The organism is Bradyrhizobium sp. AUGA SZCCT0158, from assembly GCF_018130065.1.
GTDB lineage: Bacteria > Pseudomonadota > Alphaproteobacteria > Rhizobiales > Xanthobacteraceae > Bradyrhizobium.
The window spans coordinates 1-56819 of record NZ_JAFCME010000027.1; the positions used below are offsets into that span (position 1 = coordinate 1).

General features: G+C 57.9%; 55 protein-coding genes and 5 pseudogenes (1 of these 60 running past the window's edge). 30 read left to right on the top strand and 30 right to left on the bottom strand.

What is annotated here, in order from left to right; all coding sequences use genetic code 11:
- Positions 1 to 365: 365 nt before the first annotated feature.
- Positions 366 to 1271: an NAD(P)/FAD-dependent oxidoreductase gene (locus JQ574_RS28545; RefSeq protein ID WP_212212647.1), complete on the bottom strand. Its 906-nt coding sequence runs from the start codon at positions 1269 to 1271 to the stop codon at positions 366 to 368.
- Between the two features lie 94 nt (positions 1272 to 1365).
- On the opposite strand from JQ574_RS28545, the gene JQ574_RS28550 reads away from it, so the two are divergent.
- Positions 1366 to 2271, top strand: coding sequence for a DUF72 domain-containing protein (locus JQ574_RS28550; protein WP_249119662.1), 906 nt, complete (start codon positions 1366 to 1368; stop codon positions 2269 to 2271).
- Here JQ574_RS28550 and JQ574_RS28555 read toward each other — a convergent pair.
- Positions 2264 to 3595 (bottom strand): hypothetical protein, encoded by a 1332-nt coding sequence (locus tag JQ574_RS28555; RefSeq protein WP_212212644.1) that lies wholly within the window; start codon positions 3593 to 3595, stop codon positions 2264 to 2266. The genes JQ574_RS28550 and JQ574_RS28555 overlap by 8 nt on opposite strands.
- Positions 3596 to 4046: 451 nt before the next feature.
- On the opposite strand from JQ574_RS28555, the gene JQ574_RS35290 reads away from it, so the two are divergent.
- Complete coding sequence (locus JQ574_RS35290) at positions 4047 to 4304, top strand: hypothetical protein (protein ID WP_249119671.1); 258 nt, start codon at positions 4047 to 4049, stop codon at positions 4302 to 4304.
- Between the two features lie 50 nt (positions 4305 to 4354).
- Here JQ574_RS35290 and JQ574_RS28560 read toward each other — a convergent pair whose 3' ends face one another.
- From JQ574_RS28560 to JQ574_RS28570, 3 genes are all read right to left on the bottom strand, one after another.
- Positions 4355 to 4753, bottom strand: coding sequence for a hypothetical protein (locus JQ574_RS28560; protein ID WP_212212641.1), 399 nt, complete (start codon positions 4751 to 4753; stop codon positions 4355 to 4357).
- On the bottom strand, positions 4750 to 5427 hold the full coding sequence (locus JQ574_RS28565) for an HAD family phosphatase (protein ID WP_212212666.1): 678 nt from the start codon (positions 5425 to 5427) through the stop codon (positions 4750 to 4752). The genes JQ574_RS28560 and JQ574_RS28565 overlap by 4 nt, the downstream gene beginning before the upstream one ends.
- 205 nt (positions 5428 to 5632) lie before the next feature.
- On the bottom strand, positions 5633 to 6556 hold the full coding sequence (locus tag JQ574_RS28570; protein WP_212212638.1) for a Ku protein: 924 nt from the start codon (positions 6554 to 6556) through the stop codon (positions 5633 to 5635).
- Positions 6557 to 6703: 147 nt separating this feature from the next.
- Between JQ574_RS28570 and JQ574_RS28575 the strand changes: the two genes are divergently transcribed.
- The 3 genes from JQ574_RS28575 (at position 6704) to JQ574_RS28585 (ending at position 8770) form a co-directional block, all read left to right on the top strand.
- Positions 6704 to 7084 (top strand): hypothetical protein, encoded by a 381-nt coding sequence (locus tag JQ574_RS28575; RefSeq protein WP_212212663.1) that lies wholly within the window; start codon positions 6704 to 6706, stop codon positions 7082 to 7084.
- 36 nt (positions 7085 to 7120) lie between these two features.
- Positions 7121 to 7570: a hypothetical protein gene (locus tag JQ574_RS28580; protein ID WP_212212626.1), complete on the top strand. Its 450-nt coding sequence runs from the start codon at positions 7121 to 7123 to the stop codon at positions 7568 to 7570.
- 180 nt (positions 7571 to 7750) lie between these two features.
- Complete coding sequence (locus JQ574_RS28585) at positions 7751 to 8770, top strand: alpha/beta fold hydrolase (protein ID WP_212384099.1); 1020 nt, start codon at positions 7751 to 7753, stop codon at positions 8768 to 8770.
- Positions 8771 to 8808: 38 nt separating this feature from the next.
- Here the strand turns inward: JQ574_RS28585 and JQ574_RS28590 are convergent, their stop codons facing one another.
- The gene (locus JQ574_RS28590; protein ID WP_212212620.1) at positions 8809 to 8973 is read right to left on the bottom strand and encodes a hypothetical protein; all 165 of its coding nucleotides are present in this window, start codon (positions 8971 to 8973) and stop codon (positions 8809 to 8811) included.
- 131 nt (positions 8974 to 9104) lie between these two features.
- On the opposite strand from JQ574_RS28590, the gene JQ574_RS28595 reads away from it, so the two are divergent.
- The 3 genes from JQ574_RS28595 to JQ574_RS28605 all read left to right on the top strand — a co-directional run bounded on the left by JQ574_RS28595 (position 9105) and on the right by JQ574_RS28605 (position 10449).
- Positions 9105 to 9407, top strand: a complete 303-nt coding sequence (locus JQ574_RS28595; protein ID WP_249119665.1) for a hypothetical protein — start codon at positions 9105 to 9107, stop codon at positions 9405 to 9407.
- A gap of 265 nt (positions 9408 to 9672) precedes the next feature.
- Positions 9673 to 9960, top strand: a complete 288-nt coding sequence (locus tag JQ574_RS28600; RefSeq protein WP_212384100.1) for a hypothetical protein — start codon at positions 9673 to 9675, stop codon at positions 9958 to 9960.
- Between the two features lie 195 nt (positions 9961 to 10155).
- Positions 10156 to 10449 carry an antibiotic biosynthesis monooxygenase gene (locus tag JQ574_RS28605; RefSeq protein WP_212212615.1) on the top strand — a complete coding sequence of 98 codons (294 nt, stop codon included), beginning with the start codon at positions 10156 to 10158 and terminating at the stop codon, positions 10447 to 10449.
- Positions 10450 to 10544: 95 nt separating this feature from the next.
- Here the strand turns inward: JQ574_RS28605 and JQ574_RS28610 are convergent, their stop codons facing one another.
- The 11 genes and pseudogenes from JQ574_RS28610 to JQ574_RS28655 form a co-directional block, all read right to left on the bottom strand.
- Entirely contained in the window at positions 10545 to 11573 is a 1029-nt protein-coding gene (locus JQ574_RS28610) for a TRAP transporter substrate-binding protein (RefSeq protein WP_212212612.1), read from the bottom strand.
- Between the two features lie 939 nt (positions 11574 to 12512).
- Positions 12513 to 13637 (bottom strand): YihY/virulence factor BrkB family protein, encoded by a 1125-nt coding sequence (locus JQ574_RS28615; protein WP_249119666.1) that lies wholly within the window; start codon positions 13635 to 13637, stop codon positions 12513 to 12515.
- Between the two features lie 345 nt (positions 13638 to 13982).
- Positions 13983 to 14567, bottom strand: a complete 585-nt coding sequence (locus JQ574_RS28620) for a hypothetical protein (protein ID WP_212212609.1) — start codon at positions 14565 to 14567, stop codon at positions 13983 to 13985.
- Positions 14568 to 14653: 86 nt separating this feature from the next.
- Complete coding sequence (locus JQ574_RS28625) at positions 14654 to 15046, bottom strand: phage holin family protein (protein ID WP_212212606.1); 393 nt, start codon at positions 15044 to 15046, stop codon at positions 14654 to 14656.
- Positions 15030 to 15656: a YtxH domain-containing protein gene (locus JQ574_RS28630; RefSeq protein ID WP_212212603.1), complete on the bottom strand. Its 627-nt coding sequence runs from the start codon at positions 15654 to 15656 to the stop codon at positions 15030 to 15032. The genes JQ574_RS28625 and JQ574_RS28630 overlap by 17 nt, the downstream gene beginning before the upstream one ends.
- Before the next feature lies 1 nt (position 15657).
- Positions 15658 to 16821, bottom strand: coding sequence for a hypothetical protein (locus JQ574_RS28635; protein ID WP_212212600.1), 1164 nt, complete (start codon positions 16819 to 16821; stop codon positions 15658 to 15660).
- Between the two features lie 45 nt (positions 16822 to 16866).
- The gene (locus JQ574_RS28640; RefSeq protein WP_212212597.1) at positions 16867 to 17811 is read right to left on the bottom strand and encodes an AI-2E family transporter; all 945 of its coding nucleotides are present in this window, start codon (positions 17809 to 17811) and stop codon (positions 16867 to 16869) included.
- Positions 17811 to 17969 (bottom strand): annotated as a pseudogene (locus JQ574_RS35915) (hypothetical protein); the annotation flags it as partial. The pseudogene JQ574_RS35915 and the gene JQ574_RS28640, both read right to left, overlap by 1 nt.
- On the bottom strand, positions 17923 to 18246 hold the full coding sequence (locus JQ574_RS28645) for a hypothetical protein (protein ID WP_212384103.1): 324 nt from the start codon (positions 18244 to 18246) through the stop codon (positions 17923 to 17925). The pseudogene JQ574_RS35915 and the gene JQ574_RS28645, both read right to left, overlap by 47 nt.
- Positions 18219 to 18602 carry an AI-2E family transporter gene (locus JQ574_RS28650; protein WP_212212594.1) on the bottom strand — a complete coding sequence of 128 codons (384 nt, stop codon included), beginning with the start codon at positions 18600 to 18602 and terminating at the stop codon, positions 18219 to 18221. The genes JQ574_RS28645 and JQ574_RS28650 overlap by 28 nt, the downstream gene beginning before the upstream one ends.
- A gap of 267 nt (positions 18603 to 18869) precedes the next feature.
- Positions 18870 to 21390 (bottom strand): annotated as a pseudogene (locus tag JQ574_RS28655) (excinuclease ABC subunit A).
- 362 nt (positions 21391 to 21752) lie between these two features.
- Between JQ574_RS28655 and JQ574_RS28660 the strand changes: the two are divergent.
- The gene (locus tag JQ574_RS28660) at positions 21753 to 21971 is read left to right on the top strand and encodes a hypothetical protein (RefSeq protein ID WP_211996198.1); all 219 of its coding nucleotides are present in this window, start codon (positions 21753 to 21755) and stop codon (positions 21969 to 21971) included.
- Positions 21972 to 22452: 481 nt separating this feature from the next.
- Here JQ574_RS28660 and JQ574_RS28665 read toward each other — a convergent pair whose 3' ends face one another.
- Positions 22453 to 23628, bottom strand: a complete 1176-nt coding sequence (locus JQ574_RS28665; protein ID WP_212212591.1) for a zinc-dependent alcohol dehydrogenase — start codon at positions 23626 to 23628, stop codon at positions 22453 to 22455.
- 453 nt (positions 23629 to 24081) lie between these two features.
- Positions 24082 to 26054: pseudogene (locus JQ574_RS28670) on the bottom strand (AI-2E family transporter).
- Between the two features lie 501 nt (positions 26055 to 26555).
- Here JQ574_RS28670 and JQ574_RS28675 point away from each other — a divergent pair.
- The gene (locus tag JQ574_RS28675; protein WP_212212588.1) at positions 26556 to 26909 is read left to right on the top strand and encodes a hypothetical protein; all 354 of its coding nucleotides are present in this window, start codon (positions 26556 to 26558) and stop codon (positions 26907 to 26909) included.
- A 1357-nt stretch (positions 26910 to 28266) separates the two neighbouring features.
- Positions 28267 to 28587 (top strand): hypothetical protein, encoded by a 321-nt coding sequence (locus JQ574_RS28680; RefSeq protein ID WP_212212585.1) that lies wholly within the window; start codon positions 28267 to 28269, stop codon positions 28585 to 28587.
- 194 nt (positions 28588 to 28781) lie between these two features.
- Here the strand turns inward: JQ574_RS28680 and JQ574_RS35585 are convergent, their stop codons facing one another.
- Both JQ574_RS35585 and JQ574_RS28690 read right to left on the bottom strand, forming a co-directional pair.
- Entirely contained in the window at positions 28782 to 29108 is a 327-nt protein-coding gene (locus JQ574_RS35585; RefSeq protein ID WP_312018278.1) for an amidase, read from the bottom strand.
- Complete coding sequence (locus JQ574_RS28690; protein ID WP_212212579.1) at positions 29012 to 29533, bottom strand: amidase family protein; 522 nt, start codon at positions 29531 to 29533, stop codon at positions 29012 to 29014. Before JQ574_RS28690 ends, JQ574_RS35585 begins: the two co-directional genes overlap by 97 nt.
- A 540-nt stretch (positions 29534 to 30073) precedes the next feature.
- Between JQ574_RS28690 and JQ574_RS35300 the strand changes: the two are divergent.
- A pseudogene (locus tag JQ574_RS35300) lies at positions 30074 to 30948 on the top strand (Bug family tripartite tricarboxylate transporter substrate binding protein).
- Positions 30949 to 31373: 425 nt separating this feature from the next.
- On the top strand, positions 31374 to 31475 hold the full coding sequence (locus JQ574_RS28705; protein WP_409363564.1) for a transposase domain-containing protein: 102 nt from the start codon (positions 31374 to 31376) through the stop codon (positions 31473 to 31475).
- A gap of 226 nt (positions 31476 to 31701) precedes the next feature.
- Here the strand turns inward: JQ574_RS28705 and JQ574_RS35305 are convergent, their stop codons facing one another.
- Complete coding sequence (locus tag JQ574_RS35305) at positions 31702 to 31950, bottom strand: hypothetical protein (protein ID WP_249119667.1); 249 nt, start codon at positions 31948 to 31950, stop codon at positions 31702 to 31704.
- Positions 31951 to 32146: 196 nt separating this feature from the next.
- Here JQ574_RS35305 and JQ574_RS35310 point away from each other — a divergent pair, with 196 nt between their 5' ends.
- Complete coding sequence (locus JQ574_RS35310) at positions 32147 to 32587, top strand: DUF4573 domain-containing protein (protein ID WP_312015062.1); 441 nt, start codon at positions 32147 to 32149, stop codon at positions 32585 to 32587.
- Positions 32588 to 33193: 606 nt separating this feature from the next.
- Here JQ574_RS35310 and JQ574_RS28715 read toward each other — a convergent pair.
- Complete coding sequence (locus JQ574_RS28715) at positions 33194 to 33670, bottom strand: hypothetical protein (RefSeq protein ID WP_212212571.1); 477 nt, start codon at positions 33668 to 33670, stop codon at positions 33194 to 33196.
- Between the two features lie 718 nt (positions 33671 to 34388).
- Between JQ574_RS28715 and JQ574_RS28720 the strand changes: the two genes are divergently transcribed.
- The 9 genes and pseudogenes from JQ574_RS28720 to JQ574_RS28760 all read left to right on the top strand — a co-directional run bounded on the left by JQ574_RS28720 (position 34389) and on the right by JQ574_RS28760 (position 47082).
- The gene (locus JQ574_RS28720; RefSeq protein WP_312014755.1) at positions 34389 to 36551 is read left to right on the top strand and encodes a peptidase domain-containing ABC transporter; all 2163 of its coding nucleotides are present in this window, start codon (positions 34389 to 34391) and stop codon (positions 36549 to 36551) included.
- A 165-nt stretch (positions 36552 to 36716) separates the two neighbouring features.
- On the top strand, positions 36717 to 38492 hold the full coding sequence (locus JQ574_RS28725; protein WP_212212565.1) for a tetratricopeptide repeat protein: 1776 nt from the start codon (positions 36717 to 36719) through the stop codon (positions 38490 to 38492).
- 147 nt (positions 38493 to 38639) lie between these two features.
- Positions 38640 to 40646, top strand: a complete 2007-nt coding sequence (locus tag JQ574_RS35315; RefSeq protein WP_249119669.1) for an HlyD family type I secretion periplasmic adaptor subunit — start codon at positions 38640 to 38642, stop codon at positions 40644 to 40646.
- Positions 40647 to 40959: 313 nt separating this feature from the next.
- Positions 40960 to 44133: a glycosyltransferase gene (locus JQ574_RS28735; protein WP_212212562.1), complete on the top strand. Its 3174-nt coding sequence runs from the start codon at positions 40960 to 40962 to the stop codon at positions 44131 to 44133.
- Positions 44134 to 44562: 429 nt separating this feature from the next.
- A complete protein-coding gene (locus JQ574_RS28740; protein ID WP_212212559.1) occupies positions 44563 to 45336 on the top strand; it encodes a hypothetical protein in 774 nt (257 codons plus the stop codon).
- Between the two features lie 56 nt (positions 45337 to 45392).
- Positions 45393 to 45713, top strand: a complete 321-nt coding sequence (locus JQ574_RS35920) for a DUF1330 domain-containing protein (protein WP_212212556.1) — start codon at positions 45393 to 45395, stop codon at positions 45711 to 45713.
- Positions 45653 to 45869 (top strand): annotated as a pseudogene (locus JQ574_RS28750) (DNA ligase); the annotation flags it as partial. The gene JQ574_RS35920 and the pseudogene JQ574_RS28750, both read left to right, overlap by 61 nt.
- A gap of 699 nt (positions 45870 to 46568) precedes the next feature.
- A complete protein-coding gene (locus tag JQ574_RS28755) occupies positions 46569 to 46766 on the top strand; it encodes a hypothetical protein (protein WP_212212553.1) in 198 nt (65 codons plus the stop codon).
- Between the two features lie 163 nt (positions 46767 to 46929).
- Positions 46930 to 47082 (top strand): hypothetical protein, encoded by a 153-nt coding sequence (locus JQ574_RS28760; RefSeq protein WP_212212550.1) that lies wholly within the window; start codon positions 46930 to 46932, stop codon positions 47080 to 47082.
- 73 nt (positions 47083 to 47155) lie between these two features.
- Here the strand turns inward: JQ574_RS28760 and JQ574_RS28765 are convergent, their stop codons facing one another.
- The 4 genes from JQ574_RS28765 to JQ574_RS28780 all read right to left on the bottom strand — a co-directional run bounded on the left by JQ574_RS28765 (position 47156) and on the right by JQ574_RS28780 (position 49870).
- Positions 47156 to 47308, bottom strand: coding sequence for a hypothetical protein (locus JQ574_RS28765; protein ID WP_212212547.1), 153 nt, complete (start codon positions 47306 to 47308; stop codon positions 47156 to 47158).
- A 267-nt stretch (positions 47309 to 47575) separates the two neighbouring features.
- Positions 47576 to 47797, bottom strand: a complete 222-nt coding sequence (locus JQ574_RS28770) for a hypothetical protein (protein ID WP_212212544.1) — start codon at positions 47795 to 47797, stop codon at positions 47576 to 47578.
- A 1330-nt stretch (positions 47798 to 49127) separates the two neighbouring features.
- Positions 49128 to 49301 carry a hypothetical protein gene (locus tag JQ574_RS28775; protein ID WP_212212541.1) on the bottom strand — a complete coding sequence of 58 codons (174 nt, stop codon included), beginning with the start codon at positions 49299 to 49301 and terminating at the stop codon, positions 49128 to 49130.
- A 23-nt stretch (positions 49302 to 49324) separates the two neighbouring features.
- A complete protein-coding gene (locus tag JQ574_RS28780) occupies positions 49325 to 49870 on the bottom strand; it encodes an NYN domain-containing protein (protein WP_212212538.1) in 546 nt (181 codons plus the stop codon).
- Between the two features lie 1211 nt (positions 49871 to 51081).
- Here JQ574_RS28780 and JQ574_RS28785 point away from each other — a divergent pair.
- The 3 genes from JQ574_RS28785 (at position 51082) to JQ574_RS28795 (ending at position 53103) form a co-directional block, all read left to right on the top strand.
- Complete coding sequence (locus JQ574_RS28785) at positions 51082 to 51888, top strand: hypothetical protein (protein ID WP_212212523.1); 807 nt, start codon at positions 51082 to 51084, stop codon at positions 51886 to 51888.
- Positions 51889 to 52034: 146 nt separating this feature from the next.
- A complete protein-coding gene (locus JQ574_RS28790) occupies positions 52035 to 52670 on the top strand; it encodes an outer membrane protein (RefSeq protein ID WP_212212520.1) in 636 nt (211 codons plus the stop codon).
- A 280-nt stretch (positions 52671 to 52950) separates the two neighbouring features.
- Positions 52951 to 53103 carry a hypothetical protein gene (locus JQ574_RS28795; RefSeq protein ID WP_212212517.1) on the top strand — a complete coding sequence of 51 codons (153 nt, stop codon included), beginning with the start codon at positions 52951 to 52953 and terminating at the stop codon, positions 53101 to 53103.
- 36 nt (positions 53104 to 53139) lie between these two features.
- Here JQ574_RS28795 and JQ574_RS28800 read toward each other — a convergent pair whose 3' ends face one another.
- On the bottom strand, positions 53140 to 53457 hold the full coding sequence (locus JQ574_RS28800; RefSeq protein WP_212212514.1) for a PilZ domain-containing protein: 318 nt from the start codon (positions 53455 to 53457) through the stop codon (positions 53140 to 53142).
- A 204-nt stretch (positions 53458 to 53661) separates the two neighbouring features.
- On the opposite strand from JQ574_RS28800, the gene JQ574_RS28805 reads away from it, so the two are divergent.
- From JQ574_RS28805 to JQ574_RS28820, 4 genes are all read left to right on the top strand, one after another.
- The gene (locus JQ574_RS28805) at positions 53662 to 54021 is read left to right on the top strand and encodes a hypothetical protein (protein ID WP_212212511.1); all 360 of its coding nucleotides are present in this window, start codon (positions 53662 to 53664) and stop codon (positions 54019 to 54021) included.
- Positions 54022 to 54024: 3 nt separating this feature from the next.
- Positions 54025 to 54945: a non-homologous end-joining DNA ligase gene (ligD, locus tag JQ574_RS28810; RefSeq protein ID WP_212212508.1), complete on the top strand. Its 921-nt coding sequence runs from the start codon at positions 54025 to 54027 to the stop codon at positions 54943 to 54945.
- Positions 54946 to 55130: 185 nt separating this feature from the next.
- Positions 55131 to 55664 carry a DUF4142 domain-containing protein gene (locus JQ574_RS28815; protein ID WP_212212505.1) on the top strand — a complete coding sequence of 178 codons (534 nt, stop codon included), beginning with the start codon at positions 55131 to 55133 and terminating at the stop codon, positions 55662 to 55664.
- Positions 55665 to 55701: 37 nt separating this feature from the next.
- Complete coding sequence (locus JQ574_RS28820; RefSeq protein ID WP_212212502.1) at positions 55702 to 55884, top strand: hypothetical protein; 183 nt, start codon at positions 55702 to 55704, stop codon at positions 55882 to 55884.
- A 67-nt stretch (positions 55885 to 55951) separates the two neighbouring features.
- Here JQ574_RS28820 and JQ574_RS28825 read toward each other — a convergent pair whose 3' ends face one another.
- Together JQ574_RS28825 and JQ574_RS28830 are read right to left on the bottom strand one after the other, a co-directional pair.
- On the bottom strand, positions 55952 to 56533 hold the full coding sequence (locus tag JQ574_RS28825) for a hypothetical protein (RefSeq protein ID WP_212212499.1): 582 nt from the start codon (positions 56531 to 56533) through the stop codon (positions 55952 to 55954).
- 126 nt (positions 56534 to 56659) lie between these two features.
- Positions 56660 to 56819, bottom strand: partial view of a DUF4142 domain-containing protein gene (locus JQ574_RS28830; RefSeq protein WP_212212496.1) — the end only. It continues 338 nt past the right edge of the window; only the last 160 of its 498 coding nucleotides appear in the window; its start codon lies beyond the right edge, outside the window; its stop codon occupies positions 56660 to 56662.

A 56819-nucleotide genomic window follows, 5' to 3' on the forward strand; every position in this document is an offset into this window, starting at 1 on the left:
CTCGCCGCCTTGCGCCGCCTTGACGGCCAGGACGACGATCCCCCGCCGCGCGGTGGAGCGGCGATCCGGTTGCGGCGCCCCAGTTGGACCGCCGCGCTCTCCCGGAGATCGCAGCCATGCTGACGCGCCTGTGCTGGCCAGCCAAGCCTCCGCTGGCTGTGCCGTGGTTCGCATGGCAACGTGAACTGCGGTCCTCCGCCCGAGCGTGACGCGAAGCCTTCGACTTCAAGAAGCTCTAAGTTATAGAAGCGGCTTCATCGTGAGCGGCTAGCCCTCCTCGCTCGTCATCCAGAACGTAATCCCTCTTCCTGATGGAGTCTGGCGCTGGTTCCCAAGCCGGAAATGGAAAGGCTAGAGATACAGATTTAATCGCATAGGCCGTCGCGGCGCAGGAAAGCCTTATTGATCGCTACGGCTGCTTGCGCGCCCTCCGCGATAGCGACCGCGACGAGAAGAACGTCGCGGGATACATCGCCTGCAACATAGACACCGGGAACGCTGCTTTCTTCGGTGTCCGGGTCGATGACGACGCCTCCTTTCTCGTTACGCGCACACCCGAGACGTTCGGACAGGTCAGACGCCTGATGGCAGCCGGTCGAAAAAAACAAACCGGCGCGGGTCAGATCTGGCCCGGTCTCGAATTCAATCCTTGTGAGCTCTCCGTCCGCGCCTTCAAGGGATCGGACGGGCTCGGTGCGCAGCGGAATGCTGTGTTCTTCGAGTTTGCGAATTGCTTGCGCGCTAACTTCCGTTCCGTCGCTGCAAGCCACTACGTCGGACATCCAGTGCTTCATCATGACAGCAAGCTCTGCCCCCTTATCCTCCTTACCATAGGCCGCTACCGGCTTCCCCGCATATTCGAAACCGTCGCAGTAAAGACAATGATGCACGGAAACCCCATAGAGAGGTTTGATACCCGCGAGTTCGGGAAGTTCGTCAACCAGGCCCGTAGCAAGAAGGACTTTCGAAGCACTGCCAGCCGTGCCGTCCGCACAGACGAACTCGAACCCTTCTCCGGCGCGGCTGATGGCCGTGATCCGAGTGCGGCGCACTGCGACAGTCTTGTAGCGCGAGAGGTCTTCCCGGGCTTCGTCCAAAAATGAGCAAGGAGAACGCCCTTCCCTGCCGAGAAGCCCGTGAATGGCGTGGGAGCTCAGATTGCGCTGATGCCCTTCGTCGCAGACCAACACTGTGCGGTGGCACCGTCCCAAAATGAGCGCTGCACTCAGTCCGGCAGGTCCGCCGCCGACAACGAGAACGTCGAATTTCATTGAAAGCCCTTTTCGTTGCCTAGGTATATAGGCCCGTTCGCGATGCTTTGAACCCCTTCCCCCCATTCGGGCGTTACCAGTCGGGAGAAGGATCATGCCGCGCGCCAGAACAGCAGCCCCATGGACGGAATTGACGCTCGAAGAGCGTCGCGAACGGAGGCGTCTGCGGCGTGAAAAGCAGCGCGAGGATAACATCAAGCGTGCGACGAAAATGCATGCAGCCCGGGTAAGGACGGAAACGAAAAGCTCGGAGAAGCCTCCTGGACCCAAGCCGTCGATTTTCGTCGGTTGCTCCGGCTGGCGTTACTGGAAATGGCGGGATTCGTTCTATGCCAGCGTTCCGCAAAATGACTGGTTCGAACATTACCTTAGGCGATTCGATACCGTCGAAATCAACGCTTCCTTTTACTCGTGGCCAACGGTCGCCGGCGTACAAGCCTGGAAGCGCCAGCCCGGCAAGAAAAAATTCGTGTACACGGTCAAGGTTTGCGAGCTCATAACTCATATCAAGAAGTTCAAGGGCACAAAGACACTGGTGAAGGACTTTGGGATGATCGCCGATATTCTGGGCGATCGAATGGGATGTTTTCTGTTTCAGCTGCCGCCGAGCTATCGCTACACCAAGACCCGGCTCAATGACATTGTCAGCCAGCTCGATCCCGCGCGCCGCAATGTCGTCGAATTCCGGCACGCCAGCTGGTGGAATGACGAAGTGTACGGGGCCTTCCGAAAGGCCGGGATTATCTTCTGCTCCTGCAGCGGACCGCGCTTGCCCGATGAGCTTATCCGCACAGCGGATGAAGTATATGTCCGCCTGCACGGCCCAAAGCGATGGTATCGGCACGACTACTCCAAGAGCGAGTTGGCGATTTGGGCGGGCAGGATTAAATCGAGCGGGGCGAAGAACGCCTGGATTTACTTCAATAACGATAACGATGCTCATGCCCCAAAGAACGCCATAGCTTTGCGGCGCATGCTCGGGCGAGATGGTTCTAAGTAACGGTACCGAGGGTGACCTCCGTAGCCGTTCCGACATTTTGCGGGCGCATCCTCGCCCGCGGCTCGCGCGCTTGCCACCAAGCGCCAACGGCTCCGACGATCTCGTACCACAGCGAGGTTGGCAAATCGGCGGCTGCGATCCTGACCACGTAGCGATCGCGAATCCTATCCTTTGACCACTCCGCCGCCCCGAAATCGAATCCGAAGCTTCCCGCATGGCGTAGAGGCAAGCCTCTGCGTCGCAAGTCGGCACATAGTTCCGCGACGACGTCCCGCGCTTGGATCTCATCGAGCGTCCTGGCAGGAGCCAAAGTGACATAAAGACCGTGTGTAAAATGGCATTCGGCAGCTAATCCGGCGAGCTTCGCGGAAAGATAACGGGTCATCCAACGGCTATTTACCAGCATGGCGGCGACCCGCTTATTCGTCAGCGAACGATAGGCCGGAGATCCCACGTAAGGCGGGAAGTGCGCCGGCAATGCCGCGCCACCGAATAGTCGGACGGCGTTTCCCATCTCTGTCAGGAGGACTTCCAGCAACTGCTGCTTTGCACCCCCCGCGGGCGAGCAAGGAAAGACGGCCGATCCAAGCCGCCCATATTCGACGCCGAGGGAATCAAGCTTCGTATGGCTGCGAAGCAGTATAATCGGAGTTGCTGCACTGCGGGCCCAGCTCAAAGCTCGCAGGATCCGGCCGGACCCGCTGGAAAAACAGGTCGTATCGAAGAGAATCAAATCGAGCCGCGGTTGAGTACATTTAAGTGTCTCCTCAAACGCGCTTGCCGTGGTACAGGAGTCCAATACCAAAATCCGTGGCCGTGATCCCCGAAGTTTTGCGATTTCGGCAAATGATCCGCCGAGTTCGATCCTTCTTAGATGCTTCGTATGACCGTCTATGAGCTCGGTCGTCTCACCGTAGGAGTTCGGCATAGTGATGATGTCAGCTTCAGAGAAGACCGGAGCGGTCGCCATCAGCAGTCCCGAAATGGCGGCCATCCCCGACGCCGTATAGACCGTTTCGCTACCCGACTTGTTCTCGAGCGCGTAGAATGACGGACCTTTCACTTGCAGATCCGCGCGTTGATAGTCGTACTTAAATTCGAACGGGCCCCACCTCGGCCGACCCGCATGCGTCCATGCCGTTTCCGTCTGCCCCCAATCTTGAAGAGCGTGCTCGGCCTTAAGGGCTGCGGCAAGACGAAACTTCTGCTCGATCACCTCGGCTACCGAGTTTGGGAATCGAATCGTCAAAGGATCGCTGAGAGAATCGTTCAGCAGATCGAGCTCTTGCTTCTTTCTAGCGAGGTAGGCTTCTACGGTTTCCATGACGGCCTCTAATCGTCACATCAACGCGACATAGAAGAATTGGATCCTAATAGTGAGTGATCCCTTTTCGCACCGCGCGAAATGGAGTGCCGCCGGCGTCCTCAGTCCGCTAGGAACATTGTGCGAACACTGGCGTTAGTTGGTCCCGGAAGGAGCTTTTGACGGATGCTGGGATCAACCCGGAGAAATCCGGCTAGGCATCAATTCGACGATCATCTCGCCCGGCGCGGCTAAGTCGGAATTGGCTTTGCGACCCAATCAACATGGCGCGGCGCGTGATGGATCAGATCGCCGAGAAAGGCCGCGTTGAAGCCGGTCGGCGCGGGGTTGGACAACACTCCTAATCGATCGCGGAAGGCCTACCCGGCCTCCTGCATCCGCGGCACCGTCATGAACCGGAACAACCGGATCGTTTGGGGATTCACCCCTGACGAGGAGATTTCCGGTGCTGATGATTGACACGCCGAGGCCAAGGACCCGCACACTTCAGGGATGGGCGATCGAAGTGCTACAGGAAGTCGGCGCTATTCGAGAGTGCGAAGAGCACGGATGGATGCAGGACGGCGCCGATCCGCATGCCCGCGAGGGCGCGCTCGAAATCGCCCGCAAAAGCCCGCCGCCTGGAGTATCACCGCAGGTGGCTGCTGGAGCCGTCGCACAAGTTCTGGATTCGATAGGAGATACCTGCCCCGAGTGCCCGCCCGAATGACCCCGGTTCGCTCGCCGCCACGCCGATTGTTTGAAGCAATCCGGGGTGACTTAGCCTCGCGCGCGCTGCAATGCTGCTTCCAATCGCTCCCTCTCCTTATCCCAGCGGACGTTTTCGGTTCGCGATCTCTTCTCAAGAGCGGCCACCTCGGCCTTGATAGCAGCAACTTTCTTCTCATGCTCCCGCTCGGCCGCGTCCAACGCCGCTTGCGCCTTATCGACGGCCTTTCGCCGGCGTTCACGCTCCTTCCGTTTGGTAGCCTCTTCCCTCGCCCGTTCACGCTCGCGCCGTTTCTGCTCCTTTTCGAAGTCAACTGAGGCCTTGCGCTCCGCAGCCTTGTCGACGGCGCGCGGGGAAGGCTTCTTCACCTTGTGGCTTTTCGACTTGTCGCCATGGACCCCTTCTTGCACCTTCCGCTGGCCACTGCCATGGGTCAGCCGTATCGTCACCTCGCAAGTAGCGAGTTTGCGAAACAAGCGAACAGCGAGGCTGGGCTGGGATGGATCTCGGCGGCCCCCGCCCGCCGCAGCGAACCCTCCGTGAACCCGCCGCACAGCACGCCGATGGTTGCGATCTTCGCCTTCCCCGCAGCGATCGCGTCGTAAGGCGTGTCGCCGATCGCGACGGCTTCAGCGCCCTGGATCCCGAGCTTCTCTAGAACTACCTCGAAAATGTCCGGCGCAGGTTTCGATTCCTCAACGTCATCAGACGACGTCGTCAATTCCACCAGTTCGGTAATGCCAGCGATTTCGAGATATTTCTCGACTTCATCCTTCTTTGCGGAAGAAGCGACGGCAATCCGCCGTCCCGCGGCGCGCACGCGGAGCAGCAAGTCCGGGACCGCCGAAAAGGGACGTACAAGCGGCAGATACTCGGTCTTGAAACGATTGCCGCGCCACTCTTCCAATCTTTTGCCGTGGTCCCGTTGTTCATCAGCGGACAGGAAGACGGGAATGAGCTTGTCCCCTCCCTTGCCTATTTGGCTTCGAGCTTGCTCGAAACTCACATCATGGCCGAACTTAAGCATGGCTTCCTGCCATGCGAGCGCGTGGAGATCGACCGAGTCCAGAAGCGTGCCGTCCAGGTCGAAGATAGCGGCTTTCGACAACTTGCAATCCTCCATAGTCGAAGCGAGCGAGTTCGCTTCCTGTGGCACGGCAAGTTACCCGCTCAGTATCCATTATTATGAACCGCACTTTGGCCGCCAAGTCCTCTATGCTGAACGGCTTCGGCAAAGATGTGTACCGGCATTGTGGACGATGGCGTTCCCGCGTGTAGCCAGTGGTGAACAGTACCTTGACGTCTGGCTTCATGGCCAAAAGCCGGGTCTAGGCTGACTTACGCTGCGGTTTCGCCGACGGCTTCTTCGCCGCAGCTTCCTTCGCCGACTTCTTGCCGGCGATCGGCATGAGCATTTCCTTCTGACTGCTTGCGACCTTGCGTGGCTTTTTGGCCGGCTTGGAGTCCCTTGAAGCCTGTGCGCCGCCAATACTCTTGCGTAGCGCGTCCATCAGGTCGACGACGTTCTCCCCTCGGGGACGCTCTTTCGCAGTGATGGGTTTGCCGGCGCGCTTCTGGTTGATGAGGTCAATGAGAGCCGTTTCATACTGGTCTTCGAACTTGTCTGGCTCGAAGTGACCCGCCTTCTGATTGACGATGTGCTTGGCGAGATCAAGCATGTCCTTGGTAACTTTGACGTCCTGAATATCGTCGAAATACTCTTTCTCCGACCGGACTTCGTAGGGATAGCGCAGCAACGTTCCCATCAAGCCCTTGTCCAGCGGATCGAGGGCGATGATGTGCTCCCGATTGGTTAGCACCACGCGGCCTATCGCGACCTTGTTCATCTCGCGGATGGTTTCACGGATGACGGCGAAGGCGTTGTGACCGACTTTCCCATCCGGTACCAGGTAGTAGGGACGGATCAGATATCGCGGATCGATCTCGCTGCGGTCGACGAACTCTTCGATCTCGATGGTTCGCGTCGATTCCAGCGCGACATTCTCGAGCTCCTCCTTGGTCACCTCGATGTACGTATCGGTATCGACCTTGTAGCCCTTGACGATGTCTTCGTTTTCAACTTCCTCACCCGTGTCCGCGTCCACCTTCGCGTACTTGATCCGGTGGCCCGTCTTTCGGTTGAGCTGGTTGAAGGAGACCTTTTCGGATTCCGACGTGGCGGGATAGAGCGCTACCGGACAGGTGACGAGGGAAAGACGCAGGAAGCCTTTCCAGTTAGCGCGGGGGGCCATGGCTGGGAACTCCAAATACTGTTGCTGGGTTCAAGACGAACGGGCAGCCTTGGTTCCGACAGGGTGGCTTCCCAAGAAGGTGATTTTTTCTCAGAGCCCAGCACAAGTGGACTCGACTTTCGTTCTCTTTATGTTCTAGTTCAGGGGATGATCGACCGACCTGCGAGCTGGCGCATGCCTACCCCGAAACAGATGGAAAAACTGGCCGCAGAGGCGGTCCGGAAAGCAGCGAGCCCCGGTGCGGCTCCTGACCCTGCGACCCCTGCGATCCTCAACGATCCTCGAGCAGGGACAAATGGGCTTCGATTGGCGCAACGACATCTCTCGGAAATCCAGCGCCACGTCCTGCGCGTATCCTGCCGACGGTGCGACCGGACTGTGGAAATCCAGACCGCCGATGCGGTCCGATTGTATGGCGGCAACGCGGTCTGGAAGCATGTCGCGCAGCGGCTGCTGGACAACATCTGTCAACAGCGCACCGGCCGGCTTGAAGAAGACGGCTGCTGGCCGGCCGTCGATGCGACTTAGCCTTTCACCCAATTTGGTCTGCACTTGGATCTCCGAATGGCGCCGAAACACCACCCCACGCCGCTTTCGGGAAGTCACCGAAAGGCTTTGAAAGAGGAGCTCGGCAAGGCGCGCGCGATGACGGGTATCCTGGCTGCGCAGTCATTGGAAATGCGTTCCAAGGGCGCTGCACTGATTCAACAGGCCGACAGGTTGCTCTGCGAAAGCTGGAACGAAAGGATGTGGCGCGATGGCGAGCCGATCGATCCGTCACCCACCATCGACCAGGCTATTAATGGCGGCTTTCCTTGGCTCGAAATCCGTTGCTCACGGTGCAACACGCCGAACGATGTCGACCTGGCAGCTCTTAGACACCCGCCGACCACTTTCGTGCACGATCTCGCAAGCCGGCTGCGCTGCCGCAGGTGCGCCAAGATCGGGCGCCGCCCCTCGGCGACCTTGCTCCAGCTTAGCTGGCAGCCGCGCCATCTCAGAACCGAAGTTTAAACGTACAATCTCTACTCGGGCGCGGTTCCGCGTTGTGAACTGATTCCTGCGATCCGGCGCAATGTTTCGACCTCAAGAAAAATGCGTAGGAACGATCCGCGCTACCGCAGGTTCACTCTGCGCTGCAACATTTCCTAGGATCATCCGGATTTCGTGCACGCGCCGAAACGAGTGTGATCTATGACAGCAATCCAGACTATTAAACGCCTTCGCCGATCTGTTCCAGGTCGGCGCACGACCAACTCAACTTCCATCGTGGCAGCCTCGGTTGCGATCGGAGCTTTGGCCGCTATCGCCTTGCTCAATCAGCACCTTGCGAAGAAAGCCGAGCGTGAAAACCCACCTTCTGGTCGGTTCTTAAGAGTGAACGGCGTCCGACTGCATTACGTGGAACGTGGCACAGGCGATCCTGTCGTTCTTCTACACGGCAACGGAAGCATGATCCAGGATTTTGAATCAAGCGGTCTGATCGATCTTGTTGCCAAGGATTATCGGGTAATCGTGTTCGATCGTCCTGGGTTCGGCCATAGCGATCGGCCGCGCAATGTCGTGTGGACGCCGGATGCCCAAGCGGAACTGATCAAGCTCGCCCTCGCGCAGCTTGGCGTTTCCAATGCAATCGTCCTTGGACACTCTTGGGGCGCCTCCGTTGCGACCGCAATAGCTCTGAAATATCCCGGCCTTGTCCGAGGACTCGTGCTCGCCTCAGGATACTACTATCCGACCCTAAGGCCAGACGTGGTTGCGTTGGCCGCTCCGTCCCTGCCCCTTGTCGGAGACATCCTCAGTCATACCTTGTCGCCCCTGCTGAGCCGAGCCATATGGCCGCTGATGATGGCGAAGATCTTTGGTCCAAGATCCGTACCGAAGAAGTTTGAAGCATTTCCGAAGGAAATGGCACTCCGGCCATCTCAGATAAGGGCATCTGCCGCTGAATCGGCGCTAATGATCCCGGACGCGTTCATGCTGCGCAATCAGTATGCTGACCTGAAAATGCCAGTTGTCATCATCGCTGGTGAGCAAGACAAGCTCATCGATATCGACACTCAGTCGGCCCGACTGCACTCCGACGTTACCCAGAGCAAGTTTCATAGGGTTGCGGCGAACGGCCACATGATCCAGCAGACTACCACCGATCAAGTGATGTCAGCCATCATGGAAGTAGCGGGCCAATCGACTGACCTTGTCGCCGCCGAGTAGCCGGCCCTAAAGGCCGGGCTTGCGGCGCCGCAAGAGCGTCAATCTTTGGAAGGCTTTGGTTGCGTTTCGCTGATCGGATCAGACGCCGGAAAGGTATCCTCGAGGCCCTTTTCAAGCTTCGCCTGCTTCTTGTCGGCTTGCACGGCCTGCTTTGGATCGTCTGCGTGTTTGTCGTGAGGTGCCGGGTTGAATTCCTTGGACACACTGCCCTCCTCTTTACAAACCCAAATCAATCGAGTGCCAGCGTTCGTTCAACAACCCCGCGAACCCGCTTTCGTTGCTGACACTTAGGAACGGAACCTGAATGGGGCAGTTGACCGCCCGGAGTGTTAAAATGTCCGATGCTGTCGACTATCTGCGCGCCTACGCCGTAAGAGCCATCTGCAAGGCGCGCCGGATGCCGTTTGGCAAGTCAAAGCGTCTTCAACGAGCAGTCGGCCGAATTTATGCTTTTGACCAAGGAGGCGGCTGTCGCCCCGAACGTCGATCATCTCGACGATTTTCGAACGGCGCGCCAAGTGGAAAAGTCGATCGCCACGCCTCCGCCACCTACCTGATGACTGGACAGACTGGAGTGCGCTTTGTTTGGCAATCGCCGGCGTCTCAAAACGCCAATGCGGTGCAAGCTCGCTCTTGAGAGCTCGCAAATCAGGGCATTTGTTCGCGCCTTCCACGCGGTAAGCTTAGATTGACTCGCCAGTCTTCAGACGCGGCAGCTGGAACCATGTTTCTCGTAGCTGGTTGGCATGACAGTTGACGCAACGAAAGCATACCAAATGCGCTCTCTTACCAGTCGATCACTCGTTTGTTGGACTCTTCTTTTTCTTGTTGTTTCCAGCGGGTGCATCGCTGCGCCAGAGTGCGACTCCATCGAAACCCGGAAGGCCGTGCTCCAATTCGTCTTGGACGACGGCAACAATCCACTGGTCAGTTATGCGGCCAGGAATTCAACAACCGGTAAGGCATCGGCTGACGCGACCTCGCAAGACTCGAAAAGCGAAAAGCCTCTGTATCAGCTCGGTCAGAGGATGGTTACGACCTCAAAGAGCAAGGACAAGCTGACGGTGAAATGCAGTGGCGAGATTTCGGCCGCCGTCGGCGATATCAAAGCGACGAAAGAAGTAACGTTCACCGTACAGCAATCCTCGGACGGCACGACTTCAGTCTCCGTCGATCCGTTTCAATTTTGAATCCCGCAGAGTGATGAATGAATGGATGGTTGCGCGGTTGGCGCGTTGAGACATGCCCCCTAGCCTTGGCGATGACCGTTTACAGGAAAGACAGGAAATAGTCGGGAATTGCGATGACCAAGGCGGACAACGTGCGTTTGCAGCTTGCCTCGCAGTCAATCTCCGGCTCTTATTAAAACTGCCGGAGGGCACGACATGATTACCGAAATTGCACAGATCGAAATCAAGCCGGGTACTGAAAAGGACTATGAAGCTGCGGTCGCCAAGGCGGCGGACCTGCCCCAGATCAAAGGCTTCCACGGGTTCGAGCTGCATCGTTCTATCGAAAAGCCGCAGCGTTATCGGTTCATTGCTAGGTGGGATACTGTAGAGGCCCACAATGATTTTCGTGCCTCGGAGGCTTTCGCGGACTGGCGCGCGTTGGTTGGACCGTATTACGCGGGACCGCCCGAGGTCGAGCACACCGAGACAGTGGTCTCAACGTTCTAGCCCCTGAGCGCTGACGCATTCGTGGTCTTTCGGGTAAGTATCTAACTTCTGTTGTTGATCCAGAGCCGACCTCCGCTCGAAGCGTTCGATTCGGTTTACGAAGTCCGCTTGAGAACGGAGCGACGCTTGCTGAAGTTTCGGTTCGCAGCCGCGGAGCGGAATTGCTCGATGGCTATACCTAGCGCCGTAAGGGCACCTTCCTCAAGGACCCCGTGGTCATATTTGTCGAGCGTTTCGCGTACGATGTGGTCAATTTCATTTTCGATCTGCACCATATCCTCATCCGCGGAATCACGGATCTTAGCTGCGAGATCCAACACTCTATCCCTGAGCGACGATGCGTTCTCCTGCTCGTCCGGATAAAGGAAAGCGCGAAGACCTGCACCGAACGAACCTAACGCCGACAGGACAAGGATACCGCCCCAAAAGTAATCGCCGTAGCGCTCAAGGAACGTCCGTTCTGTTCCGTCAATGTAGGCAGCTACGCCAGGATGTGCAGGGATAGCCGCATCCTTTTCCGTATTAGGTTTTTCGATGGTCGCTGTATCGGGTATCTCGCGCAATATCATTTGACGATGAGCGAATAACTCACGGGAAAAGGCTGCAGCAGCTTGCTCCGAGAGGGCTTTGCCAGCGACGACAAGATTGCTAACCGCGACCACACTTACTGCTTCTGGCGGCAATGCTGGATTAGAACCGAAAGCAGACTTTGGTATCTCTACAGCCTCAATCGTCGGCTGTCGGAGGACGATCGCTTCGGCTGTTTCCAGGTCAAGAAAATTTGGCGCTTCCCGAAGCCGTGAGAACGATCGGAAGATTTCCGCAAGCGCCTTGCTCTTGATTGCACCCGTGGTCGCAAAGAAATTGAAACTTTTGTCTCCTGCCATGGCATCCATACTGCCAAGTGGCACGATTTCGACCTTGTTGGGGGGAACGCCCTCTGAGGATAGAACAACATTGAGCAACGCGAGGTCTGCAGATGTCCCGTTTAGTACAGCGATTCTGGAGCCGACGAGGTTCTTCCACTCTGTGGCTCGAGAAGGCTTTTGACCAGGTATGTGTGCCGTCCAAAGAAAAAGTGCGCTTTTTCGCAGCACAGCAATAGAAAGGAGATCGGCAGACATTACATCGCTTCGGACGGCGGCTAAGTCTGCGTCGCCTCTCCTCAAGAGCGCTGTCTCCTGACCTTGGTCCACCACGCTTACTGAGAGACGTACTGAGCTTCGTGCACGTGTAAGAACGCGAGCTATAGCTTCGACAATCCTGGCATCCTCGCTGGCGAAGGCCACGGCGATACGAAGTGTCATAGGCCTCAAGGTAGCAAACAGGATGCCACTGGCGATCATTGCAACGAAGAAGCCTGCCGCGGCCAACGCGTAAAGAACTCTGCGTCGATGTTCATTTCTCCGCCGTCTAGACTTCCGCGACGCTGCCTTTATAGCCATGAAATTGCGCCTTTCGAAGGATTCTAGACATACTTAGAGAGCAGGACGTCGCGTGACGACTTCTGCGATCGCTTTGGCTTCATTGGCAGCTTGATAACGACGATCCCGTCAGATCACAGGATCCTTGTATTCACAGTTGAGCCTGTTCAGTCCTTGAAAGCATCACCGATTCTGCCATGCAAACCTTAGCCGCTCCCACTTTGCTTCCGTCCAAGTCAGCGCTCTAATGAGGTTTTTGCAACAATGGGACATCCTGCGCAATGAACAGGAGACCGAGGGGCAGCATCCAGATACCCAACACAGGTAAGAAGCTAAAGACCCCGCCAAGAATCAGCAATAATGCGACAGTTAGACGAGCCGCGAATGAGGACGGCTTTCGCAACCAGTGAATGAAGCGAGAGATCCTAGCCGGCACTCGCCGATTGATCATCTCGAAATACCTATTCATCTCTTTATAAGAGGCGGTCATTTCATCTCGCATTAGTTATCGCCCGCGCAACTATGGGAACAACGCTGGAGCTCCAGAGTTCCGCGGCTGCGAGACGTTGCTCGAAAGCGGCGCCGTAAGCTGGCGACAAGACGATCCATCCCTCGCCCAACCCATCCGAAGTGAATTAGTTAGCCCGCGTGCCGCCGCCTCCTCGACGTTCCCGCCGGCCTCAGCCGGCTTTCGGAAGCGTCGCGGCTTTCGCTATCCGACCGCGCGTCGGCGATCGCTTTGGTGACCTCCGATCCGAACAGAAATATTTGCGCAGAGTAATAGGTCCAGAGCAGTATTACGATAAGGGCGCCTGCCGCGCCGTTGCCCGAACTCGTCGCTGTCGTTCCAAGATACCAGCCGATTAGACTTTTTCCCGTCGTGAACAAGAGCGCGGTCAGAAACGCGCCCGTGCGCACGTCCCGCCATGCAATAGGGGTGTCGGGCAAGACCTTGTAAATGGCGGCGAACAGCGCCGTGAACAGCGCAACCGACACAAGCGTATTGATGACGGATAAGATCAACGGAGCCAGCACGTTCCTGCTGCCCAGATAGTCGGTAAGTCCCGAGAGGCCGGTGCTGGCGGCAAGCGAAACCATCAACAGAAAGCCGAGGGCGCCGACCAGACCCAAACTCGTGGCCCGGCTCCTGATCAGCGAGAAAAACGGCTGATCGGGCGCCTTCGCCTTCCAGGTGGCGTTCAAAGCGGACTGCATTTCGCCGAAGACGCCTGAAGCCGTGACCAGCAGCATGACGATTCCAAAGATCGTCGCGGGAGTGCCGGTGTTCGGATCGCTCGATTTGGCGAGCATCGATTTGACCAGTTCGCCACTTTCCTGCCCAAGAACGCCGCCCATTTCCCGGATCAGGCTATCCCGCACCAGATCGTTTCCGAAAGCAACGCCGGCAACCGCCACGACGATCAGGAGGACAGGAGTCAGAGACGTGACAGCGTAAAAGGAAATTGCTGCGCCTCGACTCAACGCTTCATTGGCGATGTAACCCCGAACTGCAGCTTTAAGGATCTTCCACACTTCTAACATAACTCTGCTCTCGAGTGCCTCGTCGTCGTGTCCTGGCCGCCGCTCGATAAGAGAATGGCCGACGGTGCAGGGATTAGTTGTAGCCCGGCCTCGGGTATCCGCGCCTTTCTGCCCCCGTGGCAAAAATGGCATTTCGGACAGGTAAATTGAATCATCGGTCGAGACGACCAAGGAGGCTTCACGATTTTCAACGCCATCGGCCACGCTTCGCATTTTAGACATGCGACCAATTCGGCTTCGGGGGCGAGGTCCAGACCTGCGGGGCGTCCCGTCCAATTCGGCATCCGCGCACCGTCAGGGTGGTTATACCCGCCGCTGCCCATGCGATGACAGCACCCAACAACAGAGCCGCGCGGCGACGGAGAAAGCGAGCGGCGAGATTTGGTTATCGCGGCCCGAGCCTTTGCGATCACGCCATCGATTTTCGGCTTCCGGCCCGGCAAGACCGGTATTCGCCGCAACGAGTTGCGCCAAATAGGATCGATCCTCACTGCCCATTCCCGAATGGCTCGACGATATCAGGGTATTCGTCCGGGCTCCGCTCGCTCCTTACCGTCCACTCGCAGTTCATGTTGCGCTTTGCGACGCGCTCTTTCCCGCCGCGTCGACCACACGGCTGACCTTGCCTGATAGGGCGTCCATCGCCGCCTTTGCGTCATCGATCGTGAGCCCCTGCCTGCGCGCTTCGTCGGCCGCGGTTTCAACGACGGTGGCTGCAACCGTGGCCGCCTTGTCGATCTGCTGGCCTGCGATTTCGGCAGCCTTGCTTTTCAGGGTCTCGCTGGTTTCGCCAAGGTATGATTTTTCGATGTCAGTGTTCGGTAAGGCCGCGGCGATGCCGGCGCCGATGGCCAATCCAATGGCGCCCAATGCCAGGGGCTGTGCCTTGAACAAATCGGTCAGATTGCCCCGCATCGTGCCAAGAACTTCGGCAGAATCCGGCAGGGCCTTTGCGTATTCCGAGGCCATGCGGGTCGCGGTTTCGATACCGTCGCTACCCGTCTCACGGAGCGTTCCGGCAGCGGATGCAACGCGGTCCTGTGTGGCGCTCATCGCATTCCTTGCCGCGTCCGGCAGGCGATCGAGTCGGGTCTTCTGAAGAATATCGCCAGGTGCACCCGCTTTGCCGGCGAACAGCCAGACCAGTCCCATTCCGATGAGTGCCGCGGAGACCGGATTACGGCGCGCTGCGTTGCCAAGATCCTTGATAAAGTCCGAGCCCTTTTCAGCTATGTCGGTCATCGAACCATCTCCCTCGCTGCCGCTTTGTCTCGTTCGACTTCTTCAATCATCACATTGGGCGCAAGTGCATCGCCCGACAGGCGGTTAAGGCCCACCACGATGAGGGCGATCGATAAGACCGCTGCGCCGCCACCGGCGATGAGATATGCGATGGGCTCGGAAAAGCCGCCCTGTATGAGGGCAGCCGCCGCGGCAAACAACAGTAGGACAAGCGCGGGAATCATGATGACCGCCCCAGCACCCATCATTGCGGCGGCTCTCCCGGCCTGTCCGGCCTTTTCGGAGATTTCGGCGCGAGCCAGCGCAAATTCGCTTCCGATCAGCTTTGCAAGCTGACCAACCGCATCGCTGAACAGTTCCGGGATCGAACGATCAGTTCGAGAAGTCATCGCGGTACCCTCGGTTGTCTGCTGCTGAGGAGCGGCTGTCCGTTCTCATGGCTTGCGAACTCGGGCCGTCGTCAATGGAGGAGCTCTTGAGGAACCGAACGGCACCAAAACCCGCGAGGACCGCCAAGCCAAGGAAGGCCGTCGGTTGACGGCGCGCAAAGGATTGCGCATTCCGGACCACATCGTTCAGGTTACCGTTGCGGATGTGATCGGAAACGCCCTCGATCTGGGAGGCCGCCTTCCGGATGTAGCTGCCCGCGAGCGGGAGATCCGTATCAAACTCCCGTGCCGCGCGCCGCATTGTTTCTGCCAGGTTGCCGACGTATTCCGCGCCGGACGATTTTTGACTGTTGACCGCGTCCTTGAGCTTGTCAGTAGCCTGAGATGCGACATCCTTGGCCGCATCGACGAAATCGGAGGCCTGGCCCTTAATGGTGTCGGTCGAGCTTTCAGCAATATCCTTCGCCTTGTCGGTGAGGTCTCGGCCCGCCGACATGGCCTGCTCGCTCAAACTTTTGGTCGATGCGACCGCGTCGTCAAATTTGGCTCTTGCGGAATCTTGGCCGGAAGACGCCGTGCCTTGATGTGCAGTTCCAATGAGGTCAGCCATGTCAGTTTCCTCCACCGGTATGTGAATGGGTTGACTTGTCCGGATCGAACGCCGTCGTGACAGCGCTTTCCGCCACGCGCCTGACGCGTTGCCCGATCTCGCGGGCCGACTCGTTCAGCTTGTCCGGGGTGAGGCCTTCCGCGCCGGCCTGCCGCGCCACGTTTTCAAAAATTTCGCCCGCTACGCCCTTGGCAGCGTCGAAGCCTTTGGAAGCTGCTTCACTCGCCCGTCTTCTGGCGGCCGTGGCTGCATCGCCCACGAGATCCTCCTCCAGCTCACTCTTGGGAAGTGCACTCGCAATCAGACCTCCAACCAGCAGACCGACGCCCGCGACCAGAAGTGGATTCTGCTGGATCGTGTCCAACATTGTCTTTCCGGCGCGACTGGAATAATCCGCTGCCTTGTCGCGAACACCGCGGGCCGCTTCCAACCCCGCATTCGCCGCGGACGAGGCGGCGTTTCGGGTGGCAGAGGCTACGCCGGCGGCCATATCTCGCGACGAATCCATCGCGGAACCAGCAAGGTCAGACGCACTGTCTTTGATATCGAAGACACGCGTGTTGATCGCGTCACCTGCCGCGGCGGCCGAGTCCTTTAGCCGGTCTGCCAGATTGAGCTCCGCCATCGAGGATGTTGCGGGAACCTGGTCCGCGCTCGCGGACAGCGCCTCGCCAGCGCGCCCGGTGGCATCCGAAACCGCGCCCGTTGCCGAACTGACTGCCTCTCCAACCTGTGCCGCCATATCCTGGCTGCGCCGGCCGAGTTCGTCCGATAGACCGGAGGCCATGTCGGAGGCTTTCTGGGTGATCGATTGTCCGCTCTTTGTGCCGGCGAAAAAGATCCCCGCGCCGACCATCAGCACGGGCAACGGAATTGCCCTTGCGAACCTGAAGAGCGGATAGGCGAGGCTTGCGCCCACGGCCACCGCCTGCATCGGGTTGCGACGCGCGGCCGCCGTTATGTCCTCCAACATGCTTTCGCCTTTGGAGCGGACGTAGCTCCTGACTTCCGCCTTGATGCTTTCGGGACTGATGCGCTGGCGAATTTCGCTCGCGGTGTCGGTTACGCTCGCCTTGAGCTGATCGACCGTTTGGGTCAGACCTGCGCGCGTCTGCTCGGTCTCGCGCTGTAGCTCTCGGAGCGATCGATCGGCCGTCTGTTGCATGACCTTGATTCCTTGCTGTTCCAAACGTGAACTCGCGGACATTGCCTATTGTTCCCGACGCGTTTTGACGCTGGTACTTTTGACTACGGCGGCGATGGTAGTCGCGAGCGACTGCGGCCCTACATCATCACTCCGTTGCTCCTTGTCCGCCTCGAACTGATTTCCCAACCGGCAGACGATGATCCTGGCCGAAGCTGCCCGCCGGGAGAACTTGCGAACCGTAAACGACAACCTCGCCTCCGATACCTCCTCCAGAAAACAGACGCAGATCGTTTCCGCGTTGCCGGCGTCAATCTCGGTATCGGCGCCGGAAACACGGGCGTTGAACCCTTCACGTTTCAGCGCATCTGCAACAATCAGCGCGGCGCAATCGTCGAGTCGACCCAGTCCGGGTATGCAGAAAACCGGCTTGCCCAGCTTGCGAGCGTCGTTGTTGACAATCTTCCCCTTTTTGGCGGGCGCTTCGGCACTCGCGTTCCCCTCAGCGGTCTCGTGCGAGGCCATATCCTCGATGATTTCGGAAACCGTCTCGTGGATATTCTCGAGCCTGACGTCGTCAAGCCGGCCTTGGGCGGCATTGGCCTCAGCCAATCGCAAGGCGCCCAGCAGGATTTCTTGGTAATAGGCCACAGCGGACCCCTTCTTCAGGTACGACCGCGCCTGTTCGATCGCGTCAATCGGATCGCCCGTCAGCATGCGCTGGTATGCGGTCTGCTGCGGCGTCAACGCCGGCTGGTCTCCCAGCATGACGTCGATAAACTGGAGACGGTCGACGTGCCTGGCAAAGACGACCAGACACAGCGTGAGCGGCGTGGAGAGCAAAAGCCCCAAGGGGCCCCAGAGCCAGGTCCAGAACGACGCGGCCACGACCACGGCGACCGGGGACAGGCCGGCACTTCGCCCACAGACCAGCGGTTCGACGGCAAGCCGGCAGCGAGGATCGCGCCGATGTAGGGCACGAACCGAAGGATCATAGCCAGCAATCCCCATAGCGGCGAGCTCGGGACGCCGATGACGGCGAGGCCCAATCCGATCACGACGCCGAAAGTCGCATTCAGAATGAGTTGGGTCAGGAACAGCCTGCCTAACCGTTGCCCTGCGTCATCGAGCGCCGCCGTGGTGCGCTCCAAATCCTCGCTGCCGAGCAACCGGATGCACCGGTCGCTTAGATCCTCGCGCTGAAAAAAGGTAGAAGATGAGAAAGATCACCACGATTCCGGTGGTGGTGAAGGGAGCTGCGAGTGGTCGCAGCATGGCGATCAGTGCCTCCGACGCGCCCGGGTCTGGCTGATGGACTTCGACCGGGATAGGCGTTCTTGCCGGGCCGTCCGACAACGATGGCTTCGTTGTTTCGGCATCGCCACTTCCGGGCGACTTCAGCTCCTTGTCCAGGTTCTTCAATAGGCTGGAGGCGTTCTTGAGCACGCCAACGCTGCCAATCCTGTCCCGCAAATTGTGGATTTTTCGCCCAGCGTGGACTGATAGCGCGGCAGGTCGCTCGCGAGTTGGTTGACCTCGATCGTCACCATCGCCGCAAGACTGAGGGCGATGGCCAGCGCCAGGCTGACGGCACTGAGCACCGCTATCGACCGCGGCACCTTCATGCGCTGGAATGCCCTCACGAGGGGCGACAAGACAAAACTCAAGAGGACGGCGACTGCGATCGGAACGAGGATTTCGCGCGTGAAATAGAGGGCGGCGACGACAAGTGCGCCGATCAAGAAGTTCGAAATGCCAAGCCAGCTGGGACCAACACCTCTATTTACCAATGCGCGAGCCAACCCGGCACGGAAGTGCGCCGCGTGACCCTTAATGGAAATCCTGTTGGGAAGGTTCCAATCGCGAACCGCATGAGACGTCCCGATTCGTCTCCACCGACATCGGTTGCACCGCAAGATTGATCGGGAAGACGTGGCAAGTTGCCGATGCCTCGCGCCTCGTTGCTTCTTCGCAGACAGCAATGGAACCAATCGGAGGATTGCAGTTTACGCTCTACAACGACCAGCCATTTGCCACTTGCCACTTGCCGTTACGGGCCAGTCGATCGTTTACCGAACTCGAGCGAGATATTTAGCTGTCCGACTCTGAGGCGTGGACGCAACCCGTTCTGGCGGTCCTGATGCAACTATTTTGCCGCCCTCGTCGCCTGCTCCCGGTCCCATGTCGATGATCCAGTCGCTGGCTGCCGCAACTCCCATATCATGCTCGACAACGACTACGGTGTTTCCAGACTCGACGAGGCCGTCAAGCTGCTTCATCAGTTTCGCTACGTCCGACGGGTGCAAGCCCGTTGTGGGTTCGTCAAGCACGTAGAGTACCTCGCCATGTTGCAAGCGTTGCAGTTCGGTGGCGAGTTTAATGCGCTGTGCCTCGCCACCTGATAGTTCCGTGGCTGATTGGCCGATCCGAATGTATCCCAGCCCGACCTCTTGAAGAACGCCCAAGGATCGACGGAGGGATGCGTCGTCGACGAAAAACTCAAACGCTGAATTCACAGTCATGGCAAGCACGTCAGCAATCGACTTGTCGCGAATCTTGATCTCCAGCGTCTTGGCGTTGTAGCGGGCTCCCTTGCAGGTCGGGCAAGGTGCGTACACGCTCGGGAGAAATAGCAGTTCAACGCAAACAAACCCCTCCCCCTGGCAGGTCTCGCAGCGTCCCTTCGCGACATTGAATGAGAAACGACCAGCATCATAGCGCCTGGCGCGAGCCTGCTTCGTGGCTGCGAACAGCTTGCGGACATGATCGAAAAGGCCCGTATAGGTCGCAAGATTCGAGCGCGGCGTTCGGCCGATCGGCTTCTGATCCACCACCACCAGTCGCTTTACGCTGTCCAGACCTTCGGTGACGTCGCCACCTAGCGTTTCTACGCTTGCATCAAGCGCGTCATCATCTGCGCTAAGCCCCTTTCGCTGACCCAGTTTGTCGCCAATGACGTCCACCAGAAACTGACTGATCAGGCTCGACTTCCCGGACCCCGAGATTCCAGTGACGCTGGTAAATACTGCCAGTGGAATGTCGACATCAAGACGATCGAGGTTGTTGCGGGTAACTCCCCGAAGCTTGAGCCATTTGTGAGGATGCCGGAGCGACCTGGCGGCCGTTTGAGCTTCCGCAAACAAATAGCGCCGCGTCTGAGAGTTTGGCACCTCGGCGAGACCAGGTAATGGACCGCTGTACAGTATCTCGCCGCCCTGCTCTCCGGCACCCGGGCCGACGTCAACAATCCAGTCCGCGTGTCGGACGATGTCGAGTTCGTGCTCGACGACGAAAAGCGAATTTCCGGCCGCCTTCAACCGCTCCAGCGCGCGAAGCAATGCCTCGGTGTCAGCAGGATGAAGTCCAGCCGACGGTTGGTCCAATACGTAGACCACCCCAAACAGGTTGGATCGAACTTGCGTGGCTAGACGAAGTCGCTGTAGTTCGCCTGGAGACAGCGTCGGCGTGCTGCGCTCAGGGGTCAAATAACCGAGCCCGAGATCGAGCAGCACGTCCACACGCCCGAGAAACTCTTCCGTAATACGCTGGACAACGAGAGCCTTCTCAGGATGGGTGTCGGAAACACTGCTTCTGCCATTCAGATACGGTTGAAGAAGTTCGCCAAGTCGCTTCAGCGGCAGCCGTGAGATTTCGGCGATATCCATTCCGGCAAAGGTAACCGATAGCGCCTCCGGCCGTAACCGCTTGCCCTTGCAGACCGGGCAGTCGGTACTGGACAGAAACTGTGTCACGCGACGTTTCATCATCGCACTTTGCGTCGTGGCGAAGGTCTGCAGCACATACTTGCGGGCGCCGGTGAAGGTCCCCTGATAACTTGGCTCTTCCTTGCGCTTGAGCGCTCGCTTAGTCTCGGCGGGAGTATATCCGGCGTAGACCGGCACTGTCGGTTGTTCGTCGGTAAAGAGGATCCAATTGCGGTCCTTCTTCGGAAGCTCTCGCCAGGGCCTATCGACGTCGTAGCCAAGGGTGACCAGAATGTCCCGCAGGTTCTGCCCTTGCCAGGCAGTCGGCCACGCGGCGACGGCCCGTTCCCGAATGGTCAGCCTGTCATCAGGCACCAGCGAGCGCTCACTGACCTCGTGGACGCGGCCGATGCCATGGCAATTCGGACAGGCCCCCTCTGGCGTGTTCGGCGAGAACGCCTCCGCGTACAGCAGAGGCTGATTGGGCGGGTAGTCACCTGCCCGCGAATACAGCATTCGCACCAGGTTCGACAATGTCGTGACGCTTCCCACCGAGGACCTAGTGGTGGGCGATCCGCGTTGTTGCTGCAGCGCCACCGCCGGGGGCAGTCCCTCAATCTCATCGACCTCGGGCACCGCCATCTGGTGAAACAGCCGGCGCGCGTAAGGGGAAACGGATTCAAGATAGCGGCGCTGCGCTTCCGCATAGAGCGTTCCAAACGCCAAAGACGACTTGCCGGACCCTGAAACGCCTGTGAACACCACAAGGGCGTTGCGAGTCAAGCGAGACGTCCTTTAGATTGTGCTCACGGGCGCCAAAGACACGAACAAAGTCGCCCGGAGTGCCCCTTTTCAGCTTTTCTCGGTTGTCGACGGGGGCGTCCATTTTGTCCCTTCAGCGCAAGTAAGGACAGCGGTCCAACCCGTCCAAGAGACTTGGGAAACCCTTCGAAACGGCGCAGGTTCCACAGAAGGCATTTCAAAGGGCTCGCTGAAATGTCGACGAAGCACGGAAGACGGTTCGGCTAGCTTGTCGGAGACAACTGCCCCGCTTCGTCCTGTCGGCATCGAAACCGCTCGTCGCTGTCCCAGACTACCCTATCGTCGCGATGGTCGCATGTCGGCGTCCCTGTCCAGAAACCTTGAAGCCCCTCGTCTTGCGATCCCCAAACCGTCCCAACGATGATTTGGAACGATTGCCACTTTTTCCCGTTACCGGCATGCTTCAACCCCTTGCCGTGCAGAAAAATGAAGGACTTTGCGGATGCGTCATTTTCTCCGGAAGCGATCCAGATGATGGATATCGCGCTCCAGGATGCCATCGACGCACTTCCGGAGCCGGTCAGTTCACACATCATCCATCGCTTGGCGGAAACAATCCTTCGACTCGTCCGGGATGGCGAATGCGATCCACTCGCTTTGCAGCGGTTAGCGTTGCTTGAGCTCCAGATCGGGCCGGACAGTTGACGTTGGCGGAGGGACCTTGATCAATTTTTGGGATAATGTCAGGCGCCAGATTGCCAGTACTCGCCATCTAACAATGATTTTAGCCGCGATAGCGGCGTTTTTGGCTTGGGTGGTCACCGATCTGCTCAGAGCAACTTTTGGGCTAACGGCTACTTTTCGCGCCATTCTCGAGGTCTGCGGTAACGATTGGCTCGGTCGAACTCCGTTTTTGCGCTTGCTCGGAGCAGCCTTGGCCGACGGGGGAAATCGGGCGAACGAAGGTTCGAGAGCTGACGTAAGTCGGCCATTCATGGAAGGCCGGATAGAAGCGATCATGCACAAGCAACATTGGGTCAGATGCGAATTACTCCGAAAATGAGGAGAAGGACCACGGTAACGACGGCCGAGAGGATGAGCGAGCCGAAGCAACCCAGCCGGTTTGAAAAGAAGAAGAACATGGGACTTCGCCAAACCTCAAATCGTACGGCTCGCCAGCCGGAAATTATCTTCCCGGCCGCAACACGACCTTGATCACACCATCCTTCTTGTCCCGGAACTTCTTATACATTTCCGGCGCCTCTTCGAGGCTCGCAGGATGCGTTACGACGAAGCTCGGATCGATATCGCCAGCTTCAATGAGCTTCAGAAGCGGCCTCGTATAGGCCTGCACGTGGGTTTGGCCAGTCTTGATCGTGAGTCCCTTATTCATGGCTGCACCGAGCGGTATTTTGTCGCCCATTCCTACGTAAACGCCGGGTATCGAGACCGTACCCGCCTTGCGGCAGCACATGATCGCCTCGCGGAGAACGTGAACCCTATCCGTCGCCAAAAATGCTGCGGCCTTCACTTTGTCGAGCACGGCGTCGGTCGCGCCGTGACCGGATGCCTCGCACCCGACCGCATCGATGCAGCTGTCCGGACCACGCTTGTTGGTCCGTTTCATGAGTTCATCGTAGACATCGGTTTTCGAGAAATCGATAATCTCGGCACCGCCGGCTTCTGCCATGGCCAGCCGCTCGGAGACTTCGTCGATTGCGATCACGCGTCCGGCTCCAAGCAGTAGCGCGGAGCGGATCGCGAACTGCCCTACAGGACCGCAGCCCCAGATTGCTACGGTGTCACCTGGCTCAATCTGCGCGTTCACGGCTGCCATATAGCCGGTTGGAAAGATATCAGACAGGAAAAGCGCCTGCTCATCTGTCACGTTGTCCGGTACCTTGATCGGGCCCACATCAGCCATAGGAACCCGAAGATACTCGGCCTGCCCGCCGGCGTATCCGCCCAGCATATGGCTGAAGCCGAACAGCCCCGCGGGCGATTGGCCCATGGCCTTGGCGGCCATCTCGGCATTGGGGTTGGTCCGGTCGCAGCACGAGAACAGGCCCTTCTGACAAAACCAGCACTGGCCGCAGCTGATGGTGAAAGGGACGACGACGCGATCGCCGATTTTCAAATTTTTGACTTCGGCGCCGAGTTCAATCACCTCGCCCATGTTCTCGTGGCCGAGAATATCCCCACTTTCCATAGTCGGCTGATAGCCATCAAGGAGATGGAGGTCGGAGCCGCAAATTGCGCAAGCGGTGATCTTGATCACCGCATCTCGCGGCTGCTGTATCTTGGGATCGGGCACCGTGTCGACGCGAACGTCGCCTTTGCCGTGCCAACACAATGCGCGCATGGTCGTTCTCCTTTGCGGAAACGGCATGCACAACCCCGGTCCATGTCGTCTGAGCGCAACAGGCTCAAGCTCCATACGTTCCAAATGCAGCAAGAAGATTCACAGTCGCAAGCTCGACAGCGCGCCTCTTCAAAGCAATCCAAGACTAGTCGCCGGGGACTCCGCTGTTTCACGCCTGAGCGGCTCTCCCGGGTTCGGTCTTATGCGACCGCGCGTCGCGAGCTTTAGTCCTCCTACCCAAACCTAAATACTAGCGCCTAGTAGTCTGGAGCAAATTTACGCTCAAAGCGCGCCTGCCGCGCCGTGGCCCGGGCTGGTCGCTGTAGTGCCCAGGCACTACCAGGCTTTGACCGCGGTAACGCCGTCAGAAGCGCGCCAGTGTGCACATCTCGGGCAGGACCTTGTGAATGGCGGCGAACAGCGCCGTTAGAAGTGCGAATGACGTCGCCAGAGTTAAGCCGCCGTTGTTGCAGGCAATTTGTCTTGCATTTTCAGACTATCGACGTTCAAGCCAGTGGCCTCAATTGCCAATTTGATCGCTTCGCCGAGGTTGCTCGCGATCAGATCAGCTTTTGCTGCCTCGCGGAGCCGCTCTAACTCTGCTTGATCAGTGTCCTTAAGCCAGCAACACAGTATTATGGCTGCTTTCGGCAATTTTCGACGAAGACGTCGAACGGCATAGCGCATATGAGCGGGTCCAGTCCCATCCAAGTAGACTAGGCATACTATCGAAACACCGTCTGTCTGGAGCCGAAAGATATTGGAGGTTGTCAGCGCTTCGGGTCCCTCGGCGCGAGCTGTCAGCCCGTGTGCCGTAGAGAGCTGCGCCAGCATGATGGCGGCGGCTTCATCAATTAGACTACGCCCACCTATGCATAAGATCGGCAATTCGCTCTGCCATTCGCCTGGCAGATCCTTCTTGCTGACGATTGGCAGATCTGCGTATGGCCCGTCTTCAGCCACGCTCTCTACCGCCGAGGTCGCTTCTGCGTCCGAAGTTGAGCGAACTTTTGGCGCCGGACGATCGTCCTGATCAGAAAGGTTGTTAGCAAACTTGATTGCCGCGTCTCTAATTTTTGTCAAACGCTCCTGATCGAGAGCGCCGCGCTCTGCATCCGCCTGAGCCAACTGCAAGCCCTTCAACGCTACTTCATCGTAATAGGAACTAAGTGATCTCTCTTTTAAGAACTCTTCCGCCTTATCGGAAGCTTCGGTTGGATCTCCCGCGAGCATCCGCTGATAGAAAATCTCAGGTGGAGAAAGCGCGGGCCGGTCACCAAACATCACGTCAAGAAATGCTAAGCGTTCCACATGCCGCCCGAGCACCACCAGGCAGACAGTTAAGGGAGTCGCCAACACTAGCCCGATTGGACCCCAAAGCGCGGTCCAAAACGTGGCAGACGCGACAACGGCCACTGGGGAAAGCCCGGTGCTGTGACCATAGACCATTGGCTCGATCACGTGCCCAACAATCGGCTCCACTATTAGAAAGAGGCCAAGAGTCCAAAGCAGCATCGACCATGTCGGATCCACGGCAACGGCAAGAGCCAATGGAAAGGCCGCGGCGATAGCTGCGCCGATGTAGGGCACGAATCGCAAAACAGCCGCTAAGATCCCCCAGAGGATGGCACTTGGAACACCTATGAACCATAGGCCAGCGCCAATGACTACGCCGAACGCTCCGTTCAACAGGAGTTGGATTAAGAAAAGTCGACTGAGGCGCCTGGCCGCGTCGTCGAGTGCTGCCGTCGTGCGTTGCAGGTCATGCGACCCTGCGAGCCGAATGAGCCGATTACGGAGGTCTTCCCGTTGAAGCAAGATGAAAATCACAAAGATGATAATGATACCCGTCGTAGCGAGTGGGTGCAGGAGTGGCGAGATTAGCGCCTGCAAACTCTCCAGAGCGCCAGGATCCGGTTGGCGCACTTCTACGGGCACTGGAGTAAGTGGCGTTTTGGGGTTGACTATCGTATTCGCGCCGAGTGTGGACCCGGCGTCTTTCGGCTTATCGAGTTCTTTACTCAAGTCCTTCAGCATCCCTGAGGCGCGTTCGAGCGTGCCCCGGCCAGCCGTGGTGTCTCGAAACAGCTGAATCTTCTCACTTATCGTTTATTGATAGCGCGGTAACTCACTTGCGAGTTGCGTTAATTGCGATGCAAGTAGGCTGCCTAATGCAAAGAGCAACGCAAAGGCGAGGACGACAATGCTTACGACCGCAATTGCGCGGGGAACGCGCGTTCGTTGAAGCAATCCAACAAGGGGGGCCAGGACAAAACTAAGCAGAATTGCCAGCGCAATCGGGATGACAATGTCGCGTCCGAAATAGAGCGTCATCACGATGATTACAGCCAAACCGACGTTGCTACCGCACCCTGCAGTGCAATCAATTCTTCTGAGGTACGCGCTTTGAATGGCTGATTGGCCATTTTGACCTCTGCTTAACGCGAGAAGACCGGACCGGGCTCGGCGCGTCTCCTATGCTGCTGAATTTTTCCGATGATGCCACTAGAGGAATGTCTTCGAACGCGCACGTCTCTGCGTTTGATGAACCATGCCTGTTGCAAGGACTCGTATGAATACTGTTAGCAACGCGGGCCAATTCCCGGCCTTGATTCAAGAAAGTCGGGAAAGTGCTCTCTCTGCGGTGGGCTATGGTCATCGGTGCGCTCGACGGTGCATGCACGTTATCCTGAAAAGCCAGGGAGATGCTGCAGCGCAGGTTGAACGAGCAATACTGTCGTTCGTTCCTATGCCTGAAAGCCATTTGGCTCGCTAGAAGGCATGAAAGAGGTGCGGCGACCGAGATTGGGAAAAAGGTCTACTAGCGTTTTGGAGTCGTCCGGGTTCCCTGCTACGCTACCGCATAGTCCCATTGTAGCGGAGAGAATCAGTTACGCTGCTGCTACACACTCTGGAGGGCTCAGGTCATGGACACCGAGAAGAAATCGAGCGAGCAGACTGCGGAAGAGCCCAAGAAGGATATCGGCGAGATCGTTGGCGAATTGGTGGTCAGCGGAGCCACCGTGCTGGCTCACACCGCGGCCGAGGCTGTGGTCAAACGTGTAAGGAAAGCAACAGCAAAAACCGCTCCGGCAAAAGCCATAGCAAAGGTCGTGAAGACGGCGAGAAAGTCGTCCCGCGCATCAAAGGTCGCCAAAAGCAAAAGTAAGTCCAAAGCGAAATCTGGTGTGAAGAGAGCCGGCAAGAAGGTTAGTAAGAAGCCTGGTAAGAAATCAGCCACTAAGAAAACGAAGAAGAAGTCGAGAAAATCTAAACGCTGAAGGAGAATATGGTGGCTAAGAGAGCTAAGAAATCTGTTGCCAAGCAGGTAGTAAAGGCCGCGAAGTCGATGGCTAAGAAGGCAAAGAAAGCTGTCAAGAAAGTGATGCCCAAGAAGACGAAAAAGGCCAAGAAGAAGACCAAGCGCTTATGATACCGATAGATTGATTTGGAAAGGTAACCGGGCGGCGTTCGAAACATGAGCAATCCTACGCCGCCCGGCCTAGGAGGACCGTCCCTGGCTGAATCGCGACGGGGCTGAGCGGATCAAAGCAAGCGGTGCAAAGCGAGCATGGATCTACTCTAATAGAGACTACGAAGCCTACGCACCGCGAAACGCCGCGACCATGAATCGCTTCCTGCAGGTGTTGAAGGGACGCGGTGCTGGGCCCCCTATCACTCCGAGAGCGCTAATCTGAGGGATGTTATCAGACATGGATGCCGCAGCAAGAGAATCTGGCAGCAAGGATCCACCGCCAAGGGCAACTAGGCAATGTCTATCGGCTCGTATGCGGGTTCAGGCAGCCACGGTGCGGCGCCGATCACCAGATATTCAATTGTAGGAACGCCAAGCGATCCGAGTCGTTCATAATTCGGTCCGTCCGGGTTAGCCATCAGGACGGTCCTTCTGGCCGGGCGGCTCGTTTGACACCATGCAAGCGAGTCGTTCGGTTAAGCCTCACGAGTTCGGCCTGCGACAATTCCTTTTAGACGATCACGCCCTCCATCACGACCTGTGATCGTTAGCCGGGCTCCTCCCTATTGTCATGGTCAACGATTTCGTCACCCGCAGCGGCACTTTTCGGAATCGTCCTTGAGCGCATGGACGGCATCGAAAACGTAAGCCGTCGAAGCCTTAATCACATATCCACATCAGGACGTTGGCTATAACGAATTGGCGCACGAACTCGCCATGACTCCTTCAGGATTGACCACCGGGGCCCCACCTCGTCGAATGCCGGTCTGAATTACAACGAGTCAGTTGGACCAACAGCCAAAAGGCCAACGGACGATCTCGAAAAATGATTGCTCCGCCGGATCACGCATTGTGGATGGACCGATAGCAGTAAGTGGGCACCCACGCGGTGTTCATGTTTCCATCGTGACGCCGAACTTTCCATACTGGCTAATTGGCTTTCGGAGGGCTTAGATCGGTTCGAGTATAAATCGCTCCCGCATTTGCATTTCTCCGTGACGCCCTTCATCCTGTACTTTTATCCATTCGCTCTCAGATCGGCGTCACATTTGTCTTTGCCAGTATGAACGACTGTTCAATAACTTACACCAATTTAATGTCGCACATCGGAACGTAAGCTATGCGCATCAATTAGCACCCCACATGTAACCGGGAGTGTTCAAATGAATAAATTAGCAATCGTATTAGCCGTCGGTGCAGCAGCGCTGCTCGGTGGTTCCGCCGCAAATGCATCAGACAATGCGGCGCAGGCGAAAGCGTCAACCGTAACCCAGCAGTCTACCGATATCAGCTCTCAGCGTCGGCATTATCGTCACTACGGACATCGTGGCTATCGTCCGTACTACGGCAACAGCTACGGCTATTACGCGCCCCGTCCCCACTATGGTGGCGGATACGGCGGCGGACCCTACTATGGCAGAGGCTATGGATATGGTGGCCCGAGCGTTTCGTTCGGCTTCGGTGGTGGCCCGGGCTGGTACTAGGAACAAGAAGCCCGCAGCGATGCGGGCTTTTTCTTTGCTGCGAAAGATAATCACCGGCCTTGGGCAGATTTAGAGGCGTGAACGTTCGACCGGCAAACGTACTTTCAAACCCTCAATGTGCGGACGCCTCGCTCTTGTGATCCACCTTGTGCCGGCTCTGAGGGTACTAGAGCTCGTTTATCCTGCATGGACTGTCATTCACGCTGCCTGTCCGGTCCCATCATGCCCTGGAAGAGCAGCGAGGCGTCGTGCACGGAGCGCGCCAACGGCCCCACCGTATCCATCGACGGGCTAAGCGGCACGATGCCGTTCAGGCTGACTCGACCGAAGGTGGTTTTCAGCCCGAACAGATTGTTGAAGCCTGCGGGTCCGCGCACCGAGCCGCCGGTATCGATGCCCACAGCCATCGTCGCCAACCGCGCGGCTACCGCCACCGCAGATCCACTGCTCGACCCTCCGGGCGTGTACGGCACCTCGCCTCCCCACGGATTTCTTGGCCTTCCGAGATGCGCATTCCCCACCCGCCAAATGCGAACTCGACCGTGTGTACCTTGCCTAGAATGATTGCGCCTTGCGCCACGAGCTTTTTGATGATCGTTGCGGAGCGCTTTGCCACATAGTGACGGCGCGTGGCCGATCCCGCGGTACACACCTTGCCTTCGATTTCGATGAGATCCTTGATGGCTATCGGGATTCCATCCAGCGGTCCGAGCGGCGCAGCCTCAAGATAGCGTCGCGCCGACTGCGCTGCCGCCAGCCGGGCTTCCTCCGCGTAGACATCGATGAAGGCATGGACCTTGCCGTTCAGGGCAGCGATACGAGTGAGATGGGATTCCACCGCATCATCGGGTTTTAGCGTGCCATTCCGGTAACCTGACCCGAGTTCCGCAGCAGTGAGAAAACTCAGGCCATCCAAAGCGTCCGTCGACGCAGAACTCTTGTTCATCTGTCAGAATGTCCATCAAATCATGCCGAGCCACGTCCGTTTGTCTTTCTTGCCCGCTCCGTTACGCAGCTATCCGGTCGCGAAACCCACAGCACAGCGGGTTCAGGCACAGAGCCAAAAACAAACTCGTTGGTCAACCCGTGCTAATCAGAGATCGTCACTAACGGTTGGACGCTTCCCGTCGATACCCGGTCTAATCACGTTGGCAGATGGTGGCACTGTCGTCTAATGATTTGCAGCGATAGTCTGATCGATCGCCGAGATCAAGCAAGTCAATCGCCGAGCCGCCAGGTCCTCGGACCAATGCAGGGGGAGCACCTCATCGCAGGATCCGATTATCTGTTCGTTTTAATTCATTAGACATGAATTGAAGCTCTTTGCGAGCATCTGGGCCACGCGCAGTATCTCACCCAGGTGGCTTCAATGACTCAGCGACAATCCAAAATCATCGTCCCAGGTGCAATCATCGTGTTCGCCTTCGCCACTCTGGTCGGTACACTCCCCGCGGTTGCGCAAGACTTCCCGACACGAATTGTCACAATGGTCGTTCCAGCGCCAGCGGGCGGTACGACAGACATAGCGGCCCGATTGTTGAGCGAGGGCCTTTCGCGCCGACTTAGCCAGCCCTTCGTGATCGAGAACAAGGGCGGGGCGAGCGGAAATGTCGCCACTGCGCAGGTCGCGCGCTCGGCACCCGATGGATATTCCCTGCTCGTTACCTATTCTGGCTATCATGTCACGAACCCGGCCCTGTTTCCGCGGCTCAACTGGGATCCAATAAAAGACTTTTCTCCGGTCGCTAATGTAGTTACGGCGCCGTACGTCATCGTGGTGCGTAAGGATCTTCCCGTAAAAACGCTGGAGAACTTATCGCCTACGCCAGGGCAAACCCCGGTAAACTGAACTACGGCTCATCCGGCCGGGGCACAATCCATCACATTGGCGGCGAAATGCTGGCGATGTTGGCGGGCGCGAAAATGGTCCACATCCCATATCGAGGGGCCGCTCCAGCTCTAAACGATCTGCTCGCCGGGACCATCGACCTATTTTTTACATCCCCACCTACTATCGTGGGGCAAGTTCAAAGCGGTATGATCCGCGCGCTCGCGATCGCCAGTAAGCAGCGACACCCTATCCTGCCAAATGTTCCGACCACTGCCGAATTGGGATTTCCCGGGTTTGAGGTCGACGCCTGGTTCGGGGTATACGCACCTGCCAAGACGCCCAAGCCCATTATCGATAAATTGACTATCGAAATCAAAGCCTTGATGGAAACCCCCGAATTCCGGAATCGCGTTGAAGAACTTGGTTCCTACCCCACGTACATGCCACCCGATGAATTTGCGGCTTTTACTGCGGCCCAAATCGAACATTGGTCGAAGGCCATCAAGGCCGCTGGCATTACCTTGGACTGATTGCTTACATCGCGATGAGACTTCAAGCGATCGTCGACTTAAGATTGACAATCCGCGCCTAGAGACAAATCCAAAGTTGGGTTCAGGCTCGCGCCAGCGCCTGCTCTCCCGTCGGCCAGAATGCGATGCTGGCGTGGGCACGCACTGCCGAAAGGAACATCCCGATCGTTCAGCAACGGGACGGTAGTTGCGACCGATGTGAAGGCGCCGGAGCATATCGAGGGCATCAGCGACCTCTAGCGCGGCCGCATACAGAACTATTTGGTAGAACCCATCGAAAGCGAGTGATCAAGGGCCAGAGCCTCATAGACAATCTCGAGCGTTCCATCCGCCCGCTCGCATTCAACCGGAGTAACACGTTGCGACGGAGGCGGCGAGCATTTGGGCCACCGTCGCGTGCTTGACCGAGACTGGAGTCGAACGACATCGACCCGCTCGCGAATCTGACCAGCGTTCTTACACGTATCCGTCAATGGGTACCCAACCGCGATATCGATCAGTTGCTGCCGTGGACGTTTAGAACGTAAGAACTCAGATGAGCTGCGGCATCGACTGCGCTGTCGAGGCCGTCGTCGTGATCTCAGGTCGGATCGAAGCTGCCCTCGCCTTCTTTGATCGACGTCGGCCCGTCTTCGGGCCTTCATCAATCCTATCCGGAAACGGAAAAGCGCGGCGCCGTGTGACGCCGCGCTAGAGTTTTGCTGAAGAGCGCAACCAGTTCGATCGCGCTCCTCTGATGGTTATACCTGTCGACTAGCCGTTCGGCTTGAACACGCCCTCGACAGTCTTTGGCCCATGCGGATCGTCGAGAGACAGTCCGCCTTTGACCTTCGACCCTGGGTCGGGCGTTTGACTGCCCGCGCCTGTGTGGCCACTTCCTGTCGCGCCGCCCGCCGAGAAGTCGTGCGGCTGCAGGTCCTGCACCCCACCAAGGATAGCGAGCGTAGGCGGTACCTTCGACCCGTGGGCAATGTTGCCCTGCGTGCCGCTGATGAAGGTCATCTGCCCAGAGGCGCCAGTGGAGACATCGGCAGCATTGATGCCCACTTTGGTCGACTTTTGGTGGCCCGGGTTGCTCGGATCGGTACCAGAGGGTCCGGTTTCGCCTCCCTCCGGGCCGTTGCCGAGGCCGTTGTTACCCCGCGGACCCGTAGCTCCACCGTTTGGACCTCTCGAACCAGTCGCACCTGTCGAGCCGGTGGCACCTGTCGAGCCGGTGGCACCTGTCGAGCCGGTGGCACCTGTCGAGCCGGTCGCACCTGTTGAGCCGGTTGCTCCCGTCGAGCCGGTTGCACCCGTCGAGCCGGTGGCTCCCGTCGAGCCGGTTGCTCCCGTCGAGCCAGTTGCACCCGTTGAGCCGGTGGCACCCGTCGAGCCGGTGGCTCCCGTCGAGCCGGTTGCTCCCGTCGAACCGGTCGCACCTGTCGAGCCGGTCGCACCTGTCGAGCCAGTTGCTCCCGTCGAGCCGGTGGCACCCGTCGAGCCGGTTGCTCCCGTCGAACCAGTCGCACCGGTCGAGCCAGTCGCACCTGTCGAACCAGTGGCACCTGTCGAGCCGGTGGCACCTGTCGCTCCTGTCGCGCCAGTTGCCCCCGGGGGACCACTCGCAATACTTACGGTTACGCCTTCAGATACGTAATACGACCTGTTTCCAGAAGCGGACCCTTCCGAAAAGCTAGTGACGGTCGTGCCACTGCTATCGGTAATTTGCAAAGCCGTCAGATCTGAGCCCGTCGCTTCCGCGACAGCAAAGTCCCAAGTGCCTGCGGGGAGAGCTACCGTGAAAGCGAAATCCTGATCCCCATCAGTATTCAGCGGATCGCCAGATGCCTCTGGTTGCGTTGATCCAAGTAAGATCCAGCTATCCGTGTTGGTACCACTGATGCTGGCAGGCCTGTAATAAATATAAACGGCCTGATTGCTCGTTCCGTTAATGGTGCCAGTAATGGTAATAACGCCAAGGGGATCTGCCATTGCTCTAACTCTCTTGACTGGGATTTCGCAACAGTTACGCAACGTTCAACTGGGTACGCGACGACAGACCCCGAAAGGCTGCCGTTAGATCAGGGTGACGAGAAGTCTTGTGCCTGCGGAGGTTATTGTTGCTTCAAGAGAGTATTTCTGGCCCGAAACCAGATCCATCTGAAACAAGTTAAATGCCACTTCCGTTGGCACTCCAATGACGTAAGTCCCCCTCAGATGGTGTTTGTTAAACGCGACGTTTGGGACAGCGGCGCAACCGAGCTCACCTACCGACCTGAGACGCCGCCGTTATCGTTACGTCGTGAGCGACGAAACGCCCGTTACCGGCGCTCTCTGTTTTGAAAGAGTATTTCCTGGCCGACACCAGGTCGGTCAGTGACAAGTTAGACGCTGCTTCTGGTGACGAGTTCTGAAGCCGGACCTCAATCGCATAAGTTCCGGGTTGGATGCTTGTTCTAAAAGCGAAACTGTTGCTCGCATCCGGGGCCGCCTTCGGTTGCAGGAACGGATCCGTAAGCGGCAGAGTAGTCGTCGTCCCCAAGATGGCGAATTCACCTTCGCCGCGCCGAATCCTAATTTCGACGTTGCTGCTTGCCTGAGCTCGCCCGACCACCTCTACGAAACCGTAGCCCGCCAGCGGTCCTTTCGCTCCTCCGTTGCCATGGTTCGCCTCATCCAACGAGGCCGGCCCGGGGCGTTCACCGGTGGCACTAACATTTCTGATATTCAGTTCGACCATTGATCCTCCAGCGAAACTAGGAGCCTTCATGGGACTTGCAATTTCGCACCAGATAATTCGCACCACAAACACGCGCAAATTACCTGTACCGCCTGATGCGCTGAGTCAATTACATCGCCGCTAGCACGACATATGTGCACGCATGTTCCGCATCAGCCAACGGCAACCTCACTGGCAACTGTCCGCGTTGGTTTGTCTGTAGGCGCTCGGAAACAAAAATTTACTTGCGCCACACCTCGGCTGTTTCAATTGACGAACTTCGAGCGGCGCAGCCGACTGAACTGCCTTCGCCTGTTCCCATCGCACCAATCGACGAACGCGCCGATGCATTCGGTTCCACGACATACCCCTTTCGAGTTACCTCGAAATGTCTTCGCTGGCCGGTGCGCCTGCCCGACGCCCCTTAAGCGATTACGGCTGGCTCGAGTTAGCAAACTAGGGTGTTCTTTTCTTTCCCCTCGGCATTATTGAAGGAACCGAAGACGAGGTAGGCGCAGACCGAATTTGAATGTAGAGTGGTTATGCTGCTTGCGCGCAGATGAGCAGATGATAAGTAGCGGTTGCGCTGCCGTATCGTCCAGAGTTGAGAGATGCATCGAGAGTAGGTCTTCACGTGAACCCTCGGCCTGACAGCCAACATCCGGACACTTGCCGCGGGGAAACGCCCACTGGCACAATGCCGGACGGGCAAGTCAGGCATGACGCAGCTAAGGCGCGCGTGGATGCGCTCGCCGTTGTTGCTCAGCACCACGGCGTCGAACTAGATCGCAAAGCGCTACGCGTTTCCCCCGGCGAGGTACCCTCTCCCGCGGCTCTCGTCACTTGGGCGCGCGAGGGCGGACTATGGGCAAAAGCGACGCGCCTGCGCTGGCGCCACCTGATCCGCATGCAGTCGGACGCCCCAGTTGTGCTCTTGTTTTCCGACGGTGGTGCGGGCGTCCTCGTCTCGCGCGACGCCAATGCTGGCACCATATACTTACGGGATCCGAGCCGTCCCGGTGAAGAGCCCGTCGCCATCGATGAGCTTCGCCTCGCAAACGTCTGGCATGGGGATGTATTGCTCCTGCGGCGTGAGCGAGGCACATCTGCCGATGAGGAGCCATTCTCGTTCTCTTGGATGATGGGTCGCGTTCTGGAAGAGCGCCGCAATCTGCGCGAGATCGCCGCAGCCTCAATCAGCTTGAGTGTCCTGCAGATCGTGCCGCCTTTCCTTATCATGGTCGCCATCGATCGGGTGATTACGCATCAGGCCATGGCGACGCTGGGCATGATCTCGCTGATACTGATCCTCATCACGGCCTACGACACGCTGCTTGGGTACGCGCGTCGCGAGATCATCGAGGTCACCGCGACGCGGATTGACGCGCGGTTGGGGATGCACGTTTTCCGGCGATTGCTGGCACTGCCAATGGACTTTTTCGAGCGCCATCCGACCGGCGAAACGGCCCGCAAAGTCGGCCAAATCTTCAACATCCGCAGCTTCTTCACCGGCAAGCTCGTTAGCACGTTTCTCGACGTATTCACCCTGATCGCTCTTCTGCCATTCCTGTTCTGGATGAGTGCGACGCTCGCCTGGATGGTGCTCGTAGCATCTGCCCTCGTTGCTCTCGTGGTATTCGCATTTTTACCTGCGATAAGGCAGGTTTTTGCGCGCCTCGTGATAGCTGAAAACCGTAAGAATTCGGTGCTCGTCGAGACGGTGTATGGCATGCGAACCGTCAAGTCGCTCGCAATCGAAAAGGTGCGTAACGAGGAGTGGGACGCGCGCGTGGCTGAGGCAGGCCAAGCGCGTCTCGACGCCGGTCGCATCTCGAACGTCGCGCAGACCATCGTGAGCCCAATCGAGGCGTTCATCAATCGCGGCGTTCTGCTTGTTGGCTGCTACATCCTCATTGCTTCGCCTCCCGGGAGCACCGCGATTACCGGCGGTGCTCTCATCGCGTTCTTAATGCTCGGCGCACGAGTAGCAAGCCCGCTGATTGGTCTGGCAAAGCTCATGCAGGATATCGAAGAAGTTCGCCTTTCGGTGAGCGAGGTCGCGGATGTTCTCAACCATCCGACAGAAGCCGCGGCGATGCGGACCGGTCTTCGGCCGAAATTTGATGGTGCGATTGCATTCCAGGACCTCACCTTCACCTATCCTGGGTCGTCCGTGCCGGCGCTTGACCGCATCTCGTTCGAAGTTCCAGCGGGAACCATGCTCGGCCTCGTCGGTCGCAGCGGCTCGGGGAAATCGACGATCGCGCGCCTCCTTCAGGGCATTAACCGCGAGTATAGCGGTTACCTTAAGATCGACGGCACCGATCTACGGGAGATCAATCTAACGCACCTGCGCAGCAGCTTTGGAGTAGTGATGCAGGACAATTTCCTGTTTCGCGGCACTGTGCGGGATAACATCATTGCCAGCCGACCTGGCTTGACACTTGAGCATGCCGTGCAGGCGGCCCGTCTTGCGGGTGCCGAGGAGTTTATCGAGCGGCTGCCGCGCGGGTACGAGACTTGGCTCGAGGAAACCTCGTCCAACCTGTCGGGGGGACAGCGCCAGCGTCTTGCCATCGCGCGCGCGCTCGTCTCCGATCCGCGCCTTATGATTTTAGATGAGGCGACCAGCGCGCTCGATCCCGAGAGTGAGGCCCTTGTCAACGCGAACCTTTTGCGCATCGCCAAGGGGCGGACGATGATCATCGTCTCGCACCGGTTGTCCTCGCTGGTCGACTGCGACCAGATCCTCATCCTTGACAAGGGTAAGGTCGTCGATATCGGCCCACACGAGGAAGTGCTTGATCGCTGCGCCGTTTATCGACAACTGTGGCAGCAGCAACACCGGCATTTGGAGGGCGGGCGCCCACGTCCGCTTAAGTCCGCCACGACACGAGAGTGACGATTATGGCCAGGCGCTCGGTCACCACTCGCGGATTGTTGCTAAACCCAAGGAAGCGCGGGCCCACGCAACCGATACTGGCGGCGCTCTTCGAATTTCAGGCCGAGGTCCACCTGTTTACGTCACTCGAGCTTCTTTGAATGGTTCACCAAGCAAGGCCATAGAATGAGTTTCGTTGATCGTCTGATCGCGCCAGTCTCAATATCGGCCCGCGCCCGGCGTGGGATTGAGCTCCTCGAATCCGGCCGCGCGGCTGAAGGCTTCCATCAACTCGCCTACGCCGCCCGCGGCGGCTGTATTGAGGCGCAGTATCGAGTCGGGCGATGCTATCACGAGGGCACCGGCGTGCCACAAGCGACCACGGAGGCGGTACGCTGGCTCCAACGTGCTGCGGAAGCCGGTTCAGCGGACGCCCAGTTTTATCTCGCGCTTCTGTATGTTCAAGGCGTGATCAACCCTGAGCAGTCGAGTGCGGCTCTCTTTACCGTCCACAATGAAAGTGGCGGCCCAGATTTCTTCACGGCACTTAACTGGGCGCGCCGCGCCGCCGAGGGCAACTCGGCCGAGGGCCAGGCGCTTCTGGGATATATTCTAACTTCCGGCCCCGATACCATAACCGACGAGCTGGAAGCTGAGCGCTGGTACGCGCGTTCAGCGAAAGCCGGCTGTCCTCAAGGGTCTCTTGGGCTTGGGCTCGCCCTGCTTCGCCGGGCACAGGACGAGCGGACACAAAAGGAAGCAGCTGAACAGATCGCGAAAGCTTCAGCGGCCGGCATTCCGACGGCACTCTATCTCATCGCTGTGCTCACGGAATTTGGCATAGGCGTGGGGGGCGAACTCACTCGAGCCGTCGAGCTTTATCGTCTCGCTGCCGACAAAGGCGTGCGCCTAGCGCAAAGGCGTTTGGGCGTGGCCCTCATCAATGGTCACGGTATCGAGCGCAACCTGGTCGAAGGCGAAACCTGGCTGCGCCGGGCCGCACTTGCCGGCGACGCAGAGGCAGCCGCCCGGGTCGGCCTTCTCTACGCTCGCGGAGGCGAATTGCCACCTAACTATGTCGAAGCCGTAGCATGGCTCGAGCGCGCCGCCGAAGGAGGTTACGCGCCAGCTGCGAGGACTTTGGGTCAGCTCTACTCGATCGGCACCGCCGTCGGCCGCGATCTGGACCTCGCAAATTTCTGGCTGGAACGTGCAGCCGAACTTGGTAACGAGGCGTCGAAAGCCGACTTTGCGAATCTCGTGCTCCGCGGCGGCGGAAAATCCGGCGATCAGGCCAAGACTCGTCATTGGTTCCAAGAGGCCGCCGAGACGGGGGACCTTATAGCCGCCTTCAATTTCGCCGTCTGCATCGCTGAAGGAATCGGGATCGAGCGCGATGAGACCGCGGCTGCGCTGTGGCTTCGCCGCGCGGCAGTGGGCGTCCCGACTGCCCAATACTGGTATGGTAGGATCTTGATCGAAGGTCGTGGCGTCCCAGAAAACATAGTCGAAGGGCGAATGTGGCTGAGACGCGCCGCCGACGCCGGGATCGTCGATGCGCAAGTTCTTCTCGGCGAGATGCTTGTAAACGGCCGAGGCGGACCACCCGACCATCGCACGGCCCGCGCGCTATTTGAAAAAGCTACTAGTCAGGGCCACATTGGGGCGATGTTTGCGCTCGGTGCGCTTTACCATGGCGGTCATGATATCGCGGCAGATCCTGGTCTGGCGCAGCGCTGGTTTCGCGAGGCGGCGCAGCGCGGCCACCCACGGGCGCAACTGATGCTCGGCCGATATCTCCTCGGCGGCGCTGCGGGCCGGACTGATCTTGCCGAAGCACGGCAATGGTTCGAGGCGGCTGAAGCCCAAGGGGTGACTGAAGCGGCGCTTGAGTTAACACGTCTTGCTAAAGAACCGGGCGGAGAGGCTCACAATTTGAAAGGAAGTGCCTCGGCCGCGTAGTCAACAGGAAGATCTACATGCGGGATCAGAAATGAATTTTTCTCGCGTTTGGTGGCGCAAGCTAGCAAAGCCTGAACCTGAGCGACGCGAAGGCACTGGCTAAACTAAAACGCGTTCGGCGAAAGCTTTAATCCAATATGGTATAGAATGACCAAGTACTACCCGCTCATCGATAAGGCTGTCACCGAGCTGGCGCACAATACCGGCGAGGCTCGGCGTGAGCTTTATGAGCGCACTCGCTCCGCCTTCATCCGGCATTCGGTCAACCAAAATCCGCCGCTCACGAAAACAGAGCTGATATGTGAGCATCTCGCCCTTGAGGAAGCGATCCAGAAGGTAGAGGCCGCTCGCAGTCGCACTGACCCGCCCAGCGGCGAAGCCTTTTCGGCGGCGGCGGTTGGGCAGATTCCAAACGGCGATCGCTCCCCGGCCCTGCAACCAGTATCGGCCGCAGTTACTGTACTCAGTCGCGAGCCTGTCCAACCGCCGCAGCGTGAGCAGCCTGTAGTCACGCGCCGCGAGAAAGTAGAAGTATTCCCCCGTTCGATGGTGTTCCCCGCCAACATCGAAACAGCGTCGGCCGCAACCCAGGCTGCGGATCCGAAGCGGGCGCCATCGCCCCTGCGCAAGCGCTTCAGTTTGTTTTTGGGTCGCAAGCAGGAAATGCCGTCGGTTCCGCCGCCATTTGGGTTCAAGTCTTCGAGCACCGCGCGAAAGGTTCTAGCCAAGCCTACGGCCGGAAGCATTCGTTGGCCCTCTATTCCCACAGTCCCTGCCATAAAACGATTATTCAGCGATCGTAATAAAGTCGATGTGCAACCGTCGTCGCTCCTGGAATTTGAGTCCCCGACGGCAGCGCTTGTCGAAGCACCGATCAAGCCCGCGGCGCGAAGCATGCTCTGGACGGTTGTCTCGGCGATCCTGGCCTCGATGGCGGTGGCTGCGCTGTTTCCTATTGATATGGTCGTGACCGGCTCGGGACGTGTCGTGTCGCTTCAGGCGACCAATGTCGTGCAACCGCTTGAGACGGCTATTGTGCGCGCGATCAACGTGCGCGAGGGCCAAACCGTGCGCGCCGGAGAGCTGCTGGCTCGCCTCGACCCGACCTTCTCCGCGGCCGACGTAAGCGCCCTCCAGACACAGGTGAAAAGCTTTCAGGCAGAGGTCGACCGGCTCACGGCTGAAGCTTCCGGGACGCCGTACCAGCCGACAAGCGCTGATACCTCCACGGTCCTGCAAGTTGCGATGTATGGCCAGCGCCAGGCGCAGTATCGGTTTCAGATTGAGAGCTACAACCAGAAACTCAGCGGGCTTCAAGCGCAGATAACCCGCGCTGAGCACGACGTCGCGGCATTTGGCCAACGCCACCGGATCGCGAGCGTGCTCGAGTCAAAGCGCCGGGAACTCGAGCGGTTGCAGGTCGGCAGCCAAGTGAACCGCTTAATCGCGGAAGACCAAGCCATCGAGATGCAACGCAACTTGACGGACGCGACGGGCGCAGCCGAGCGCGCCCGCCGCGACCTCGACCAGTTGGTGGCCGAGCGTGACGGCTACGAACAGCAGTGGAAGGCGAAAATCAGCGAGGAACTCACCTTGCGCAGGCGGAGCCTTAGCGATGCAACTGAAAGCCTGCGCAAGGCTACCCTTCGACGCGAACTCGTTGACTTACGCGCCGACCAGGACGCAGTGGTCCTCAGTGTGGCTAAGGTCTCGGTCGGCTCGGTGATGCAATCCGGCGAGCAGCTGATCACTCTCGTGCCGAGCGATGCGCCGCTGGAGGTGGAAATGCGTATCGCCACGGCCGACGCCGGCTACGTCCACGCCGGACAGAAGGTTGCGATCAAATTCGACACTTTCCCGTTCGTCCAATACGGCATGGCCGAGGGGACAGTCCGATTTATCAGCCCCGATAGCTTCGGCGGCGGGCAAGATACGCAGCGTGGAACCGTCGTCACTCAAGGCGATAGCTCTGCGGTCTTCTACAAAGCGCGCGCGGCCATTGATGAGCTCAAGATGCACGGTGTACCCGGCGGCTTCCAGCTCAAGCCGGGCATGACCGTTACTGCCGACGTCAAGGCGGGCAAGCGGACCTTGCTGACCTATTTGTTCGCGCGGGTAATGCCAGCTGGCCTCGAGGGAATGCGCGAACCTTGATTTTGCATGGTTCACCAAGCAAGGCCAAACCAGGTCCTGGCAGCCGTTTTCCGAGGCGACGCAGCCTCAGCGGCGCTGGTTGGACAGGCGGCGTCCTGGAACGACCGCCGGCAGAGTTTGGCGCTTATCGCGCGGAATCCATAGCCAATATGGCGCTCAGCGAGGGCGGTGTCAGTTTGCCCGCTATTGCCCCTCATGACCAATTGCCATTGACTACGGCAGGTGCAGCCGATGCCATCCTGTTACTCGAGCAGTATGGTGCAAAACAAGCGCGGGCCCGGCGGACGGTTACGTTAACGGGTAATGATCGGCGATGACGAACCCCAAGACACTGTGTCTCAACATGATCGTCAAGAACGAGATGGCGAATATCGCACGCTGTCTGAATTCTGTCGCGGACCACATTGGCTGCTGGGTGATAGGCGACACGGGTTCCACTGACGGAACCCAACAATTTATTCGAGAGTTCTTCGCAGCACGCGGCATCCGTGGCGAACTCCATGAATTCGCGTTTATCAATTTTGCCCAAGCGCGCAACGAGGCGCTTACTCGCGCCCGCACCTCCACGCTGATATTTGACTACCTCCTGCTTACCGACGCCGATATGGAGCTGAGGGTCATCGACCCTGCCTTCGTCAACCAGCTCAGAGGAGATGCCTATCAGGTTCTGCAGCGCGCCGGGATCAGCTACTGGAACGTACGGCTCCTGCGGCGCGAGGCCGACGCAGACTATAAGGGGGTGACACACGAATTTCTCGATGTGCGAGGTGGCAGTACGGTGCAGCTTGCTGAGATCGAATTCATCGATCACGCAAGCGGATCGAATCGAGTCGAGAAGGTCGACCGCGATGCGCGCCTGTTACGGGCCGCGCTGGTCGAGGAGATCGACGCCGGCATGGTATCGCGTTACACATTCTATCTCGCCAACACGCTTCGCGACGGCGGACGCAAGGAGGAAGCGCTACAAGAGTACCTTAAACGCGCCGATCTTGGCGGGTGGCAGGAAGAAGTGTTCATGAGCCTCTTCTATGCTGCGCAAATCAAAGAGGAGTTAAAGTATCACGAAGAGGATATAATCGCGGCATACCGCCGTGCCTCCGACCGCCTTCCAAGCCGCGCCGAAGCACTTCACGCCGCTGCGCGATTCTGCCGCGACCAGAAACGATACGTTGAGGCCTATCAATTCGCTCGCGAGGGCCTGCAGATTGCGTATCCCAAATCTGGGCTGTTCGTCTTCGACTGGATCTACGACTACGGCCTGCTCGATGAGTTGTCGATCGCCGCGTACTGGACCGGACGCTTCGCGGAGTCGAAGGAACTCTGCGGGCGCCTACTAAGCAACGAAAAGATTCCCCCTGGTGACCGTGAACGGATCGCTGGCAACTTGCGTTTCGCGGAGGAACGTGTTGGCGAACTCACGCTGCCGGAAGGCGAAGTCTCTTGGGATGCCGCACTCCGTGTTGCTGTGCACGCCGAAGAGTTGGGTTGCCCGGCTGCGGACGTCGCGGCTGCCTACGAACGGGCCTTCGAATTGCATCAGGAGGACTCCGCGAACCTTCTTCGTGCAGCTCGCTTTTGCCGCAAGGCCGGACTAAACACCCCGGGAGCGTACTTCGCGGAGCTTGGCCTGGCGCAGACGGATCGCGAAGGCGAATTGAGTTCGCATCTAAGAATCGAGTTGATCGAAGAACTGTCGATCACGGCCAATTATTCCGACAATCCTCTGCGTTACGCGCTCGGCCACTCCGCCTGCGAATGGTTGGCGCTGTCGCGCGCCGTACCGGAAGGAATGCGCGAGCTAGCCCACCGCAACTTAGCATTCTACGCGAAAGGTGCTCAACAGCTTTTTCCTTCCTTCAGGCCAACACGCATCAATTTCGGTGCTCCAGCGGGATACGCCTGTCTGAATCCTTCTGTTGCTCGATTTGGCGACCAGCTCGTCTTGATTCAGCGTACCGCGAACTACACGGTGACGCCGGACGGCGCGCGCTACCACATCCAAAAAGGCTCAAGCGTTCACACTCGAAACTTCTTGCTGACCCTCGACGACGAGTTTGATGTCACTTCTTCCAGCGAGATCTTGCCACCTCACGACATGCCCGAGCCCGTGTTCCCCGCAGTGCTCGGTTTCGAAGACATGCGGCTCACCGAATGGCAAGGAAGTTTGTGGACTTCTTCGACAGTCCGCGAATCGAATCCGCAAGGTCTCTGCGAACAATTCCTTGCCCGAATTGAGCCAGCCCACATCGGCGCCGCTCGATTAGCCGATTGGCGAGTCATGCGGCCGGAGCATCAGCTCACTCACGAGAAAAACTGGATGCCTTGGCGATGCAGCGATGAGTTACAGTTTCTCGCCTCCTGCGATCCAAGTCAGGTGCGCGACCCCTACGGTAAGCTCATCTCAGAATCGCGGCCTCCTGCGAGCCTCGCACACTTTCGAGGCGGCTCGCAGGTCATCCCGTTCGGCGACGGCTGGCTCGCGGTAGTGCACGAGGTCTCGATAGCAGGAAGCGCGCGCACGTACCTGCACCGCTTTATCAAGCTCGACCGAGCCGGCACCGTACTCGGGATCAGCCCGCGGCATTTCCTGCTTCGCAAGGGAATCGAATTTGTTGCTGGCCTAGCTTGGCATCCGAACGGTGAGCAATTATTGGTCAGCTTCGGAGTTAATGACGCTGAGTCTTGGCTGGCCACGATTTCGAGTTCCGACATTGAAGCATCGCTGCACCGGCTGGACGCAGAGTGGCGAACGGTACTTAGACCGTTGACGCCGATATCTCTATGTAAACCGTTGACGTCAGGAGAGAGAAGCATCAACGAGTTCGTTATTGGCCAGACAAATAAAGCCTTGCGCAACTATATGCAGGTCGATTTCGCAACGTCGTCATTACTAAGGGCGGGCCTACCGATACATCCCGACCGCCCGAAAGCGTGGGACACGTTGCTAGCGGTTTGCCTAGCGCAAGGTCTGGTCGACCCTCGTTCCGCCGTTCTCGATGCCGGGTCAGGTTTGGAGTCCGCTTTCCTTCCAAGTCTCGCGATGAGCGGTTTCGATAATCTGTGGGGAATAAACCTGCTCTTCAACAAGCCGGTTAAAATCGGAAGCATAACTTATGAGTACGGCGACATCACTGGAACCGTCTATCCGCGTGGTCAATTCAGCTTTGTTGCCTGCCTTAGTGTGATTGAACACGGCGTCGACACAAGGATATTTTTGCAGGAAATGGCGAGAATCATCCGGTCTGGTGGCTTCCTCTTTGTATCCACCGATTATTGGCCCGATGCCGTTGATACGAGTAGTGTGACAATGTTCGGCGCTCCTTTCACCATTTTTAACCGGACCGACCTGGCACGTCTGATCAAGCAAGCTTCCGAATGCGGATTTAGACTGTATGGAGGTGAAGAGCATTTCGACGCAGACGAGCAGGTTGTAGACAACATGGGACTGAAGTACACCTTCGCGAACTGCTTCTTCCAGAGGATATAGTGTTTTGGGGATGTAGCCCCAACACTCAGCAATGAGCAGAACACTGGCGTTCTGAACCGCCCCGGGATTGTCGAAGCCGGTTGCTCCCCCTGACGTAGTCGCGTTGGTATGCTGCCCATGGGTCCAGAGCGTTCGGTGGCGAACTCGACGGCTTGGAAGTTCGCCATGGTCCGCGCTGGTGGATCAACTCTGAGATCGGCGCAAAAGGGCGACGCAGACCATTCGAGCGCTGAAACGCGAAATATGGTTTCAGCAACATTATGCAGGCTGAAAAACGGCTTTCCTTCAATGTTGAAATGAGTTGAACTTGAGACGGACCTTAGTGAGTTGATAAAAGTTGATATCGGAACTTGGCCAATTGATCTTGCACGGCAACTCCAACGTTTTTTGGCACAGATGTCACCCGAAACGATAAATCGATGCTCCCTCTTGACCGCGCCAATCGAACTCACCGGCAACTGGGGCCACATGATTCCGGACGCAGCTTTGCACGTGGTTGAGCGCATGCGAGCAGCCTGCTTTGATGGCGCACGCCTTGTCTCGGATGACCAACCCGACCGCCTCCGCATTGAGGAACGCACGTCGGGGTCGCCCGCTGTCTGGCTTCACGCAGATCCGTCCAACACCGGCTGGATCATTGTGAATATCGGTGAACGCGACTGGTCACAGCTGGCCTATCAGTTCGGCCATGAACTCGGCCACGTGACCGCCAACTCATGGCGCCCTGATGCCAAGCCGGCGGCTCCCAGCCAATGGTTTGAAGAGGCCCTGGTCGAGGCATTTTCGCTGCGCGGCCTTGCGCTCCTGGCAGACGGCTGGTCAAAGGATCCGCCGTTCAAGGACGATAGCGGGTTCGGGGCAGCGGTGGCCACCTACCGGCAAAACATCGTCGAGCGCTACGGCAAGCTTGCGATCGAACAAGGCAATCCAAAAAACCTCAGCATGTGGTTTAAGCAACATCGCCCGGCAATGGAAGCGCAGCCGGGTCTGAATGCCTTCGCACAAGCGGCATCGCTCACGATCCTCGCCGAGTATGAACGCAACCCCGCCGGCATCGAAGCGCTTGGGGCGCTGAACAGGTGGGAAGCCCGCAGCGCACTACCGATAGAAAGGTATTTCGAGGCCTGGAAGGTAAGCTGCAAGGATTTGAAGGCCTCGGCGGAGTTGCCTAATCGGCTTCAGCGACTGCTTGCTGACGGCTAGGACACTAGGAAAGAATCGAGAATTTAAGCGGGCTCGTTTGAATCGTAACGTGAACGGTGCGATTAAACGCCCGCAACGATACACATTCAACCGAAACGAAAATCTACTACACGATCATCGGGTACAGGTCGATTACGGATGCTGAGGCTCACGCCAAGTACGCCAAGCTCGTAACTCCTGTGATCGCGCAATACGGAGGCAAGGTTCTTGTGCGCTGGTCGCATCATCCGGTGCGAGACCTAGAAACTAGCGCTCTTGCTCGCGCGCTATCGCCGTCGTCGTCTCCAGCCGTTGCGAGGGAAAAAACTGGGGTTTATGCGGCAAGGTCGAGCACGGTTTCAATAAGACGTCCGCCGCCGAGTTGCGCAGACGGCTGACGCCGCGGAGCCGCAAAACCCAGCCGTACGCGAAGCGCATTGCGCACAAAGGCATCTGGGTTGAGCCCGAGCTGCTGGCCGAGGTCGAGTACGGACCAAGTCCGCCGAGGAAAGGCTCGGCATCCATTTTCAATGGGGCTACGGGAAGATTGGTAGCCCGTCTACGCAGGAACGTTTTGCTGCTGTCTTGGTTTATCGTGGAACGATCGCGTCGCAACAGGACTTCACGCTTCGAGCGAGCGTCAAGGTCCCATCCTGATTGGGAGGATGCAATGCTCGTGCCCCCGCCGTCCCGCTTCCTAGTCAGACGGGATCGTGCCGAAACAAACTAGATGGTCTGGGACCGTAAGCTGAAGCGGCTTGCCCGATTTGAGGGTGAGGATTTGGTGGGATTATCGCTCTCCGTTGCGGAGAATCTCAGGGACACGCTAAACGCCGCAAAAAGCGCATGACAAACGCCTGAGCGCCGACTCGAAACAACAGAAGAAGGAGTCGGCCATACGCGGTTCGCCCCGTTGCTCGCGGTGCTATCCGCAACCTCAACCTACTGGTATGCGGGAGATTCAAAAAAAGTCTCAGCGCCAAACGGGGACGAGCACTAAGACCGTTGAGTCACGATGTCTAAATCCCATTAAGACCGGAAGTAACTCGGAAAAATTGCCACTTATTCCCAGTACAAATACTAACTCCCCCGAAATCTCCTTTCCGGCAGTAACTCCGCTGATAGGTTTTCGGCGCGCTCACCAAAACGCCGCCGAGAGCGCTTTGGAATGCCCCCGTCCGCGCCAGCCCCCCGGACGGGGGATTTCGCGTCATCTGAAAGACCTGGACTTTCGATTCGGAATTACCGCCCCTATGCCATTTTCAGTCTCTGCCTACGTTGACGATCATCTCGTTTCCGTGACTACCGAAACTGCGAAAGACGCATTTGCCAAAGCGGTCGAATGGCATGTCTTGAGCAAGCTCGCCGACGTTTCTATTAGCGACGGCGTCAATCGCTATTCGATTGACGAGTTTTCATCGATCCTCGCGAACGCCAGCGACCGCCCATAGTGCTTAGGCTGACCGAATTCGCGCGGCCTAGCTTGTTCCGTAGGGAACAGCGGCACGAGGATTTATCCGTCAATGTCGCAGTAGCCGAGGGCAATGGTGCATCGGGAGAAAAAGGAACTAGGAGAGCGACAAGAAATCGGATTTTCAGATTGAGACAACCGAAATGACGGGCGAGCAGCTTGACGCTGTCAGCGGCGGCGCCGGTGCCATTGCTGGCTTCGGGGTGCGGACGGACCAGCGGATTGCGTTGCAGCAACAGCTTACCGCGGCGTTTGCCCGCAACAATCCAACCGACTACTACGGCTATTTTGGCTGACAGTTGAGTTTTATGAGGAGGCCGCCCCGCTGGCGGCCTCCTTCGACGATCTGGACGCGGCTTTTGCGCGCCTTTAGAGCGTTCGCCAAATCTCATCATGGAGCGTGTTGGGCACAAAGAGGCCCGCCGCCTTCTTGATCAGCTCCAGGTATTTTTGATCCGCGAGAAGCTTCAGCCCCATAGCCTCGTACTGGGCCAAGTTCTCGTAGTTGGCAATCCAAGCCATGCGAGCAGCATTACCTCCAACCGGAACGGCTATTTTCAGATCGATGCCCGTAGTTGTTTTTACTTGGGTACTGATCTCGGAAGGTGAAAAGCACGAATGCATTGCAGTGCAATGGTGATCGCCGGGTTTGATAGATTACGCCTGTCCGAGGAAGCGACTGCCACGGACGAGGTTTTCCCTCTCGGCGGGACTCGCTTCAAGATGACTGAACTCGGGACATTCGATTGCGAGTCGATACGTTCTCTTGATGGATAACCCAGCTAAATCTTAGGTGGACAATTTTCCAAGAGTCCGACGAGTCCTGGATCGACGCACGAAATTCTCGCGTTTGTCCTGATTGCGGCTCTTGAGCGAGACCTTCAGCTTATGGGCCTTGAAAACAATACCGCCCACCGTTCGGTTCATAATTTCCGCAATTTTCGGAATGGGGTGTCGCTGCGCCAGTTTTCTAAGGTCCTGAATATCTTCGTCAGTCCAACGCTTACCCATCGACTTGCTCCGCCTCAAATACGAAACTCTGAACTCGGGAAAAAACTGGAAAGTTCCTCGTCCATTTGGAACGGCTCCGGACGTATCGAATGTAAGCCCGATGGCGGCACCCCCTCGGGGAGGCTTTCACGCCTACGTGTTGCGGTTAGCCTGTGGGGCGGGGACATTGGCCAAGATAACAATTGATAGGCTTCTACTGCATCGGCCTCTGGAATTCGAACCGCGCAACGAATGTGCTAGAGTTCTTCGATCGAGAGGGAGTTCTCTGGGAGTACGAAGGCAAAGGTCCATAATCAATTAAGCTTTTGCTATCCAGGCTTACCACCCGGGTGGACAACATCATTGAGTAACTCCGCAGAGAAGGTGGGGAACTAGGCTGGGGCGCTATTCCAATCGCCCGCCGCCCAGACATTCACCATCTGATGCGGCCCATCCCGCCGACTTCGGACGTATGAGTGTCCTAACTAGCACAGCATCCAAGGCTGTCCGCCACTTATTCCCGAAATTCTTGCGCGTCGTTGAACCTTGGCATGTCTCGCCCAGACATAGATTCAACTTGGGGGGCGCTGTTTGCATTTCTCGAAAGGGTAAGTCGAGGCGGAATTCTCATCCAGCGCACGGATAGCCCCGTAGTTCTCCGGAGGAGAACAAAGTCGCACCAATGCCAACTTGTGCGCACAGCTGAGAGCATCGTTCGCGAAAAGTTTCCGTCCAGGAACTGGTCCCGCCTGACCGAGTTTACCCTGCGGCAGCAGAAACGGGTGCTGCTATGTGGGACGATCTGCTGGCGTTGGTGGTAGGTGCCGTCTTTGTCCCGACCGTCATTGTTCTAGGCTTATTCCGGCTCGCGGCATTGAAGCGAGTGAAAGATCTACGGTCGCGCCCAGTTGAAGAATGGACGGCCTCGCAAGAACTACACCGGCCGACATAGCGAATTATCCCAATGGACGAAGCAGGAAGGCCGCCTCAATTGGCGGCCTCATTCATTACAGGCCCTTGCGGTCTGGGGACATGACCTCGCGTCGCGTGTTCCCAGCCTTTATCGATCGCATGACGGAAGATAACGCCTCGGTGAACGAAACCGATTGCCCTCCCCACGCAATCGTCCGGAAACGAAACCAGCGCAGTCTCATCGTCACAGGCAACGCAGGGGGATACTCAAAATGATTGCTCTCACAGTCACCGCCATTTTGGCCGTCTTTGCCGGAACATTTATCGCGCTCGCATCGAGCGAATTCGGCTCCGAAATAGTCCTCGCCGTTGTCAGCCTCGTATAAGGGACCCCGCTGGTAGGTGCCCCGGCGGCTCTGGTGCGCGCTCACCACGCGGATCAGATGCAACCGGCGCCCACGCCCTTCAGCACCCCGCAGGCATACCTCCCGATCGCGATGCCGCCGACGCCGTTTATGTACATGCCTAACGCGACACCGTGCTCGCCAATGTCGATACCAAGTCCACCGAGCTGCAACTTCAACCCACCCGAGACCACGTCGAGTTCTGACAAGCTCCCGTCGTTCCTGAGATTCCCTACGAAAACTCATCCCTCGGGTTGCGCCTCTCATCCTTTGTCCGCCCTATCGCAGCTTTGAGGTCATCCAACTCGATGAACGTATCCGCCTGCCGACGCAATTCGTCAGCGACCATCGGAGGTTTCGTCCGCATGCTGGATACGACTGTGACGCGAGGACCGACGCGCTGTATTGCTTCCACAAGGCGACGAAAATCGCCGTCCCCGGAAAACAATAATAGGTGGTCTAAGGACTTCGCAATCTCGAGCGCATCGACTGCGAGCTCAACTCCAATATTGCGCTTGTATTTCCGCCGGCCCTGAACATCACCAAACTCTTTGACCGGTGTCGTACGCACTGCGAAACCGTTATAATCGAGCCAATCGATGAGTGGCCGGGCCGTTTCAAATTCTTCAGCGATGATCGTATAGTAATAAGCACGCACAAGCACGCCGCGCGTCCTGAACTCGGCGAGAAGCCTTTTGAAATCAATGCTGAAGTCCAAGGCTTTCGCCGTGTAGTGGAGGTTCAGGCCGTCGACAAAGAGCGCCAGTTTTTCGGACATCACCCCAAGCTCCCTTGATGCCGATAGGACTGCGGCGCATTACCAAGTTGCCGACACGGTGGCGAGCTTTGCTGCTTATGTCGCTTTGAGTGCATTTGTGGAAATCGCCCCAGTTTTATCACTGGGCCAGCGAGCTGCTGAATGCAATTCATATCCGGGCCGCTGCGGTCAGCCCGATGGAGTACCCTCCAGTGGGCACAATGAAATACAGCGGAGCGAAATCCAAAATGGTCCAAACCTATATAACTGAGTGTTACTCAACTTTGCGAGCTATGCTCGGTGCTTGACGTGTAAGAGCCGAGCATACCGAGCAACCGCAGGCGGCCTTGCGTAGCGCGCTCGCCGGCGATTTCCATTTATTCCTCACAATTGAGTCCATCCCGCCCTTTAACCGCCAGAATCCATACTGAGGCTACCCGCTGATACCGGTCTAGGGCAGCGATCTGGCTTGCGATTGTATGTCTAGCGCTGCTCAGCGCCTTGACGGTCGGCAAGGCGGTTTGGACGCCTGCCGGCCTCGCGGCCGCTCAGGTATCACCAGACGCATCGACGGTCGGCGTTGCTGACGCTGAACACGCGCTCAGCAAGGCGGATCGACTTGAGATCAACTCCGTGCGTGAGGAAACCCCGCCTCAAGCTGTCTTGCAGTCAATCGAGCCAACCGCCCCTGTCATAGTTCCGCCCAGCCCGCCGGTGGAAGCTAAAATCATAAGCCGACACTGGCGCGACCCTCATGCCTTTTCGCCTTCGTTCAAAGATTCGCGACGGAGCGAACTCAGAAAGACGAAAAAGAACGCTGACCGTAAACGAAATCAAGCTATCGATCGATCCAGACCACCTGATCCGGTGAAGCCATGCAGCCGGCCTGGTCCTTATGGTGATCTGTTAAGAGCTATGAATTTGTCGCCCGCTTGCGCATCGTAGGTTTCAATCTGCCATTCGCCAATCGGCTTTTCTGACGAATTATTGAGGTTGGTGCGCGCGTTACGGACTCCAGAAGGCCACCATCTGAGCTGGTTGGCTAATCGATTGCTTTTGAGCTGGTCTGGAGACCTTACCTATAGGCCCGCCCCCGGCTGGTCTGCTGATGTCTGTCACCACACGAGCATTCTCTCCATCATGCGGCCATTCTTTGAACAAGACTGGACTCAGTGTCGGCGGCTCGTCGACCTCAACCTTGGGATGACGTTGGACGGAAAATGGAAGCGCCAATGAACTCCACGCCCACTTCGATGGGAAATGTCTCCCCCGATGCCCCGGTCCCGCGCACCGATGAACGACTCGCACACGCCTACGGACAGATCACACGCGCGGGTGAAGAGCTTGCGCGTGTGAGTGAACAGGTTGCAAAAATGGAGCACGATGCCGAGCGCCCACCTTCGGCTGGACCTTCTCCGGCCGGACCTCGCCCGCAATCACCGCTTGGAAAGCTGGCGCGCCGGGCGCTCGTCGGCTTGGTGCTGGCGGCGTGCGTCGTTGTCGGTGCCCTGGTTTTGCAGTCCTCTTATGGAGCGGGAGCCAAGCTGGTTGTCGCCCGTTGGGTTCCCCAGCTCGCTTCAACATTGCCGTCGGAGAATCCGCCGGTACTCGCCCCGCAGGCGCCATCTACCCTTCAATTGGCCGCGGTGGAGGCAACACCACCGCAAGCATCGCCCTTGCCCCAAGCCGCACCGCAAGACGCCGCGCCGACAACCACTGCAGCGCTTCCTGATCAGACAGAGTTGCTGCAAACGATGGCGCGCGAACTCGCGACTCTCGAGCGAAACATCGAACAGCTCAAGGCGAACCAGCAACAAATAGTCCGCGACAGTTCAAAGGCCATTGAGGAGCTCAAGGCTAACCAGGAAGAGATGAAACGCGCACTAGCGAGGGTCTCCGAGCAGAACCCGCCCAAGACGTCACAGCCTCCCACGCAACCGACGACGACCTTGCGCAAGCCCGAGCGCACGCTTCAGTCGCCGCACGTAAGGGCGCGGCCTCGACTCCCAAGAGATTGGATCTACGACGAGGACTGGTAACCCCCGATGCAACGTCATCAAAGTCTTATGCTGAAACAGCGTTTTGATCCGATACAGCGCGCTATGCGTCGCGCGATGACCTCGTCTTTTGTAGCCACCGATCCAATCACGCTTAACGTAAGGCTCTGACATCTGCATTTGGCCGAATGACCGCTTCGCGTCCCTACACTAAAGCCCCAATGGTGCAGGCCTCCCCGATTTACAACTGGACTGGCTTTTACATCGGTGGTCACGTCGGCGGCGCGTTCGGTGGCGACAACAACATTCTGGCTCCCGGCTTCACCGGCACCAACGGCAACGACGGTGTGTTCATGGGCGGCGTGCAGGTTGGTTACGACCACCAGTTCTCACCGAACTGGGTACTCGGCCTTGAAGCGAACTACAGCTTCCTCGACACCAACAACAATCCCTTCGTCAACCGCGGATTAGGTTCGGTCACCGGCCGCCTTGGCTACACGTGGGGTCCGGCGCTGGTGTACGTCAAGGGCGGTTATGCCTGGGCTGACTCCCGCCTCACCAACGGTTTCGGCGGCGGCACCTTTTCAAACGACGGCGGCGGTCGCGACGGCTACACCGTCGGCGGCGGTCTCGAATACCTGTTCACCCAGAATTGGTCGGGCAAAATCGAATACCAGTACTACGATTTCGGTACCCGAAACGCTCTCTTCACCAGCGCTGCTGGCGTTGTCACCGCTGTCGGGTTCCGCAACGACGAGCATACGATCAAGGCCGGCCTGAACTACCGGTTCGGTTGGGGCAACGCGGCGGCTTCTCGTTACTGACGGCTTAGTAAGATGAAGATTAAGGGTCAGCCGTCAGGCTGGCCCTTTTTTTCATCCAACGCTTGGCACGCAGACGAAAAACCCCGCCGGTTAGGGCGGGGCTAAGTCGGGGTATCATTGCTTCTTAGCCCGAGTGAGGCTGCTGACACTGTAATAGCATAGGCGGCACAGTCGATCTCTTTTCTTGCATACTTGTCCCGCATACGTGCAAAGGCAAGAACTGTCTCCCCCTTGCAACATGGAGAATGTTCTGCTTCTTGGAACACTAAATGTAACTTCCGTGATCGAACGTCTTGCGGCAGCCTCGGCGTTATCGGGGCTGGAAGTCCGCATTGCACTGACATTCAATTTTCCCGGCAAGGCCGCAGCGCGCGACGCACTGTGGCCTTTTTCATTGGCCAGCAACCCGGCGCAAAAAATAACGGATTGCTAGACGTCTGCATTGCCACATTCAAAAGACTCAATGTGGTCACTCAACAAACTCAGGATCCTTCGAAGATCGGTTAGCCTTTTTGCCCTTCTGTCGATGAAACAAGACGCCGATCTGGTCTCCATTTACCCATTTGAGCGAGCAGCGCCGATAAGCGAGACCGGTGGAGGAAAGCAGAAGGAAAAACTCCTTCAGCTGTAAGCCTTCAATCGAGACATTCACCGTCAATGTCGCGTCCCCGTCGGATACATCACTGATCACGCAGTCCCGGCGCCAGGTGCCGTCAATGGCCATCATGTGCGCGTTCAGCCCGTGTTCGAACTTCACCCGACGTTCGCTTTCCTTTGGTGTTCCCATTCCACTCTCCGGCCAGCCTATTGCCATTTTTTCCCGAGGATGACGCAAAGGAATTAAGGCCGTCTAAGCGCTTACCTGCCTCTCTGCGCACGAGCTAAGTATACTTTTGAACATAAACGTCGCCCGTCTTATCCGGCATATCCCGCCCGGGAACGAATCTCCTGGGGCGCGCTTGAATCCCGGTTCTGTTCGTGGAGTTGGTTTATGCGTACGTCCAATTGGACACCGTCGATCGTGCCCAATGGCAACGACGAGACGGTCTATCTGGTGGCCGATGATTTTGGCAAAATCGGCCGCGCCTGGCGCGAGACCGACTATGAGACCCCCGACCTCGAGACGGTCATCCAGGATTTGCTCACGGGGCAATACAGCAACCCGATCCGCGTTGTCGCCTTCAACACCGCCGAGCGCTGGTCGGAGGACGTTTCCGAGGACACCGCCCATGAGCTGCGCCGGCGCTGCGATCTGCAGGGGCGCGATATCCCGTTCTTCCTGCAAGGCTTCACCGACCGCTTCGAACGCTACCGCGACGTGCAGCTGCCGCTGCCGATACACTTGGTTTGACCGGTGGCCTTTCAGCGCAAGAAACCAGCGGCGATCGGCGTCAAGGCGCCCTTCCCCGGATTCATCGAGCCAGCGCTGGCGACCTCGATCGACAATGTGCCCAATGGCGAACGCTGGATTCACGAAATCAAGTTCGACGGCTACCGCGTCCAGGTCCACCTCGCCAACGAAGCGATAAAGGTCTACACCCGGCGCGGCAACGTCTGGACCAACCGGTTCAGAAAGATCGCCGACGACGCCTGGCACATCAGCGCCGGGTCCGCGATCATCGACGGCGAGGTCGTGGTGCCGGCCGCCGACGGCACCACCGACTTTTCCGTTCTGCAGAACGAACTGAAGGGCAAATCGACCCGCATCGTGCTGGTCGCCTTCGACCTGCTCTATCTCAACGGTTACGACCTACGAAAGCTGCCGCTGATGGAGCGCAAGGCGCACCTCAAGAAGCTGATCGCCGCCACCGACATCCAGTTCAGCGAAAGCTTCGAGACCGACGGCCGCGAGATCTACAAGCACGCCTGCAAGGTCGGGCTGGAAGGCGTGGTCTCCAAGGTGCGCGACAGCGGCTATGCGTCCGGCCGCGGTAACAACTGGGTCAAGAGGACCTGCGCTCAGCGCGAGACATTGACGATCGCCGGCTTCGCCCTCGACGGCAGCGACTGGGACGGCATCTATGTCGGTCGGCGCAAGGGCAACGACCTGATCTACGCCGGCAAGGTCGACCATGGTTTCGACAAGAAGTCCGCTGCCGAACTGCGCAAGCGCCTGACGCCGCTGATCCGCAAAACCCAGCCCTACGCCAGGAAAATCGCGCACAGGGGCATCTGGGTCGAACCCGAATTGCTTGCCGAGATTGAGTATCGCGCCAAGTCCGCCGAAGGCAAGGTCCGGCACCCGTTCTTCAAGGGGCTGCGGGAAAATCTTTAGCCCACGTCATCCGAACTCAATCAACAAACGGAACGACGGAAGCCGCATACCGGGCGGAGACGTACCCCATTCCAAACGGCCTCTTTCGGCAGGGTCTTTTGATTTGGCCCCCTCCGGGCTGCCTTAGGAACTAGCAGCCCCTCACTTTGTTTTGTCGAACAAGCATTCCAACTCGTGAGAGAAAAATGAAGCGGATTTTAATCGTGCTTACCTGCCTCGTCATGGCAGCGCCTGTGCTCGCACAGTCGGTTGGAGAAAAAACGGGCGTCAACTCTGCGCAGGGCATTAGCCCGTCCACCCCCGACTTCGTCAAACAAGTCGCCATTTCGGACATGTTCGAAATTGAATCGAACAAGATAGGCGAGAACAAGGGCAACGCAGCCCAAAAGTCATTCGCCGCCGAAATGGTCAGAGATCACACCAAAACGTCGGCCGAGTTGAAATCGCTTGTTTCGAGCGGAAAGGTAACGGCGGAACTACCGGCGGCTGTCGACAGCTCTCACCAGAGCAAGCTCGATAAACTCAAAGCAAAAACCGGCGATGACTTTGTCGCCGAATTCAATTCGATACAGGTCAGTGCTCATAAGGACGCGGTGTCGCTATTCGAACGATACGCAAATGGTGGTGATAACGCCGAGCTGAAGGCCTGGGCCGGCAAGACGCTGCCGCATCTTCGTCATCACCTCGAGATGGCGCAAAAGCTTGACGACAAGAAGTGAGTGCCGCCTTCGGTGGCGTGAAGCGTAGGGCCGGCAGATGGTCAAGACAGGATCATGGAGCGAAGACGAGGACCGGCGGCTGCTGGAATTGCGGGATGCCGGCCGTACTTCCGTTTCGATCGCCAACGCGCTGAAGCGCACGGTCGGCGCTGTCGACAACCGCCTTTGGTTATTGCGGTCCCGTGAAAGAGCGGATGCTAAAGCCACCTCCGATGGTTAAAACGTATGGCGAGCCGGGGCGGTAGGTCCCCATTCTTTAGAGAATCCGTTCTGTACGGCGTCGGTTATCACGACATAACAAGTATGTCGGCAATTCCAATGGTTGAGGTCTGACGCACCATCACAAATCGTAAGATAATGAAAAGCGACAGGTACATTACTGTGCCCCGCAACATCATCTCCGCCACCGAATGAGTCGGAATTATTAGCTCGGCCCCTTCGATTTGGAGTAACTTGTCCACGGCGTCCTCGCAGTAGCGACGTTGCACCAGAGAAGGGTCCGTCATCACTCGTGCGCACTGTCCTTTGCCGCCATATACGAGGTTGCTATGGTAAGCAGGTGCACAGCCGCAGTCTCCTAGTTTCTGCATCTCTCCATCGACAGTATAGGCGGCGGAGGCACGACGGTATGCAATGGCGACCGTCGCGTAAGCATCAGTGATCGATGCGGCTAACTGATCTTTGTCATCGATTGACTGGCGTTCACGCACCCTAACCACCTTGAGGGCTATTTTAGCGGAGGCTTGAGCGAGTCGAACACCTTCCAACTCCGCGTCAGAAATATCAGGCTGGCATCCTGCAGCTGCTCCAGCGACCAATTCATATATTGCTGCTTTCGATGGGCCGTCCGCAGACAGGTAATTCTTCAACAGGCGCCGAGCCCTGACTTCAAGGTGTTTACAATCCTTCCGGATCTTCTCTCGCTGCCTGTTTGGCTTGAACCAACTAAACACCGTTGTCTCTAGCCCTTCTTCACCGGCCTTGGAGGCGTGGGATTACTTACCGGGTTTCAACGATTTTGCGGCATCGAGGTGTTTCCGTAACGTATCGATTTGACCTGAAGCATATTCGCCGGCTGAATCCTTAAGCTTGGACGCCTTCGTGTATTCGGCGATATCTTTCTGATGGTCGGCAACCATGTGAGTGGCGAACATT

Coding starts and splice junctions, on each gene's coding strand:
- JQ574_RS35315 (WP_249119669.1), top strand. CDS start 38,640: ATGACCAAGTACTACCCGCTCATCGATAAGGCTGTCACCGAGCTGGCG.
- JQ574_RS28765 (WP_212212547.1), bottom strand. CDS start 47,308: ATGGCTTGGATTGCCAACTACGAGAACTTGGCCCAGTACGAGGCTATG.
- JQ574_RS35305 (WP_249119667.1), bottom strand. CDS start 31,950: ATGACCTTCATCAGCGGCACGCAGGGCAACATTGCCCACGGGTCGAAG.
- JQ574_RS28725 (WP_212212565.1), top strand. CDS start 36,717: ATGAGTTTCGTTGATCGTCTGATCGCGCCAGTCTCAATATCGGCCCGC.
- JQ574_RS28715 (WP_212212571.1), bottom strand. CDS start 33,670: ATGGTCGAACTGAATATCAGAAATGTTAGTGCCACCGGTGAACGCCCC.
- JQ574_RS28615 (WP_249119666.1), bottom strand. CDS start 13,637: ATGTCTAAAATGCGAAGCGTGGCCGATGGCGTTGAAAATCGTGAAGCC.
- JQ574_RS28580 (WP_212212626.1), top strand. CDS start 7,121: ATGGCGCCGAAACACCACCCCACGCCGCTTTCGGGAAGTCACCGAAAG.
- JQ574_RS28790 (WP_212212520.1), top strand. CDS start 52,035: ATGACCGCTTCGCGTCCCTACACTAAAGCCCCAATGGTGCAGGCCTCC.
- JQ574_RS28785 (WP_212212523.1), top strand. CDS start 51,082: ATGAACTCCACGCCCACTTCGATGGGAAATGTCTCCCCCGATGCCCCG.
- JQ574_RS28755 (WP_212212553.1), top strand. CDS start 46,569: ATGCCATTTTCAGTCTCTGCCTACGTTGACGATCATCTCGTTTCCGTG.
- JQ574_RS28595 (WP_249119665.1), top strand. CDS start 9,105: ATGTCCGATGCTGTCGACTATCTGCGCGCCTACGCCGTAAGAGCCATC.
- JQ574_RS28760 (WP_212212550.1), top strand. CDS start 46,930: ATGACGGGCGAGCAGCTTGACGCTGTCAGCGGCGGCGCCGGTGCCATT.
- JQ574_RS28620 (WP_212212609.1), bottom strand. CDS start 14,567: ATGGGACTGGTCTGGCTGTTCGCCGGCAAAGCGGGTGCACCTGGCGAT.
- JQ574_RS28570 (WP_212212638.1), bottom strand. CDS start 6,556: ATGGCCCCCCGCGCTAACTGGAAAGGCTTCCTGCGTCTTTCCCTCGTC.
- JQ574_RS28770 (WP_212212544.1), bottom strand. CDS start 47,797: ATGGGTAAGCGTTGGACTGACGAAGATATTCAGGACCTTAGAAAACTG.
- JQ574_RS28690 (WP_212212579.1), bottom strand. CDS start 29,533: ATGAACAAGAGTTCTGCGTCGACGGACGCTTTGGATGGCCTGAGTTTT.
- JQ574_RS28805 (WP_212212511.1), top strand. CDS start 53,662: ATGCGTACGTCCAATTGGACACCGTCGATCGTGCCCAATGGCAACGAC.
- JQ574_RS28640 (WP_212212597.1), bottom strand. CDS start 17,811: ATGGGGATTGCTGGCTATGATCCTTCGGTTCGTGCCCTACATCGGCGC.
- JQ574_RS28820 (WP_212212502.1), top strand. CDS start 55,702: ATGGTCAAGACAGGATCATGGAGCGAAGACGAGGACCGGCGGCTGCTG.
- JQ574_RS28610 (WP_212212612.1), bottom strand. CDS start 11,573: ATGTCTGCCGATCTCCTTTCTATTGCTGTGCTGCGAAAAAGCGCACTT.
- JQ574_RS28800 (WP_212212514.1), bottom strand. CDS start 53,457: ATGGGAACACCAAAGGAAAGCGAACGTCGGGTGAAGTTCGAACACGGG.
- JQ574_RS28735 (WP_212212562.1), top strand. CDS start 40,960: ATGACGAACCCCAAGACACTGTGTCTCAACATGATCGTCAAGAACGAG.
- JQ574_RS28665 (WP_212212591.1), bottom strand. CDS start 23,628: ATGCGCGCATTGTGTTGGCACGGCAAAGGCGACGTTCGCGTCGACACG.
- JQ574_RS28625 (WP_212212606.1), bottom strand. CDS start 15,046: ATGACTTCTCGAACTGATCGTTCGATCCCGGAACTGTTCAGCGATGCG.
- JQ574_RS28605 (WP_212212615.1), top strand. CDS start 10,156: ATGATTACCGAAATTGCACAGATCGAAATCAAGCCGGGTACTGAAAAG.
- JQ574_RS28680 (WP_212212585.1), top strand. CDS start 28,267: ATGAATAAATTAGCAATCGTATTAGCCGTCGGTGCAGCAGCGCTGCTC.
- JQ574_RS35290 (WP_249119671.1), top strand. CDS start 4,047: ATGATTGACACGCCGAGGCCAAGGACCCGCACACTTCAGGGATGGGCG.
- JQ574_RS28555 (WP_212212644.1), bottom strand. CDS start 3,595: ATGGAAACCGTAGAAGCCTACCTCGCTAGAAAGAAGCAAGAGCTCGAT.
- JQ574_RS28660 (WP_211996198.1), top strand. CDS start 21,753: ATGAAGGACTTTGCGGATGCGTCATTTTCTCCGGAAGCGATCCAGATG.
- JQ574_RS28585 (WP_212384099.1), top strand. CDS start 7,751: ATGACAGCAATCCAGACTATTAAACGCCTTCGCCGATCTGTTCCAGGT.
- JQ574_RS28815 (WP_212212505.1), top strand. CDS start 55,131: ATGAAGCGGATTTTAATCGTGCTTACCTGCCTCGTCATGGCAGCGCCT.
- JQ574_RS28635 (WP_212212600.1), bottom strand. CDS start 16,821: ATGCAACAGACGGCCGATCGATCGCTCCGAGAGCTACAGCGCGAGACC.
- JQ574_RS28630 (WP_212212603.1), bottom strand. CDS start 15,656: ATGGCTGACCTCATTGGAACTGCACATCAAGGCACGGCGTCTTCCGGC.
- JQ574_RS28675 (WP_212212588.1), top strand. CDS start 26,556: ATGGACACCGAGAAGAAATCGAGCGAGCAGACTGCGGAAGAGCCCAAG.
- JQ574_RS28565 (WP_212212666.1), bottom strand. CDS start 5,427: ATGGAGGATTGCAAGTTGTCGAAAGCCGCTATCTTCGACCTGGACGGC.
- JQ574_RS28545 (WP_212212647.1), bottom strand. CDS start 1,271: ATGAAATTCGACGTTCTCGTTGTCGGCGGCGGACCTGCCGGACTGAGT.
- JQ574_RS28575 (WP_212212663.1), top strand. CDS start 6,704: ATGATCGACCGACCTGCGAGCTGGCGCATGCCTACCCCGAAACAGATG.
- JQ574_RS28780 (WP_212212538.1), bottom strand. CDS start 49,870: ATGTCCGAAAAACTGGCGCTCTTTGTCGACGGCCTGAACCTCCACTAC.
- JQ574_RS28550 (WP_249119662.1), top strand. CDS start 1,366: ATGCCGCGCGCCAGAACAGCAGCCCCATGGACGGAATTGACGCTCGAA.